This is a genomic window from Paenibacillus sp. RC73, assembly GCF_044908085.1.
In the GTDB taxonomy this organism is placed as follows: Bacteria; Bacillota; Bacilli; order Paenibacillales; family Paenibacillaceae; genus Paenibacillus; species Paenibacillus terrae_A.
This window is the reverse complement of sequence record NZ_JBIYCV010000011.1, coordinates 57,672-115,342: the sequence shown is the minus strand read 5'-3', so window position 1 is coordinate 115,342 and position 57,671 is coordinate 57,672. Positions and strand designations below refer to the sequence as shown.

General features: G+C 47.7%; 51 protein-coding genes and 1 pseudogene (2 of these 52 cut by a window edge). 7 read left to right on the top strand and 45 right to left on the bottom strand.

Annotation, left to right across the window (positions count from 1 at the left end):
- From ABH897_RS22720 to ABH897_RS22660, 13 genes are all read right to left on the bottom strand, one after another.
- Positions 1-756, bottom strand: the 5' portion of a protein-coding gene (locus tag ABH897_RS22720; protein ID WP_283657626.1) for a toxic anion resistance protein. 345 nt of this gene lie to the left of the window's left edge; only the first 756 of its 1,101 coding nucleotides appear in the window; its start codon is at positions 754-756; its stop codon lies beyond the left edge, outside the window.
- Positions 757-844: 88 nt separating this feature from the next.
- The gene (locus ABH897_RS22715; protein ID WP_283654779.1) at positions 845-1,525 is read right to left on the bottom strand and encodes a hypothetical protein; all 681 of its coding nucleotides are present in this window, start codon (positions 1,523-1,525) and stop codon (positions 845-847) included.
- Positions 1,526-1,583: 58 nt separating this feature from the next.
- Entirely contained in the window at positions 1,584-2,615 is a 1,032-nt protein-coding gene (locus ABH897_RS22710) for an ATP-grasp domain-containing protein (RefSeq protein ID WP_283654778.1), read from the bottom strand.
- On the bottom strand, positions 2,612-3,445 hold the full coding sequence (locus tag ABH897_RS22705; RefSeq protein WP_404592737.1) for an HAD family hydrolase: 834 nt from the start codon (positions 3,443-3,445) through the stop codon (positions 2,612-2,614). The genes ABH897_RS22710 and ABH897_RS22705 overlap by 4 nt, the downstream gene beginning before the upstream one ends.
- Positions 3,442-4,593 (bottom strand): cysteine protease StiP family protein, encoded by a 1,152-nt coding sequence (locus tag ABH897_RS22700; protein ID WP_404521097.1) that lies wholly within the window; start codon positions 4,591-4,593, stop codon positions 3,442-3,444. Before ABH897_RS22700 ends, ABH897_RS22705 begins: the two co-directional genes overlap by 4 nt.
- Positions 4,590-5,930 (bottom strand): phosphoribosyltransferase family protein, encoded by a 1,341-nt coding sequence (locus tag ABH897_RS22695; protein ID WP_283656203.1) that lies wholly within the window; start codon positions 5,928-5,930, stop codon positions 4,590-4,592. Before ABH897_RS22695 ends, ABH897_RS22700 begins: the two co-directional genes overlap by 4 nt.
- Before the next feature lie 52 nt (positions 5,931-5,982).
- Positions 5,983-7,197 carry an HpcH/HpaI aldolase/citrate lyase family protein gene (locus ABH897_RS22690; protein ID WP_283654775.1) on the bottom strand — a complete coding sequence of 405 codons (1,215 nt, stop codon included), beginning with the start codon at positions 7,195-7,197 and terminating at the stop codon, positions 5,983-5,985.
- Positions 7,198-7,321: 124 nt separating this feature from the next.
- Positions 7,322-8,056 carry a TerC family protein gene (locus tag ABH897_RS22685; protein WP_283654774.1) on the bottom strand — a complete coding sequence of 245 codons (735 nt, stop codon included), beginning with the start codon at positions 8,054-8,056 and terminating at the stop codon, positions 7,322-7,324.
- 26 nt (positions 8,057-8,082) lie between these two features.
- The gene (locus ABH897_RS22680; RefSeq protein WP_283654773.1) at positions 8,083-9,345 is read right to left on the bottom strand and encodes a TerD family protein; all 1,263 of its coding nucleotides are present in this window, start codon (positions 9,343-9,345) and stop codon (positions 8,083-8,085) included.
- Positions 9,346-9,445: 100 nt separating this feature from the next.
- Positions 9,446-10,027 carry a TerD family protein gene (locus ABH897_RS22675; RefSeq protein ID WP_023987194.1) on the bottom strand — a complete coding sequence of 194 codons (582 nt, stop codon included), beginning with the start codon at positions 10,025-10,027 and terminating at the stop codon, positions 9,446-9,448.
- 33 nt (positions 10,028-10,060) lie between these two features.
- Positions 10,061-10,636, bottom strand: coding sequence for a TerD family protein (locus tag ABH897_RS22670; RefSeq protein WP_044646587.1), 576 nt, complete (start codon positions 10,634-10,636; stop codon positions 10,061-10,063).
- Between the two features lie 48 nt (positions 10,637-10,684).
- Complete coding sequence (locus tag ABH897_RS22665; RefSeq protein WP_283654772.1) at positions 10,685-11,278, bottom strand: TerD family protein; 594 nt, start codon at positions 11,276-11,278, stop codon at positions 10,685-10,687.
- 28 nt (positions 11,279-11,306) lie between these two features.
- A complete protein-coding gene (locus ABH897_RS22660; RefSeq protein ID WP_283654771.1) occupies positions 11,307-11,753 on the bottom strand; it encodes a tellurite resistance TerB family protein in 447 nt (148 codons plus the stop codon).
- A gap of 367 nt (positions 11,754-12,120) precedes the next feature.
- Here ABH897_RS22660 and ABH897_RS22655 point away from each other — a divergent pair, with 367 nt between their 5' ends.
- Positions 12,121-13,554, top strand: a complete 1,434-nt coding sequence (locus ABH897_RS22655) for a hypothetical protein (protein WP_404592736.1) — start codon at positions 12,121-12,123, stop codon at positions 13,552-13,554.
- Between the two features lie 206 nt (positions 13,555-13,760).
- Here ABH897_RS22655 and ABH897_RS22650 read toward each other — a convergent pair whose 3' ends face one another.
- Positions 13,761-14,789 (bottom strand): WXG100 family type VII secretion target, encoded by a 1,029-nt coding sequence (locus ABH897_RS22650; RefSeq protein WP_283654769.1) that lies wholly within the window; start codon positions 14,787-14,789, stop codon positions 13,761-13,763.
- A gap of 198 nt (positions 14,790-14,987) precedes the next feature.
- Here ABH897_RS22650 and ABH897_RS22645 point away from each other — a divergent pair, with 198 nt between their 5' ends.
- Both ABH897_RS22645 and ABH897_RS22640 read left to right on the top strand, forming a co-directional pair.
- A complete protein-coding gene (locus tag ABH897_RS22645; RefSeq protein WP_283654768.1) occupies positions 14,988-15,767 on the top strand; it encodes a Cof-type HAD-IIB family hydrolase in 780 nt (259 codons plus the stop codon).
- A 95-nt stretch (positions 15,768-15,862) separates the two neighbouring features.
- Complete coding sequence (locus ABH897_RS22640) at positions 15,863-16,651, top strand: formate/nitrite transporter family protein (RefSeq protein ID WP_283656202.1); 789 nt, start codon at positions 15,863-15,865, stop codon at positions 16,649-16,651.
- Between the two features lie 89 nt (positions 16,652-16,740).
- Here ABH897_RS22640 and ABH897_RS22635 read toward each other — a convergent pair whose 3' ends face one another.
- The 23 genes and pseudogenes from ABH897_RS22635 to ABH897_RS22525 all read right to left on the bottom strand — a co-directional run bounded on the left by ABH897_RS22635 (position 16,741) and on the right by ABH897_RS22525 (position 44,402).
- A complete protein-coding gene (locus ABH897_RS22635) occupies positions 16,741-16,986 on the bottom strand; it encodes an HPr family phosphocarrier protein (RefSeq protein ID WP_283654767.1) in 246 nt (81 codons plus the stop codon).
- Positions 16,987-17,078: 92 nt separating this feature from the next.
- Positions 17,079-17,948, bottom strand: a complete 870-nt coding sequence (locus ABH897_RS22630; RefSeq protein ID WP_404580845.1) for a DL-endopeptidase inhibitor IseA family protein — start codon at positions 17,946-17,948, stop codon at positions 17,079-17,081.
- A gap of 122 nt (positions 17,949-18,070) precedes the next feature.
- Positions 18,071-18,304 carry a hypothetical protein gene (locus ABH897_RS22625; RefSeq protein WP_404592735.1) on the bottom strand — a complete coding sequence of 78 codons (234 nt, stop codon included), beginning with the start codon at positions 18,302-18,304 and terminating at the stop codon, positions 18,071-18,073.
- 117 nt (positions 18,305-18,421) lie between these two features.
- Positions 18,422-19,546, bottom strand: a complete 1,125-nt coding sequence (locus ABH897_RS22620) for a hypothetical protein (protein ID WP_404521085.1) — start codon at positions 19,544-19,546, stop codon at positions 18,422-18,424.
- Positions 19,547-19,558: 12 nt separating this feature from the next.
- Positions 19,559-20,104 carry a LemA family protein gene (locus tag ABH897_RS22615; protein ID WP_404592734.1) on the bottom strand — a complete coding sequence of 182 codons (546 nt, stop codon included), beginning with the start codon at positions 20,102-20,104 and terminating at the stop codon, positions 19,559-19,561.
- A gap of 207 nt (positions 20,105-20,311) precedes the next feature.
- Positions 20,312-22,177 (bottom strand): rhamnogalacturonan lyase, encoded by a 1,866-nt coding sequence (locus tag ABH897_RS22610; RefSeq protein ID WP_404592733.1) that lies wholly within the window; start codon positions 22,175-22,177, stop codon positions 20,312-20,314.
- A 157-nt stretch (positions 22,178-22,334) separates the two neighbouring features.
- Complete coding sequence (locus ABH897_RS22605; RefSeq protein ID WP_404592741.1) at positions 22,335-22,892, bottom strand: SLOG family protein; 558 nt, start codon at positions 22,890-22,892, stop codon at positions 22,335-22,337.
- Between the two features lie 363 nt (positions 22,893-23,255).
- Entirely contained in the window at positions 23,256-23,594 is a 339-nt protein-coding gene (locus ABH897_RS22600; RefSeq protein ID WP_283654763.1) for an iron-sulfur cluster biosynthesis family protein, read from the bottom strand.
- A gap of 170 nt (positions 23,595-23,764) precedes the next feature.
- Entirely contained in the window at positions 23,765-24,277 is a 513-nt protein-coding gene (locus ABH897_RS22595) for a GrpB family protein (protein ID WP_283654762.1), read from the bottom strand.
- 190 nt (positions 24,278-24,467) lie between these two features.
- Positions 24,468-24,677 (bottom strand): annotated as a pseudogene (locus ABH897_RS22590) (transposase); the annotation flags it as partial.
- Positions 24,678-25,000: 323 nt separating this feature from the next.
- On the bottom strand, positions 25,001-26,518 hold the full coding sequence (locus ABH897_RS22585; protein WP_283654761.1) for a glycoside hydrolase family 30 protein: 1,518 nt from the start codon (positions 26,516-26,518) through the stop codon (positions 25,001-25,003).
- A gap of 127 nt (positions 26,519-26,645) precedes the next feature.
- Entirely contained in the window at positions 26,646-29,375 is a 2,730-nt protein-coding gene (locus ABH897_RS22580; protein ID WP_349361916.1) for a glycoside hydrolase family 3 C-terminal domain-containing protein, read from the bottom strand.
- A 526-nt stretch (positions 29,376-29,901) separates the two neighbouring features.
- Complete coding sequence (locus ABH897_RS22575; protein WP_044646598.1) at positions 29,902-30,885, bottom strand: Gfo/Idh/MocA family protein; 984 nt, start codon at positions 30,883-30,885, stop codon at positions 29,902-29,904.
- A 179-nt stretch (positions 30,886-31,064) separates the two neighbouring features.
- Positions 31,065-36,035 (bottom strand): DUF4132 domain-containing protein, encoded by a 4,971-nt coding sequence (locus ABH897_RS22570; RefSeq protein ID WP_404521079.1) that lies wholly within the window; start codon positions 36,033-36,035, stop codon positions 31,065-31,067.
- A 15-nt stretch (positions 36,036-36,050) separates the two neighbouring features.
- Complete coding sequence (locus tag ABH897_RS22565; protein WP_283654758.1) at positions 36,051-36,470, bottom strand: hypothetical protein; 420 nt, start codon at positions 36,468-36,470, stop codon at positions 36,051-36,053.
- 347 nt (positions 36,471-36,817) lie between these two features.
- Positions 36,818-37,675, bottom strand: coding sequence for a MetQ/NlpA family ABC transporter substrate-binding protein (locus ABH897_RS22560; RefSeq protein ID WP_404521077.1), 858 nt, complete (start codon positions 37,673-37,675; stop codon positions 36,818-36,820).
- Between the two features lie 252 nt (positions 37,676-37,927).
- On the bottom strand, positions 37,928-38,599 hold the full coding sequence (locus tag ABH897_RS22555) for a methionine ABC transporter permease (protein ID WP_014279981.1): 672 nt from the start codon (positions 38,597-38,599) through the stop codon (positions 37,928-37,930).
- Positions 38,592-39,317, bottom strand: a complete 726-nt coding sequence (locus tag ABH897_RS22550) for a methionine ABC transporter ATP-binding protein (RefSeq protein ID WP_283654755.1) — start codon at positions 39,315-39,317, stop codon at positions 38,592-38,594. The genes ABH897_RS22555 and ABH897_RS22550 overlap by 8 nt, the downstream gene beginning before the upstream one ends.
- 139 nt (positions 39,318-39,456) lie before the next feature.
- Positions 39,457-40,248, bottom strand: a complete 792-nt coding sequence (locus ABH897_RS22545; protein WP_283654754.1) for an energy-coupling factor transporter transmembrane component T family protein — start codon at positions 40,246-40,248, stop codon at positions 39,457-39,459.
- Positions 40,223-41,725: an ABC transporter ATP-binding protein gene (locus ABH897_RS22540; RefSeq protein ID WP_404592732.1), complete on the bottom strand. Its 1,503-nt coding sequence runs from the start codon at positions 41,723-41,725 to the stop codon at positions 40,223-40,225. Before ABH897_RS22540 ends, ABH897_RS22545 begins: the two co-directional genes overlap by 26 nt.
- Positions 41,725-42,321, bottom strand: coding sequence for an ECF transporter S component (locus tag ABH897_RS22535; RefSeq protein ID WP_283654753.1), 597 nt, complete (start codon positions 42,319-42,321; stop codon positions 41,725-41,727). The genes ABH897_RS22540 and ABH897_RS22535 overlap by 1 nt, the downstream gene beginning before the upstream one ends.
- Before the next feature lie 379 nt (positions 42,322-42,700).
- Positions 42,701-43,492 carry a TatD family hydrolase gene (locus ABH897_RS22530; RefSeq protein WP_283654752.1) on the bottom strand — a complete coding sequence of 264 codons (792 nt, stop codon included), beginning with the start codon at positions 43,490-43,492 and terminating at the stop codon, positions 42,701-42,703.
- A gap of 85 nt (positions 43,493-43,577) precedes the next feature.
- Positions 43,578-44,402, bottom strand: coding sequence for a nucleotidyltransferase domain-containing protein (locus tag ABH897_RS22525; RefSeq protein WP_283654751.1), 825 nt, complete (start codon positions 44,400-44,402; stop codon positions 43,578-43,580).
- 242 nt (positions 44,403-44,644) lie between these two features.
- Between ABH897_RS22525 and ABH897_RS22520 the strand changes: the two genes are divergently transcribed.
- On the top strand, positions 44,645-45,970 hold the full coding sequence (locus ABH897_RS22520; protein WP_404521070.1) for a helix-turn-helix transcriptional regulator: 1,326 nt from the start codon (positions 44,645-44,647) through the stop codon (positions 45,968-45,970).
- A complete protein-coding gene (locus ABH897_RS22515; RefSeq protein ID WP_283654750.1) occupies positions 45,945-46,745 on the top strand; it encodes a WYL domain-containing protein in 801 nt (266 codons plus the stop codon). Before ABH897_RS22520 ends, ABH897_RS22515 begins: the two co-directional genes overlap by 26 nt.
- Positions 46,746-46,800: 55 nt before the next feature.
- Here ABH897_RS22515 and ABH897_RS22510 read toward each other — a convergent pair whose 3' ends face one another.
- Positions 46,801-47,778, bottom strand: coding sequence for an aldo/keto reductase (locus ABH897_RS22510; RefSeq protein WP_404592731.1), 978 nt, complete (start codon positions 47,776-47,778; stop codon positions 46,801-46,803).
- Positions 47,779-47,799: 21 nt separating this feature from the next.
- Positions 47,800-48,723, bottom strand: a complete 924-nt coding sequence (gene cysK / locus ABH897_RS22505; RefSeq protein ID WP_404592730.1) for a cysteine synthase A — start codon at positions 48,721-48,723, stop codon at positions 47,800-47,802.
- A 186-nt stretch (positions 48,724-48,909) separates the two neighbouring features.
- Between cysK and ABH897_RS22500 the strand changes: the two genes are divergently transcribed.
- Positions 48,910-50,118 carry an MFS transporter gene (locus tag ABH897_RS22500; protein ID WP_404592729.1) on the top strand — a complete coding sequence of 403 codons (1,209 nt, stop codon included), beginning with the start codon at positions 48,910-48,912 and terminating at the stop codon, positions 50,116-50,118.
- 281 nt (positions 50,119-50,399) lie between these two features.
- Here ABH897_RS22500 and ABH897_RS22495 read toward each other — a convergent pair whose 3' ends face one another.
- The 3 genes from ABH897_RS22495 to ABH897_RS22485 all read right to left on the bottom strand — a co-directional run bounded on the left by ABH897_RS22495 (position 50,400) and on the right by ABH897_RS22485 (position 53,377).
- Positions 50,400-51,398, bottom strand: a complete 999-nt coding sequence (locus tag ABH897_RS22495) for a glycosyltransferase (RefSeq protein WP_283654748.1) — start codon at positions 51,396-51,398, stop codon at positions 50,400-50,402.
- A gap of 52 nt (positions 51,399-51,450) precedes the next feature.
- Positions 51,451-52,488: an aminoglycoside phosphotransferase family protein gene (locus ABH897_RS22490; RefSeq protein WP_404580843.1), complete on the bottom strand. Its 1,038-nt coding sequence runs from the start codon at positions 52,486-52,488 to the stop codon at positions 51,451-51,453.
- A 196-nt stretch (positions 52,489-52,684) separates the two neighbouring features.
- On the bottom strand, positions 52,685-53,377 hold the full coding sequence (locus tag ABH897_RS22485; RefSeq protein WP_283654747.1) for a pectate lyase: 693 nt from the start codon (positions 53,375-53,377) through the stop codon (positions 52,685-52,687).
- Between the two features lie 569 nt (positions 53,378-53,946).
- Between ABH897_RS22485 and ABH897_RS22480 the strand changes: the two genes are divergently transcribed.
- Positions 53,947-54,519 (top strand): shikimate kinase, encoded by a 573-nt coding sequence (locus ABH897_RS22480; RefSeq protein ID WP_283656196.1) that lies wholly within the window; start codon positions 53,947-53,949, stop codon positions 54,517-54,519.
- A 97-nt stretch (positions 54,520-54,616) separates the two neighbouring features.
- Here ABH897_RS22480 and aroD read toward each other — a convergent pair whose 3' ends face one another.
- From aroD to ABH897_RS22465, 3 genes are all read right to left on the bottom strand, one after another.
- Positions 54,617-55,381, bottom strand: a complete 765-nt coding sequence (aroD, locus tag ABH897_RS22475) for a type I 3-dehydroquinate dehydratase (protein WP_283654746.1) — start codon at positions 55,379-55,381, stop codon at positions 54,617-54,619.
- Positions 55,382-55,486: 105 nt separating this feature from the next.
- Entirely contained in the window at positions 55,487-56,746 is a 1,260-nt protein-coding gene (locus ABH897_RS22470) for an MFS transporter (protein WP_404592728.1), read from the bottom strand.
- A 133-nt stretch (positions 56,747-56,879) separates the two neighbouring features.
- A protein-coding gene (locus tag ABH897_RS22465) for a LysR family transcriptional regulator (protein WP_404592727.1) crosses the window boundary here: on the bottom strand, positions 56,880-57,671 show its 3' portion. Its footprint extends 120 nt past the window's final position; only the last 792 of its 912 coding nucleotides appear in the window; its start codon lies beyond the right edge, outside the window — the gene reads right to left on this strand; it ends in the stop codon at positions 56,880-56,882.

The following is a 57,671-nucleotide window of genomic DNA, read 5'->3' as shown; positions in this document are numbered from 1 at the left end:
CTGATCCGCCAGCGCCATCGCAATCATAGCCGATACAGTGATCAAATTCGACGTTTTATCAATGGCATTATTCACAGAATCAATCAGTTTATCATTATTATCATTAATAATATCCGTTGCCGCAATCGCTTGATTGTAGAGCAAAATCATTTCGGTCATCGACTGCGTGCGAGTAACCACCTTGCGCAATCCCCGTTCCAGATGAGGCTTCCGCGTTTCATTCTCCGGCTTGGCAATCTCAGTCTCGAACAGCTCCTTCAACCGATTGCCAAAGGCGATCTTCGTCTGCAAATTGTAGATTTCCTCAATGGAAGCCTTTTTCAACTGCCTCATGCTGACGATATTTTCTTCCAGATTGTCCTTACCGTCTCTCAAGGCTGTAATGATTTGCTCGATGTTTGTTTTGACGGACTGATATTTGTAAATGTAGTTCTTCAGCGGGCTTTTCCGTAGAAGCTTGCCGAAAAAGCTCACATTTTTGCTCTGCTGGAGCGTTTCGCATTCATCCCGCAGCTTTAAGATCATGTTCGATACTTCGGCCCGGTCGCCGGACATGAGGTCGTTCACCGGGCGATCCAGCATTTTAAGAGTCTGTCCCGCACGCTCCTGCGTTTTAACCCCCAGCTTCCCGATGTCGTCCATTAAGGTATCCAGACTCATGACATCGCTCTGTGACACCTTCTGAATGAGCAGTGAAGCCTCCTCGGTCACCTTTTGTTCGTCTTCTTTTTTCAATTCAGCCCATGGGGTCGCCATAACGCTACCTCCTATTCTACACAATAACTGTTAACCAACGGCTAATAGTTATTGTTCAGAGCAGCTATGCTGCTGTTTCTTAAATAGCCTACAATTCGAAACTGCTATAACGCTGGTGAATCAGCTCGGCTTTGGTTTGTAATTCAAGCAGATCCTTGTGCTCCACCGTGGATACAATCACCGATATTTTGCTATCCACATCCCGCAAGCCGTTTAATAACGTTCTCCGGTTGGTTCGCTTGGCATCACCGCTGAGCCGGAGAAACGGATTAATCAGTCCATTCAGGTCCTTCAAAATCAGCCTCCGAACGGTGTGGTTTACTTCGCTGTTATTTAATTCATGCAAAAGCGGAATCACCCGCTGTAAACGTGCGAACAGAGCCAATGCCTTCTCGACGATCTCGTTATCGAGCGCATCCTTTTGCCCCTCGGAGATTACCATATCCTCCAATACCTCCAGATACTCCATGACCTGAGCAAATTCGCTGCTCACCTGTTCTGATAAGCGTGGTTTCTCAGTCACTGGCTCCGTTGGTTCCGAGGCTTCCCTTTCAATTTGCTGTGTCTCAACAGCTTGTTCCTGTACTACCGGAATAACGGAACCCGTCAGATTGGGACGGGGATGGCGGATAGCCATAATGGCGTTGTATCCCCCTAAGCAAATGACCGGAATCGCCAAACACACAAACAACGGTAACCAAAAACTTAGCAAAAGCGCAATCAGATAGCTGGCCACGGCAATCGTGGTTCCCCACATTTTTGACGTCATAGCTTGTACCTCCTGACGTAAACCCTTACCATATTGTAGAAAACACACTCTACATATGTCAATGTAAGGATTTACGTATGGTGATCGGCTGCTCGATGTGACTGGCTAAAATGTCGTATTGCGGATGAAGCGGACCGACCTCGTTACCCAAAGCCGATTTCACCGCCAGATAAGGAAAATTGATGCCGGACAAGCATGACACATGTAGTCCACCAGACATCCGCGGATTGATTTCCAGCAGTTTGGGACGCTCGCCGTTATATTTTACCTGAATGTTATAATTGTACGGAATGTGATATGCATCAGCGACCTTATGCGCCACATCCAGCAGCTCGGTATGGTGCTCCAGCAACCGTAATCGCCCTCCCGCCTTCCTGCGCGGAACTGCTGCCAGCAGCTTTCCGTTTCGGTCAGCCAGGCAATCAATACTGTATTCATAGCCCTCCAGCAGCTCCATCACCATCAGGTTGGGGAACGACTCTGTCGATGACAATACACGATATGCCTCTTCGAACGAGATATGGTTCAGCGCATGTCCGAACAGCTCCTCCAGTGGATTACGCTCGTTGTCAATGATGCGAAAACCCATTCCGCCCTCTGCATTACATGGCTTGAAGCATACCTTATGCTCGCGTGCCGTTAACGTCTCATAAGCCTGTTTAAACTGCTCTGCATTGCTGGCAATGGCATAATCGGGAATCGTGACAATATCCTTTTGGCGAATGGATTCGTAAAATAAATCCTTTTCCATCAACTGTTCCAGCAGTTCGGTATCCCGGCATACGATGACCTTCGTTCCAATTTCGTCGAACAGATGAAGATTCTTGCTAATATCGAGCATATTCCACCGTGGAATAAATACATCAATTCCGTGACGCTGGCAAAAATCCGCACAATAACGTGCATACTCCACGCCACTTGTGCGCGGCTCCACCTCAGCCACATCACTGGCCTGTAATGCCATATGCTGCGGGTCCGAGTGCGTCGCATAGATTTCGAACGGAATACCGTCCTCATTGTTACGAATCGCATTCATATAATGATACGCCACCGAAAACCAGCGGTTAAAATACACCTTGAGCTTCTTCACAGAGCCTTGCCCCCTTTCTGTCTTGAAATGAACTGTATTTCATGGACATAGGCCATAATCTCGTCCGCAGCATATACACCCGACACATCCGTAAAACGGTAATTGACCTCCAGCTCATCCCGCAGCTGTTCCCGGTACAGTTCGCCATGACGTGGAGCAATTGCATAGTCGGCATAGTCCAGCAGACAACGGTCCAGCAAAGAATCGCCGGACGCAATGATTGGCCCCCCATCCGTGAGGTTACGGATATGCTCCACGGCTGCCTGTTTATTCACGGCCGCAGGCACCAGATACACCTTACGCCCTTGAATGGATACCTCCCAGCCCAGTTCACGCATGATTCGCGCCTTCTCCAGCACCTGTTCCAGCGGCATCCGATCTCGTTCTATAACGAATGCGTAAAATAACTCGTCGCAGAAACGCTCACTCCTAACCCAATCCTCATGCAGCACCTGTCCGAATACATGACGTGCTTCTTCCGCATTAGCACCATCTCGACGTACCTGCTCGTGAATGCGACGATTCCACTCCCGATCCACCTCGCCTCCGACGATGATGTTACCGCCATTACTGGTCACGGCATACGCCGGAACCAGCTCCGTTTGAAACACCATGATCCGTCCATACTGTGCCATCGTGCGAGTCGTCACAGGTATAAACATCACGTCTGACGGCAGCGTCTTCAGCAGTTGGAGGGCCTGTGCTGAAATAAACGCCGCTGTTTCCCCTTCAATGTGTTCCGCAGGCAGCAGCCCAGGCGACTCCAACGGCACGCCAAGCGAGCGTTTGGAGTAAATTAGCGTCTGATCCAGATCGCTTGCGTAGATCATTCTTGTCCTCCCTTGAGCGGCTTGATGATCCCGCAGCAGGAATAGGTCAGACCTTCAAACACCTCGACAGGCACTCCCCGGTCCTTTGCCAGCAGTATAATATGCCGAAGATTCGGATTATCTTCACGGTCAATCAGGATTTTCCATGGCACCCTGCGCAGCAGCACACGGGTCGTCTCCCCCACACCGGGCTTTACCAGATTGATATCCCGAATACCAAAAGCCTCTTGAATCGCCTCGATATCCCGTAAGCCCTGCCACGTCACCACAGGTGGATTCAATGTCATCTGTTCAGCATACGCAACGGCAGTTTCAGCCACGTCTTGATAGTAACCGGAAACCGTATCCACAAACGTATTGGACTGGTCGACCGACCGCCAGGATTCATAAAATTTGGCCCCATGGAAATCGTCCGGTCCTATCAGATCGTCGCGCAATACCGTCCGGCTCATCAAACCCGATACGGTCGAATTCAGACAAGCGCTCGGGATCAAATAATCTTCCCGTGTACCGAAGGTATCCGAGCAGCTACCCGGATCGGCCAGCACCGCCAGATCATCATTCAGGCGCAATCCGTAATCTGCGTTCATCTCACGGCAAGCCTCAATCAGCACCTGCCGAATCGCACCTTTTCCCGTCCAGCCATCGACAAACTGGAGCTCAATATCCAGCCCATGCTGCTGTAAAATATACAAAATAGCATTCCGGTCAATGCCTTTGCCGCGAATAATGGAAATGCTGTAATGCGGCAGGGAAACGCCATACTTCCAGTCAATATACCGCTTGATCAAGATACCGATGGGAGTTCCTGCTCTGGCAAGCGAAACAATCGCCGTGTTCAGGCCCCTTTTTCTCACAATCATTTCAGCCACAGAAGCTGCGGCTAACGCGACTTTTTCGGCCGATTGGTCAAGCGTTTCGTGAAACAGTGCAATATACTCCGCTGTAGGCTCATATTCCACCGGAAGCATTTCTGAATAATGGACTCCCGACTGAATCGCCTCTTCACGATCCTCGGTCCCTTTTTCCAACGTAACACGGCTCAAATCCTTCAATAAAAATGTCACATCCGATGCAGGATAGCTCCCCAACGGTTCGGGCGGATGAATGTTCTTCTGTTGTATTTGCTTAATGAGTGTCTGCTTCATATCCGCTCTCCTTTACTCTCCGGCCCAGTTAATCGGTTAAAATAAACGACATGCACTTGGTCGCAGCCAAGACGGGTCAAAGCATCCAGCATGGGCTGCATTCGCTGCGCGTCCGACTCCCTTTCGATCAATACAAAGATCTCGTCATACTGACCAGGATCTACATTATAAATAAAATTGCGCACCGTCCCATCATCAGGTGAGGGATAAGGTACACCACAAACTACGCCATACCCTTCCTCACGATGGGGGTAAACCGGGCTGCGCGTTGTCGACTGATAATGCACATTCGGGCCTAGCTCCGCAGCAATCCGCATCGGAATGTACATAAATTCCCCCGTACCCATCACCAGCGTGCGCTGCCCTGAGCGAAGCTTCTTCAATCGTTCCGCAGTACACGTAATTTCCGCATCCAACGCAACATTATCGACGGATTGCAGGCCGAAACGACCTGTATATTTCAAATAAGGAGCCTGATTGGCATATCCGTCCGTTGAAATCGAGCTGTGTACTACCCGTTCAAAACCAGACGCATCCTCTGCAAAACAGTGGTCAATTATTCCAGAAGCGTCTGTCGTATCCTCTGCTATGCTAGTAGCAGCATGTTCTGCATGCCCGGCTCGCCCAGCGTATTCTGCGTGATCCAGCATCGGCACTCCCTGTACCTCAATCTTTCCTTTGAGCAAGCTTAAAGGCGTAATCGTAATGCCCAGCTCTGCCTCCAGATCGGTGAAAGCCTGCTCATCGCTGTCTGTCCGCCAATCCAATAACGAAGCAATCACATATTGCTTTCTTGGAAAATGTGCCTGAATATCCCGAATAATATTAAGGGTCGTTTTGCCCGTCGTAATTTCATCATCTACCAGCACAATGGGGCCGTCTCCCGCAAATGCATGCTCATCCAGCGCATAGCAGCGATGATCAACAGCATGCGAATGTTCTTCTTCAAATCGAATGATCGGCTGAAGACCCGGAATATCCTCGCGCGTCGTATGAATATACGAAGCACCGTCCGCAAACACCTGATACATGGCGTGTCCCAGCGCCGTAGCCGTCTCGGCAAAGCCAACAAACTTGATCGGCTCCGCAAAAGCCAAACGTTCGTCCATCAGCTTACGATAGGCTTCTTGGGCATAGTCCGAATCCAGAAGTCCCTTCACAGCCTCTCCAATCAGCTCATCCATCTGTTGTCCCGCCTGTGGGACAAGCTCCTTGTACAGCAGTATAGCCAGCGCCGCACCACTCAGCAGAGAGGTGTAAGGGCTCACCGGAATATGCTTGCCCAGCACCTTGCTGACAAACAAAAACGAACGCTTCTTGTTCACCCGCGCCGCCATCGCAAACAGCTTGTCTACAGGAAGGCGGAATGGATTATGTGTTTCCATAATTTTAACGCTGAACTGCTCCAGGATAGGCAGCAGATGTGTTTTCGTGGTTGGGTAAGAGACTGACAAAATGTTGTTGTTCATGTAACACCCCGTATACTTTTGATCTGTTTATAATACGATGAGCCCAATTTAAATGCGGCTTAATTTCATTCATTTTGTTGGCATAGGTGCTTTTGAATACACCCAGACTACCGTCATTACGCTCCACAATCGCGAGGGCATCCATGTACTCTTCATGTGTCACTGCGTACATGGCCTGTACCGGCTTAATATGGGAAGGATGGATGATCGTTTTGCCGATGATGCCATTTTCCTTGTCCATCATGACCTCTCGTATTAGTCCGTCCACCGCATCTGAAATGAAGTCCATCCGCAGATTGCGTCCCTGCTTACCAAATGCATCCTCAAAGGGCGACACTCTTAATTGAGGCTTAAATACACGTTCCCGATGAGAGAAATATTCCCACACAGGACCGGAAATGACATAATCCGAATCTACGCGTCCAAACAAGTTAATAATATCAGCGATGCAATCCCGAATGACGGCAATTTCATAGATTGTAATATCCGGGCTACGTCTCAAGCCAAACAGGCTGGAAAAATCAGTTGCCCCAATTCGTACATTCAGCACATATTCCTGATACTCGTCCAAAATATCTTTGATCGACAGCAGCTCATTCCAGCGGGTTTCCCGGTAAATGATGTTGGAGCTTTCGAGGATCGGTAATCCGTACAACACGGGGATGCTCTGTTCAGCCTTACCCCGGTTATATCCGGCAATGAGTTCAAAATATGCTCGTCCATTGTCAGAAGAAAACTTGGGCAAAACAAAGCCCGTCAGTAGCGACAGAGATTCTCCCAACCCGTTCAGTAGCCGTTCGAGCTGTTCCACAGATCGCACACGTACAAACAGCAGCGGTAAACTCTGTTCACTCATCACGCCTGTCCGTACATACGAAAATAGTTGAAGTAACTGCTGTGCCAGCGACTGTTCCGCCTGCCCGACCTGCTGATCCCCAATGGCATCCTCCAAATCCAGCATGACCGTCGTCAATCCTTCATGTTTTCCATTCTTGATCTCTTCCGCTACTTCCGAACGGGTCGCAGGCATGTACAAAGCCGCCCCTATCGCGTAAGCCAATATACTTTTGGGGGATCGGTTATTAAATTCTGACGGCGGCGTACAAAAGATCGCTTCTACTTCCTCAGAGGTCAAATCATTAAAATATTTCAGGGCCTTCTCCTCCTCTTGCTCTTTCTTGCCTGACTGAAGCCCTGTGCCTCGGGTATAAAAGAAATCCCCCCTTAAGTTCAGGAGGGATTTCGCTATACTTTGTACATTAAGCCTCTTCGTCGGCCTTTTTCTTTCTTTTCGCCGAGCTAATAAACATGGTGCCTACAAAGACGGCAATCAAAATGCCGAAGAATAAAACCTGCGACATATGAAAGCCAAAAGCAGCAGCCAGCATTTTACCCCCGATAATGGCGATCAAAATAAAGGCTGTCTGTTCCAGTTCCGGAAATTTATCAATGAGCTTGAGGAACACTTGTGCAACACCGCGCATCATCAGAACGCCGATAATACCACCCAGGAACAGAACCCATACCTGTTCGCTTACACCAAAAGCGGCAATGACACTGTCAATACTGAAGGCAATATCCATCAGCTCGACCATTAATACGGTTTTCCAGAAAGAAGTAGGTTTGTTTTTCACTTCTCCGTCACTTTCGGACTTGAATAAGCCCTTATAAGCGATATAGAGCAGATAAGCCGCACCCAGCACCTTAATCAGCGTGAACTTAATCAGGAATGTACCCAAGCCGATCGCGAGGAACCTGAATATATACGCACCCAAAATCCCGTAAAATAAGGCTCTCTTCTGTTGCTCCTTCGGTAAATGCTTAACCATAACTGCGAGAACCAAGGCGTTATCCGCCGACAAAAGACCTTCCAGCAAAATGAGAGTTCCAATAATCCCCCAACTCACCGGGTCAGAAAGCGTAGCTACAACATCACTCCATGAAAAGAAATGGCCGTAGTTCTCGCTGATATTTTTAAATAAATCATTCAACATGAAAAGAGTGCCTCCGATAATTCAGTTTATTTGCTACCCTGCGACCAGCGCATGCCCCAGTTATGTGCACGATCCAACTCACGATGACCGCCATAGAACTGCACGAGTCTTTCAATGCTGAACGTCTCATCGTTCACGTTTTGGAGCATGGCAATCGCACACATCCCCTTGCGGTTGTCATGTTCATTCAGGTGAACGACAATGTCCGGTCCGTCCTTCTGGTACAACGTGACTACCCCGTCCGCCTGTGACCAGTTCGTGACCCCTTCATAGATGAAGGTAAACACCAAAATTCGCTTGATTTCAGAAATTTTAGCACCGTTGATGCGGAGATTTTCCCCTGTTTTCACAGATCCAGTACGGTCGTCGCCGTCCAAAGCAATGTATGGAAAGCGATTCAGCGAGCCGAAAGCTTCACCCAGCGCCTGAACAACACCTTTGTCCCCGTCCTTCATCTCATACAAGCAGCCCAGATCCAGATCGACACCCTTGGAGCCACGACTGAAAAAGCCCTTGCTCTGCTGCACCTGATTCCAGTTCAGATTGATCAGGATTTCTCCCAATCCACCTGAGCCTTTTTTCAGGTTGATGGTGTCGCCCTTCTTCTTCAGCTCAATTTTGCGCAGATTCAGATTCACCGGTGTTGCAGATGGCTCTGGCTTCGGAGCAGGAGGTGCTGGCGGCGGTGTTGGTACTGGCTGAGGAGTTGGAGGTGGTGTAGGCACTGGCGGCGGAGCCGGATTATTTTCCACTTCAATCCCAAAATTAACGCACAACGCATCCAATCCACCGGAAAAACCTGCGCCAATCGCGTTGAATTTCCATTCCCCGTTATGACGATACAGTTCACCAATGACAATGGCCGTTTCCACTGTAAATCCGCTGTCCAAATTAAACCGCAAAACCTCTCCGCTAACCGGATGAGCAAAACGAATGAACCCGCCTTGAACCTGTCCAAAATTTTGCCGTTTCTGATCCGCATCATAAATCGTCAGCGTGAACGCAATCTTCTCGATGTTTGCAGGAATTCGCGTCAGATCAAGGGCAAATTGCTTTTTGTCACCGGACTGTTGTCCGTCTGAATATGTGATAAAGGGCGTGGTCGGATTGTTATAAAAAATTAAATCCTCATCGCTTGACACTTTTCCTCCAGAGCCTAACAAAAATGCCGAAGTATCCAGTTCCAGAGCCGCTGGGGACTCCCAGCCGATCCCTACGTTGACCTGGGTCAGACCCGGATTCGTTTTCGTCAAATCCGCCTTCTGTCCCTTTACTACGATAACAGCCATGATTGTGTCACCTTTCTGTCCGTTTGTCATGTGTCAGCGCACGCCAATTCAATGGCTTAAAAAAAGGGTAGCGCCCTATGGACACCACCCCAAGTGGATATTATTGAGCGTCCAAGCCATAGTTTTTAGCAAGCGCACCCAATCCACCAGCAAAGCCACTGCCGATCGCCTGGAATTTCCAGTCCGCATTCTGACGGTAAAATTCACAGAATACCACGGCCGTTTCGGTTGAGAAATCCTCTCCCAAATCGTAGCGCAGCACTTCACGATCCGTCGCTGCGTCTACCACACGTACGAAAGCATTGGACACTTGACCAAAGTTTTGCGCACGTGCCTCGTAATCATAAATGGTAACCGTGATCCCGATACGGTGGATGTTCGCAGGAATCTTCGAAAAATCAACGATGATTTGCTCGTCATCCCCATCCCCTTCACCTGTGCGGTTATCGCCTGTATGGGTCACTGATCCTGCTCCGCCAGTTGGATTGTTGTAAAATACAAAATCATCAGCAGCTTTTGCTTTGCCGTCTTCATAAAGCAGGAAAGCCGAAGCATCCAGGTCAAAGTCAGCGCCACCGCTGTATTTATTCGTATCCCATCCAAGACCTACGACAACACGGGTCAAGCCAGGATTGGTTTTGGTCAGATCAATGCGTTGTCCTTTGGAAAGACTAATGGTCATACCGCATACCTGCTTTCTTTGTACAGATTTTAGTTACGCCAAACCATAATCGCGAGTCAACCCTGCAAGACCATCCTGGTAGCCACTACCAATGGCATTAAACTTCCACTCACCACTATGACGATACAATTCGCCTACAACAACGCCCGTTTCGATCGAGAAATCTTCTCCCAGATCAAAGCGGATCAATTCCTCATTGTTCGCTTCATTTACAATACGAGCATAAGCACGGGACACTTGTCCAAAGTTTTGGCTGCGTTCTTGTGCTTCATAGATTGTAATCGTAAAAGCGATCTTTTCTACGTTAGCTGGCACGCTACCCAAATCAATTTTAATTTGCTCGTCATCTCCGTCACCATCACCCGTACGGTTATCCCCAGTATGAACGACAGAACCGTTCTCATTTTGTGGGTTATTGAAAAAGACGAAGTTCTTATCCGATTCTACTTTACCTTCTGCATTAGCCAAAAATACGGATACGTCCAAGTCAAAATCCTTGCCGCCGTCGTATTTGTTCGTGTCCCAACCCAAACCAACCGTGATTTTGGACAAGCCCGGATTTGTTTTCGTCAAATCAATCTTTTGACCTTTGGATAAGTTAATTGCCATGATAAGAACCCCTTTTCCATAATTAAGTTTTGTATTCGTAAAATAAAATTACATGTAGCGCTGAGCCAGCACATCAATATGTACGGCATTCGTACCTTCACCGATGGCAGCAAACTTCCATTCGTCGTTATGACGATAGAGTTCTCCACAAACCAATGCAGTCAGCCCTTCATAATTATCAGATAAATTAAACGTCACCAGTTCCTTGGAATTAGCACCGTCCAGAATGCGGATATACGCTTTCTCGATCATGCCAAAATCCTGTTTCCGGTTTACGCAATCATATATATTTACAACAACAAGCACTTTGTGGACACTGGCAGGAATACGTGCCAAGTCAATCACAATTTGTTCATCATCACCGTCACCTTGTCCAGTCAAATTATCACCGGAATGTACGATAGAGCCGCATGGGCTTTTTTTATTGTGGAAGCATACTACGTTATCCGATTGAGTCAGTTTTCCGTTTGCGTCCAGTAAAATGGCAGAAGCGTCACAATCAATATTTGGTTGCTTCTTGATGCCAAAAAATCCTTTGGACTGCACCGGGTCCCATCCCAATCCGGCAATAACTTTGGTTAGACCTGCGTTTCCTTTGGTCAAATCAATTTTCTGGCCCTTAACCAGATTAATTACAGCCATTGATTAACACACCTCCCTTCCGTAAAATTTACAGACTAAATTCAGACGGATTCAAACCCAGCGCACCGCAAATTTCAGCGACAATTCGTTGTTCATCTGCATCAAAGTCACCGTCAGCAGCACCAATGGCACTACATACGCCAACGACGAGTCGGCCCACTTCAGGCTTGCCTTTCAATTTGCCAATCGCTTTGAGTGCTTCCTGTTTGCCGATTTCAGGCGAAAATTCAAAGTTCGCTACATAGTGATTGAAACGGCTAATGACCTCTCCCATATCAAACACTTTCAATTCTTCACTGAGATTTATGTATCCGGCCATCTTTGATTTCTCTTCCGGACTAATGGTACCATCAGCAAAGGCTACCAGCGCACAACCCGCAACAACAGCTTCCATGAAATCTTTATTTTTAAACTTCTTAACTTGGTCTCCAAGATCCTTTTTAGTCGTGTTTAGCCAATTTTTAAATGTACTCATGTTTCCCTCCACAAAATCGTATTTGGGTGAAACGCATCCTAGTTAATTTCTCCCTTTACTATAACCTGAATTACGATCTTTTTCTACAATAATATACAAAAATACGGTAAATCCGGTCTATTTTTTGTCGGTATCCTCTCTATCTTTAGCCCTATTTTCTGCTAAAAGGCCCTCTTCCATCATCTATCATTTGGTACCCTAATTGCAAGTCCATAGATACCTCGCGGGTATGATTATATGGATTGTGGCTAAATACATTTAAGATAGATTGACAGTTTGAGAGGAACAAGCTATTATTCTATCAAATTACAAGTATTTCGCTAGGAATAATATAAAATAGTATAGCCTATTTAGGAGGAAATTTCACATGACCGCACCTTTTGCCAACCTAAGACTATCCTCTTGGAGAATGATCCCACTATCCGCCGCCCTACTCATTGCTGCCTTTTCCAGTCCTATTGATTCCTATGCCGCGCACGCGGCAGCCCCGGTCGTCCAGCAAGTAAGCATCTCCGATTCAAGCAATATTACTGATCCGGACAACCAGCTCACCTATCTAAAGGACCGTTTTAACATCCAACTATCCTCAACCCCGACAAAGGGGGAATATATCGCTGCTCTTGCCACCGTGCTGAACCTGAACAGCTCAAGTACAGCTTCTGCGGACAAAAAAACCGCCTTTACAGGCTTAAATTCAAATGACCCGTTGTATACCCAAGCGGCAGCACTGTATGCAGAAGGTATACTGGATAACACTGACGTAAAACCGTCCGTCCCCCTGTCACAAAATGACGCGATCCGTATAGCTGTAAAAGCCGCCGGATTGACTGAATTGGCTGCTACATATTCTGAGGATAAAGCGCAGGCTGTGCTGACTAAATCGGGGATTCGTACATTGGCTGGAACTGCTGAGACCCGTCTGGCGGCCTCGAAGGATCTGGCAGTCGCTGTAGATACAGGACTGCTGCCGCAAAGCGTGCTGCCCTCCTTCCAGCCGGACGAGCAAGCCGATGCGTCATTCACCACCGAGGTGCTGAGCCGTGTGCTAGCATTCCACGGCGAATACAAAAATACCATCGGTCAAGTACAGGATGACGATATTTTTGCTAAAATCCATCAGGCCTATTTTACACAGATACTCGTCCAATCCCCGGAGCTGCAAGCCCTGTTCGACGCAGGACTTCAGCAGAATCTGTTCACAGGCTACAATATCAAGGACAGCCGCTATGATGCCCATTTTGATCCGAAGCTGTCCCTCACCTATGGACACAGCAATCTCAAGCACGCGATCCAGCTGATCGGGCTGCTTCGCAGCGAGGGTATTCAAGCCAATGTACAGCTAGAGCCAAAAACTTCGGCTTTTGTATACTTGAAAGAATGGGGACAGCCTGCCCAGACCGAAGACTATAAAGTCGTACAAATCAACAACGGTAACTACATCGCCTACTCCAAGGAGTATGACTTGGCTCTCGAATTTGCGACGATCGGGCAGAAGAATCGTTTTGACACCATCATCAACCAATACGCCAAAAAGAACAGCAAAGACCAAGCCGGCCTGATCGCTCAGTCCTGGTGGCAGCCGCTCTATTACTCCCTGTCCTCCCCCGGCTCAGCCTACACGGAGATTGCGAACAACCGGGTCAGCGCGGGACGCTATTACGCCCAGTCTTTTTCGCTCACGGACAAGGCCTCCTCCATTGCCGATGGCTTACGTAAGATCAAGCCAGGTGTAGAGGTGGAAAGCTACCACTTCTGGGTGGATGCTCCCTTTTATCGTTATTTGAACGGGGAAGCTCAGTAAATATTAAGTAGCAATAAGGCGCAGCTTCCAATTCAGCGGAAGTCACTGCGCTTTTTTCTATATAAGAAACAAAAAATCTACAGACTCCTCCAGCTAGCGAGTTTTACAGTTTCCAACTGCCGCTCACCGTTCCAGAAAAAAAGACTGTAGATTGTATAGATACTCCTATTCGCGTTGCTAATGTCGTTTCAAACCCTGGACCACTTCTAGTTATAGTCCTCCCAATAGCGGTATTCCATTTCATTCTCACCTTTGGTGACGATGATCATGTTTTCGATATGTCCGGTTTCCTTGTCGGTTCGGTAGATCATGGTGCGGGTTTCGCCTTCTTCCGGTACAGAGAATAGCACCTTGTCACTGATCATGCCGCCACCGATGCCGACGACGTGCTCTCCCCAGCCGGAGGCTGCGCCGGAACTAATGCTCGAACCTGCGCCACCAACGCCAGTCCCACGCGACAAAATAAGGCCTATGCCATACCCGGTGACGGTCTGGGCCGTTTTACCCAGAGCGTGCTCTCCGGCCGATTGGGTATGCTCTTGGACCCAGTAATCGTATTTGTCGTTATTTTGCTCGTAGCTTACAATATTTCCTTTTTTATCTATAGAAATATCCGTTTTCGTGCCATCCTTACCTGTCAGCTCGGTGACGGCGACGAGAGAATCGGATGTGATCTTGGACGTTTCTCCTGTATTGTAATCTGTGCGGGTAACCGAATCCTCATATTGCAGCCGCAGGACGTTCATCTGGTCGTGGATTTTCTGCATGACCTGCTTGTCTCCAATCGCCTCGGCATCTTTCAGGAGTTTCTCATATTGCTGGTATTTATCGGCGTCAGCCTGATCCCAATCATCTATGTTTTTGGGCGACTTGGAGGCATCCCCAGCATGGTTTCCAGCTACTCCACCGCTCTCCAGCGCTGCACTAGCGCTCATAGCCGCCGCCAGCGCGGTCCAGAAGCCACGCGGATTGTCATCCGCATTTCTAAACTTCGAAGCGATGCTTTTCAGCTCAATTTCAATGGATTGAACCTTGTTTAACACGGAAGAAAGCGTATATTTAGCCGTCCGATAGTCGTTATAAAAACGATTTCTCTCCATACCGTCCCACTGGCTGTGAAGGTTGTTCATAGTGTTATCCAGGCCGTTTAACTGGTTATTCAGTGTTCCGTGGGCATTGGCAAATTGGGAGGCCACGCTATCCAACTGCTCCGGTGTGACTTGGATTTTCGTCATGATGATCACATCCCGTCTATGAAAATAGGAGATAGGCATTATATTTTACAGTAATCCTTATTTCATATTGTAAGCTATAGAAGTCAGACATTCATGAGGATTTATACGTATTTGTGTATTCAGAAGCAGTTCCTTTGATATAATGAATCCATATGAGTTAATTTCGACAATACATTATTGAAAGTCAGGTGTAAGAACATGTCAGACAAAAAAATTATCTTTTTCGATATCGACGGTACATTACTGGACGATGACAAAAAAATGCCACTAACGGCTGAAAAGGCTGTCTTTGCTTTGAAAGAGCAAGGGCATGAGGTAGCCATTGCCACAGGACGCGCGCCTTTTATGTTCAAGGAAATCCGTGAGCAGCTGGAAATTGATTCTTACGTCAGCTTTAATGGGCAATATGTCGTGCTTCGGGGAGAAGTGGTTGCTACCAATCCGTTGAACAGAGAAGCTTTGCAAGCGATGACTGATCTGGCCCTCACACATAATCATGCGATCGTATATATGGATCATGCCAATATGAAGGCTAATATTCCTAACGATGAGCTTGTAGAAAAATCGCTTCAAACGTTCAAGGCCAAGCTTTCGGTTGGATACGATCCGCTTTATTTCCAGGGAAGAGATATTTATCAGACGCTGTTGATGTGTACGGTAGAAGAAGAACCCTTCTATGAAGCGGTATTCAAAGCTTTTGACTTTGTACGCTGGCATCCGAGTTCTGTGGACGTTGTTCCTCACGCTGGCTCCAAAGCAATAGGCATCCGCGAAATTACGTCCAGACTGGGCATTGCCGATGAAAATCAATACGCTTTTGGCGACGGTTTGAACGATGTGGAAATGCTGACGGCTGTACATAATAGTGTCGCAATGGGTAACGGTTGTGATGAAGCCAAAGCCGCAGCTAAAATGGTCACGAAACGCGCAGATGAAGACGGCATTTTGTACGGGCTGCAAAAGCTTGGTTTGTTATAAGCTAACAGGATTGCTGACTGACTGGGCAATGTTTAGGGAAAAATAAGGTCTGTTTAAAGACTTACATCCGAGAAAATAGGAGGTTGTCGTTGGATATGGAGACGGAAGGCTTACGCAATGTCGAACAGCTAGCCATGAAGAAGTACAAAATTTACAAGCAAAGCCTGCTCCGGTATTTGGCTCGTTCCATGCTGGCGAGTATGTTCATCGGGTTCGGCGTTATTGTGGCCTTCAAGACGGGCAACTTTTTTTACATGGAGCATTCTCCATTCACTTATCCTATGGCAGCGCTCACGTTCGGGGCGGCCATCATTCTGATCGCTTACGGCGGCGGGGATTTGTTTACAGGCAACACCTTTTATTACACCTATGCTGCGCTCCGTAAAAAGCTCCGCTGGGGACAGGTGCTTCGGCTGTGGGCTGCCAGCTATGGCGGTAATTTGCTGGGTGCCGGGGTGTTCGCACTCCTTATTTTCTTAACTGGGCTGTTTGAGTCCTCCAATGTGAACAGTTTTTTGCTGAACGTGGTGGAGCATAAGATGGAAGCGCCCGCAATGCAGCTGTTCTTCCGAGCTATTTTGTGTAACTGGCTGGTCTGCCTTGCCTTTTTTGTTCCGATGTTTATGAAGGAAAATGGCGCGAAGATGTTTGCGATGATGCTGTTCGTGTTCTGCTTTTTCATTTCGGGATATGAGCATAGTGTGGCTAATATGTGTACTTTCGCCATTGCGCTCGTGCTGGACCATCCGGGTACGGTCTCTGTTGCTGGTGTGATCCATAACCTCGTTCCGGTTACGCTCGGGAATCTGGTTGGCGGTGTGCTGCTGATGGGTGTGATGTACTATTCGGTGAATCTCCCGTTTTTGGACGAGGAGGAGCATTAAAAAAGAAGCCGTGGAATCTAAGCATTCCACGGCTTCTTTGCATTATTTTTAGTTAGAGCATGCAGCGTCTACAGGTGTTCACTTGTCTGTTATCTTTCTTGAGCAGGAAAATGAATAAATTCCTCCAGCTCCTTAAACAGCTTTTTGGGATTGACGGTGTCGGGCACCACCAGAGTCAGCGGTTCATCCAGCTTTAGCACATACATGCCCAAAATGGATTTGGCATCTGCCATGCCGCTTTTGCCATGAATCCAAATATCATAGGTATAATTCGAAACGATTTGATTGATTTTTTCAATATCCTTAACGTCTTTTACCTTGATGGGTGTCATCATTGCACAGCACTCCCCTGCCTTGAATTGGGACTTACGAAACAAGCCTCAACCTCACTTTACCCCGTTTGAGAATAACGTTGCAAAATCTTAATTTAGAAAATGATATGCGGCGCGGAGCTGATTTTCCAGTAGCTGCCGACCTTTTCAAAATTCACGGTGATTTTCTCGTTCGCCTGCTTGGTTCCTGCCGGATAAGGCACGGTCAGCAGATAGCTGCGCTTAACCGGGGTCATCGTCACCATTTTCGCTGTAGCCCGGTTGAACTCCAGCAGGTTACCACCATCTGCGTCCAGCTGAGCTAGTTTTCCGTTAATTTCAACGAAAAATTTTCCAACAAATTGCTCACTGGCCTGCTTGGTGTAGGCCTGCGTCAGATAGCTGGTCAGCTTGGTCTTTGTGCCGATATCCTCGGACAGGTAGCGGTAGCTTTTGCCGTTCCACTGGAACGATTCGCCCACCGAGCTGCCACCGCTGATCGCGTACAGATAACGTGACTGCGCCTCCAGCACGAGCGGAATGGCGCTCTCATGATTCAGCTTATCCAGCTGCGTTGGCTTCACGCTGGCAGCCGCGGCTGCTGCTGGCGCCGAAGTGGACGGCTGCTGCGGCTTCGACGGCTTGGCAGTCGACGGTACGGACGGAGCAGCCGCTGGCGTTACTGAAGCAGGGCGCGGTGCTGGCGCAGACGGAGCTGCTGGTGTAGCGGCTTTGGCGGAATCGGCGGCTGTGGCCGGGGCCGATGTAGCTGGAACCGACGGCGCTTGTGCCGGGGCCGGCGTCGTAACCGACGCAGATACTGCTGGTGCTGGCACCTGGGCTGGGGCGGCGGCGGCCGGACTGGCAACGCCCGGCTGCGTCGCTTCCGCTGGAGCGGTCACGACGGGCGCGGCGGCGGCGGCCTGCGCGACGCTCATAAGTGCGGCTGCGATGCACAGCGCGGATAGCTTCGTATTTATTTTCATACCTGTTTTCATCATTCTATGCACCTCCATAATCATATACCTGCATAAACTGCACACGTTTCTATTATAAGAATCCCCTGCCACAATTGGGTTGCTAAATTGTTTCTATTTGCCTTTATTGTTCATTCTGCACGAAGTTTGTCCGTATTTGTCGGGCACGGTTCATTTGACTGCTTCACCTGCTTTGCCTCCACCTCTTTCAGGGATCGTGACAGTTGCTTAACAGATCGGTCAAGCTGCTCCAATCTGCGGCTGAGGGTGACAAGAATGTATTTTAACAGAATCAGACTTAATGCAACAGGGAATCCGACATTGGTTACGAGCGCAATCATACCTTCGGTCGTTAGAGAAGTCACATATCCCGCCTCCTTTTTCATACGTATATTTCACTAATAAGAACTAATGTTCCCTTTTCTATGAAAATCATACGTTGCTCTCTTCTGAAAAAGAAGGCTGCAAAGGTGATGCCACATCTAGCCTGTAACTCCCTGCTCCCGAAGCTGTCGTTCTCTTTTTTGCTCCATAACATTCTGGCAGTATAAGCCCACCAGCATCAGATTAAGAGCGCATATGGAAACCCATCCTCCCAAGCTAATATCAATCTGCAAATAATCAAAATCGGAAAAAGACTTGCGCACAAAGCGGGCTGCCACCAAGTTTCCTACCTTCTTGACAATGGGTACAAAATCGGTGATCTGGTGTACACTCATCATGTAATCACGGACCTCTATTTTTAGCAGTTCCACTTCACTCCACGAAAACGGGTAGACCCATAGCAGTTCATTGTTTTCGTTGGTAGAGAAGGCTACGACAAAATCGTTTTTGTTCCCGCCTTCCCATTTGTCCTGAAGCGCGAAGCCATAGTCCTGAGTTTTATTCAAGCCCACATTAACAAAAATCAAATTGACCTGCTTCCATGACTTCGTTTTTCCCGGTTTTTCCGGGTTGGGTACAGGCTTGTTCAGTTCAGTGTTCATGCTCGCCAACATACGTAATGCCTTTGCTTTGTTAGGAACTTGACCGATAATACGGTTAACATCGATATAATCAAGCACAGCCTTGGGGTATTCCGGCAGGTCTGAGTATTGCTCCACATCTATATCTTTATGTCTGAAAATGGAATAGGAAGCCTGTACTTTGTTCAGATAATGATGCGTCGAAGCACTCGGTGTGCCATAGGGCCAGAACCATTTCAGTGTTGCGGTATTGTTGGGCCAGCTATCCCCAAACGTGCTGCCATCAGGCGCACGATACACGCGAATCCATCCGTCATCTGTGGTATAAATGGAGTTTTCCGCTTTATGATGCTCCCAGTAGCCGCTATGTCTCGTACACTTCTCTTTACCATTACTGTCTTTACTACAGCTTTTTCTAGGCGGATGCCACTCATCCCATTCCTCCTTATGGTGCCAATCTGTGACTTTGCCGGACCACACCTCGGTATCCCATGTCTCTATTCGGAAATCAATATAGATGGTCACAGCCGTCAATACAGCACTGAAAATAGCAGTCCAAATGATCGTTTTCCAGCGGGTCCCGGTCAGTAGCTTCACTGGAATCAACCCCACGAATATAATCAGAGGGATAAACCAATACATAAAATGATCCCCCTATTTCAGACGGATTTCATCCGCTTTCTTCTTGGTAAAAGCATCTTCGGTTTGGTCTGAAGTTACGATATATTGGGACATATCATATGTTTTCATATTAGTCAGGGAAGCCATAATAAAATGTACCTTGATATACGTGTTATATTCCCGAACGATATCCATCATTTGCTTCTGGTTGTTATCAAACTGTTGGCGACTAGCAGCAATTTCACGCTGTAGATCCGTATAAACAGATGTAGCCAAACGGGGATTTTGTTCATGCACCGCCTGATACAGCAAATTCGTATTATTATATCGTCCGGTAATCATCCCGGTATATACCTCTTTGACCTGTCCAGCCTGTAAATCCGTGACCTGCGTCATTTCCTTAAATTTCTTCCACATATTATCGTAGTTGGACTGGTTCGATAGATATTGAGCCTCAATTCTTCCTTCCAGCTTCACAGCCGTATTCCGGTGACTCCAGATCGAACCTACCGTAATCACGCAAAATAAAATAATGACGCCCATAAATATAGCAAAACCAATCAACACTTTTTTCCCCATTCGTCATGCGCTCCTTCTATTGTTGTCATTCATAGAAAATGTGTGTTACTTTGTATTTTATCGGTAGATTCCTGCGGGAATATGAATAACACACCTTATCCGATCTACTAAATAATGCCATGACAAAAAGAGCTCCGCTCAACCCGGGGCCCTTTCGTTTTTTGGTTCATTCACTGTTTCATTTCGACCTCCAAACCGCCCTGTAAATCAAGGGGTGTATATATTTGGCTGCGCGGGCTTGGACATCCCTTCTCCCAGATAAAACCCAGTGTGTGGCGGCTGATTGTAGGCCACGTTCTGCCACGCTATACTCAGACGATACAACGGATTATGCATAAGTGTATAAAAACGATACTCTGACTCATACGGTGTTGTGTAGATTCGTAGTGCAGAATTATCGCTTTTGCGCCAAATCACCTCCTCGCGCCAGTCGCCGAACAGATCGGCCTGCAAGGACGGTGTTCCTTTCGTTCCGTTATTGGAGGTGGTGCCTGTAGCCGTAAGCAAATTGGAAGTGGTCGAGTTGGTATAGTTCCACTTGTCGATTTTACCAGCGCTTGACGAGGTATGATCCAGCAGTTCACGCAGCAGGTCGCCATCCCACCAAATTCCAAAGTTAATGGAGGACGGTAGCGTATTCGTAATAAGCTCTCCTTTAGCCGAACGCACACCGATCCCCGGCGCCCACTGCTCGTTTCCTTTTGTACGGGGATCAATGTCTGCCGACATGCCTCTCCCGGTATCCTTGCCTGTATTTACGCCCCATAAAATGCTTCCATTACGCGGATCATACATAGCAGCGCCATAAGTCGCATTTTTGTCCTCGTTTACCTTAAACACTTCATAGCCTGAACGGTCCGGGTCCAAATCTCCAACATGAAGCGCATCCCCGTGTCCCATGCCCGTGTTAGCCAGCTTCGCTCCGTTATCGTCCACCACCAGCGAACCGTACACAATTTCATCCTTATCGTCTCCATCCACATCCGCCACACTCAAGCTATGGTTGCCCTGTCCGGCGGTTCCAGCATTGGTCGAACTGTTGCTATCAAAGGTCCAACGTCGATTCAAGTTACCATTACGCCAATCGTACGCGACCAGAACCGTTCGGGTGTAATACCCCCGTGCCATGACTATGCTCGGCCGTACGCCATCCAGATAAGCAACCCCGGCGAGAAAACGGTCCACCCGGTTGCCATAATTATCTCCCCAGCTGGATACCGTTCCCCGTGGCGGCACATAGTCAATCGTGCTAAGTGCTTTGCCCGTATCGCCCGAGAACACGGTCAGAAATTCAGGCCCATCCAAAATATAACCACGGGCATTGCGATAATCCGCCGAGGCGTTGCCAATGGTCACCCCTGTGCCATCTTTAGTGCCGTCTGCTGTTTTGCATACGATTTCCGCTTTGCCGTCTCCGTCAAAATCATAAACGAGAAATTGCGTGTAGTGCGCTCCAGCCCGAATGTTCCGGCCCAGGTCGATTTGCCATTTGCGTGTTCCATCCAGCTTGTAGCCGTCCAGAAATACATTTCCCGTGTAGCCGGATTGCGAATTGTCCTTGGCATTGGAAGGGTCCCATTTTAACACAATCTCATACTCGCCATCCCCATCCAGATCACCTACACTGGCGTCATTGGCATTGTACGTGTAGCTCACATTATCCGGGGTTGTACCGCCCGCAGGCTGCTGGATGGGAACATCCAGATAGTTGTTGCTCCAAACCTTCACTGCCTGAGAAGCAGCCTGTTCTGCTCCATTCACAACGGCACGAACCGTGTACGAGGAGGAAGTCGTACCTGCCTTGTCCAAAAAGTTGGTTTTCGACGTAATCGGCGCATCATTGACCTTGCTTGTCCCTCTATACAGATTGAAGCTGACCGAATCCGCTTCCGTGCCCAACAAACGCCAGCTCACCAGCACGCCCTCCGGCACCTTTACCGCAACGGCTCCACGGTTCAGCTTTTCCATTTGCCTCGCAGAAGCAGCAAAGACCTGGCTATCCATCGGGGTGACTGTTCCATACAAAATAATACCGAGACAGAGCAACGCGGTATACCGAAATCTTTTTTTCATCTGAATCCTTAACTCCTTTCATGGTTTGTTTTTTCAATAAATTTATTTTATCCGACTGATAAATTATTGTTGTTTAAATTTTATGATAGCGCTTACATAAAAGTAAAGGGACGCATTCATCCTTTTTGTTCAAAAATCCGAGCTAATGCTTTAAAAATCAGAGGTCCATGAATAATCGTTCTTCATCCGCTATGCTTTGGATATCCTCTGAGCTGATGCTGATATATTGATAGCCTTCTGCCTGTTGTTTTTTTAATGCCATTTCTTTCATAAAACGTGGGCTGCCCTCCCCGGCATCCTCGTCATAAACGAGCAATAAACCATCGGTTTTGCGGAAAAGCAGTTCATCCCGTGCCTTGAGCTGCCATATTCCCTGATAAGGCTGGCGGCTGACAATTCCCACATAGTCAACTCCCTCACAAATCTGCTGAAAATACTCCTTTTTATCCTCCTTCCACTTTTCCTCCATATTTTGATAGGCCGCCATAATCGAGCATTTTAAGTGAGGATACTGCTGCTTCAGTGAAATTGCCACTTCACAGGCCCACAGATCCACCCCGTACTGACCGGGGGTAATAATCCACTCCAGTCCTTCTTCAATCAGGGGAATGAGCCTGCCTGTGATCGCCTTTTTGATATATGGAATGCCTTCGTGCTTTTGGTTGAAAATATTCAATTCATGGGCGCGGTAGCCCGAAACGAGCAAGTTTTTCATCATCTCAACGTCCTTCTCGAATGGTCATAATGGTTATTGTACCACTTGCAAGGAGGCCACTACATAACTTAATTCTTTGGAGAGCTGAGTGAATATGTCCAAAAAGACGAACTTCGCTCCATGTTTGCTGGATGAGGTTCGTCTTTTTGGATTCGCTACTGGTTTCGTGTTCGTGCTTCTTTATGAATAATGCGTTTGGTAAATTTGTTCTCCTGATATTCTTGAAATTGGGCAAGATTATTCTTTTCCATTAAAAACCGCTCTCTATTTGGGTATTATTCCCAACTTATTAAAAAGGGATTTCATACTCGCAATAGTCGTCACCGTTTACATTACATACTTCCCCTAGCCACCCAGCACTCTTCAAGTAGACGATTTGACACGCACATCTTTCATTCTAATGTTGCTGCTGAATAGGCCCGCATCGCTGCTCAATTTAAACGACGGATAATTAGGGTCTGCCTCAAGCCTCATTCTGCTGTCGAATTGCTGCTCCTGCTGCCGATCTACAAAAAAAGAATAGGGCTCGGACTGAATGACTATATCGGTAGCATCGGGTGCAGTGACCACCAAGATGACAATTACGCCGTTACATCCACAGCCCTCTGTGTCATAAAACAACTTAAATACTCCCGGTCGTGCTGAAAGCGCGCTTGCTAATCGTTCAACTGTCAATGGGTCCAACTGTAATTGTATATCCATGAGGATATTCTTCTCCTTTATACACGAATGCTTGGAACTGCCGATTCCAAAAGGGCTAAATTTAAACAATGTATATGTATACATTGTAGTTAATTTTTGTATTTTAACTTAAATATTGTTGCTATATATGCCGAGACAGAACCGCCGAAGTATAAGCGTTTCTGTTAGTCCTATTCAAAGTTTTTCTTTGCTTGTTCGAGTAAATTGTATACGAAATCGGCTTTTTCATCCGAATAAGAAAGTAATGTAGTATATCCTTTCTCTATGGATTTGAGCTTTTTTTCAGAGTAATGTTTGGCTACATCTGGATTATCTCTTAAATAATTTCTTATGAGAAGATTATTTACCCATTGCTCTCCGTTCCAAATAACGACAGCAAGATTAAAGGAATATTCTTGCCGCTTCCGAAAATATAATCTCCCCACCCCAATTTCTCCGAATCCTTCATAACCCAGTTCTATTAAATTTTTAGTGACAGAGCTGTTCAATTCAATCGTTTTTACACCAATCAGGACATCAATAATCGGTTTTGCAATCATTCCTTGTACAGATGTGCTTCCGAAATGCTGTATATCAATAACGTCTTCTCCGAAAGCCTTCAAAAGATTTGCCTTTTCGCTTTGAAATAAAGTATTCCACTTTTCATCGTAAGGAACCACACTTATAATTTCATCAATTTCCATCTAATATTTCACCCACTTTTTTGGTATATTGTAAGCCCACATCAATTGAAACAACTTTTCTAAACATCCATTAGCCAGTTTTAAATAACCGTATTGTGGTGAAATTTGGTTTTTGACACGATGCCAAAATAGGTAATTATCCAAGTAGCGAGTCGCTACACCATCAAATCGTTAGAGACTTCCCTTTATCTTGAACCATCATCCATCTATCTTGCATCCATTTCTCTGGATGGTGTGTGCCAGAAATGGGAGTACCACTTATATCGTTGAAGCTCTTCCTACAATCCTTACATAAGTAACGTTGACGTTCGCGATACGTTCCATTTCGCTTCACACGAAGACTTCCGCAATGGACACATGCTAATCCGTTCCGAAAACGAGCTTCACGAATGCCTTCATATAACTTAGTCGCTTTTTGTCTTCCTCAGACAAATCCGTAAACTGTGCGTAAAGGTCTAACCATGCTTTTGCAATGCGGAACACCGCCTATCTGAATCGTTACTATTATGTATTATAAAAAAATTTCAGATAAGTTCAATATACTTGTGTGACTGCACTCACTTTTTGAACGATTGAGTGATGGTCGGCCCCGAACCAATTCTGAACAATGCTAAAATTTTATCTTTTCGTGGTTTGAACTTTGGAGCACACACAAAAAGAGCACTCAGCCGGATAGGCTGAGCGCTCTAAATCTACTGTTAAGCATTCATAGGAATGGCGTTTTTATGAAGCCGAAGAGTTCCATTGAAAGGTAGCTGCCGATTTGGCAGGAAGCTTGCAGGTAAAGACTTTGCTTCCCTGCCGAACCTTGAAAGTCCGCTCGTCCGCTTCCGTATTAGCGGCAATCAGGACAAGGGTACCGTCGGGGTTACGGTAGGCGACCGTTTCAATACTTCCGCTGTAATGCGTGGAATCAATACGGACCGCACCCGGGCGGACAAATTTGCTGGCATGTCCAATCGCATAGTACTCCACATTTTTAGTAACGGAACCGCTCAATGGATCAATGGTAACCACACCGCGACAGTTGGTACAGCCACCATTTGTCGGGCCACCGGATGGATCAAGCGCCACGTTCCAGAACAAAACATTTTGCGACCAGTTCCGTGGTGCGCCGATGATCAGCTTGGACATATCCCAGCTCAAATTATCCCCAAAATCCGGACTCCACTGCCCCCCACTGCATTCTGTCATGTACACAGCCTTGTTCGGAAAGGCATTATGCACGTCTGTCATCGCTGTGGGCTCTCCTTTGTAGCAGTGAAAGGCCGTGCCGTGCGTATAGCTTTGAGATTGCTCATCTCCCAACACTGTATGGGCATAATCACTCCCGGTATCCCAGTTATGGTCAAAAGCAATAATCTGGGTGGACAATTTGTTCCGACTTAAGGCAGGACCCAAATATTGCTTAATAAAGTTTGCCTGCTCGGCTGCCCCCATACTCATGCTGGGATACTTGGACGTGGTGAACTCTGGCTCATTTTGAATGGAAATCGCCTGAATCGGAATGCCTTCGTTCGCATAAGCCTGAATATAACGTACAAAATAGTCAGCATATGCGGAATAGACGCGCGGATCGTTATAGTCCAAATACCAGCCATTGTACGTCTGCTCCCCATATTTCATCCAGGGCGGCGCAGTCCACGGAGTTCCCATAATCCGAAGGTCAGAATTTCTGCGTACGATTTGCTTTAGCACATCCGTCACGTCCTGATCCTTGGTAATGGAAAAGTGGTTCAGATCATAGTCCTTGCCTGATGCCACATCGTCATAGGTATAGCTGCTGGGCTGCCCTTGTTCATCCACCGAATAATCGGATGCCCCGATGGTGTGGCGAATATAGCTCAATTGAATACCGCTCGCGGTAAACAAATCGTTGAGTAACTGGTCACGCTGATCCGGAGACATGCCGTGATTCATGAGATAAGCGGATGAACCGGATACCGCTGCGCCGAACCCCTCCATCGTCTGGTAACGAATATCCGGCTTCACCTCAACCGTCAGTACGTTCGAGTTGGCTGCGCCGCCTTTAGCATTATCGTTACTCCAATGTATCGGAGCTTGCTCGGTCAGGCGATTCGCCGGGTCCGGTGACGTCAGCCACATGCTGACGCTACTTTCTGCTTTCGGCTCAGGGCTATTCCGTATAGCGATACTGACCAGAATAGCACAGACCAAAATCGCAGTTGCAGCTACGAGCAGCCAAATGTTGGAACGTCGTTGCTTTTGGGGTTTCTTCATCGTCCTCAGCCTTCCTTCTGTTTCAGCTTTCACTTGAATTCCCCCTTGCATACCTACCGCAAAAAGAGAGCCGGTGCTTGTGCCCGCGCTCTCTTGAATAAACCACTTTAAAACAATTGTAACAGGATTACTTCGATGCCTTTCCTGTAGAAGCTGCCGGAATCGTAACACTTACTGTCAGTCGTGTATCCTGAGAGGAACTGCCTACATAAATCGGCACTTCACCGGACGGCATAACCCATGCTTTGGACTTTTCATCCCAGTATGATAAAGCCTTCGGGTCCAGTTCAATGCGGACCTTCTTCTCCTGGCCCGGCTTCAGCTCGATCTTAGACCAGCCTGCCAGTTGACGGGATGGAGTTTCCACGTTTGTCGGAAGCTTCCCACTGTACACCTGCACAACCTCTGCTCCGGCAGTTTTCCCGGTGTTTTTCAATTTTAGCGAAACCTCGACGGTGCTCGTACGATTGGATTTATTTCCGCTCGCGTGCTGTTTTATTTTCAGATCGCTATAGCCAAAGGTCGTATAGGATAAGCCGTATCCGAAGGAGAATGCAGGTTGAATTCCCGATTTCTCATATCCCCGGTAGCCTACAAAAATACCGTCCGAATAGTCGCCTATTCCGTTCACACCCGGGAATTTCTCCGGTGAGGATACCGGCGTGGACTGCTCGTTAACCGGGAAGGTTACGGGCAGCTTGCCAGAAGGATTCACATCCCCGAACAGAACGCGTGCTATGGCATTCCCCTGCTCTTGACCAGCAAACCATGCTTGTACGATGGCGGGAACTTTATTCTGCCAAGTGTCCATCTGTACAGCTCTGCCGCTCATTTGCACAACAATGGTTTTCGGGTTCGCCGCGGCAACCGCACGGATCAGCCGATCCTGATTGTTTGGCAGTTCCATATCGGAACGCTCAACATAGCCTTCGCTCTCATAAGTACGTGTGACGACAATCGCTACATCCGACTTTTTCGCCAGCTTCACCGCATTGTCAATCAGCTTGTCTGACGTATCTGCCGGAGGTTCCCAGCCGAAACGAACCATTCCGCCGGAATCACGGCCATTTGTCGGATAATCGGCACGATATTCGATCCGCACCTTGTGCTTTTCACCTGCTTTGAGCGAGATGTTTTTCTTCGTGGTACCCAGCTTCGTGCCCTGATTATCCACAAATAGCTTGTCATCGAGATATAGCTTGCTTGATCCCAAACTGGTTAAAGATAATGCATAATCGCCATCCTTAGGTGCTGCAATTGCTCCCGTCCAGCGCGCCGATATCAAGCCGTTCAGTGTCGTTGGCGTATTGGGAACTTTAGGGGACTTCGCATTAAAGCCCTGATAATTATAAAATCCAAGATTCATGTTGACCTGACCATCATTACGTACAAGCTCCGGACTGCCCTCCATTTTGTTGTTCTTCCAGTATTCGCCCCGCAGTCCCTGTTCGTCATCTCCATAAGTAGCGTATCCAACGCTGATATCCTCTTTTTTGTCGGATGTGGTCAGCAATGAGGATGGCACAGCCGATGGACCCGGCATAATGTCTCCCGCAGAAATCGGGTCTGTACCTGGTGCATATTGGACGGTTACCCCTTTGCCGACACGATTGCGGATTCCCTCTAACGGACTTACAGTATACGTCGGGTTCACCAACGAGCTGCCTCCGCCTGCTACAGTGCCGCTATCTGCATCGGGACCGATAACAGCAATGGATTTGAGCTTATCCTTGGAAAGTGGCAAAGTATTATTTTTATTTTGCAGCAGCACCATGCTCTCCTCAGCCAATTGGCGGGCCGTCTTGCCATGGTCACGGGCATCAATCTGATTATTTTGAACCGGGTGATCAAACAACCCTTTGCTGAACATTTGCACCAAAATACGCCCAGCCTTCTCATCAACTGTTTTCTCACTTACCTTGCCGTTCTTGACAGCAGTCAGCAGTTGATCTCCCCATTTACCAAAAGGTGTACCCGGTGTTTCCAGGTCCAAGCCCGCATTAGCGGACTCTACCGTACTCAGGTTCGCACCGTAATCGCTCATTATGAAACCTTTGAATTGAAGCTCCTTCTTCAAGAGGTCCGTCAAGAGGGTCTTGTTCTCACAAGCAGGCTCGCCGTTAACCTTGTTAAAAGAGCACATCGCCCCTCCCAAATCAGCCTTGGCAATAACCTCCTGAAACGGACGTATGTAAATTTCATGCAGCGCACGGTCACTGACTTTGACATTCGTCGTGAAGCGCTCCGTCTCCTGATTATTCATAAGATAATGCTTGGCTGTGGCCAACACAGGATGGCTTTGTACACCTTTGACATAAGCGGTCGCCATTTGCGATTGCAGCAACGGGTCCTCACCCATAGATTCAAAGTTCCGCGATCCCCATGGAATGCGGGCAATATCCATCCCCGGTCCGAGCACGACATTATGGGTCGTATTAAAAGCCTCGTCTCCGATCAGATCACCATACTGTTTGGCAGCTTGGGTATCCCATGTTGCAGCTAACGCAATTGGAGCTGGCAGCGCAGTAGATTGCTTGTTCTGAACGTCCGGATTGGCGATACGTACACCCGCAGGGCCGTCTGCCATCGTCAACGCCGGGATGCCCAGACGCTCAATCGGATCATTGTAGAATCCATAATAATTGTTGACCTTACCAGTCACCAAATCTATTTTTTCTTCCAGCGTCATTTCCTTCAACAACAGCGTCGTTCGTTCTTCAGCCGAAAGGGACGTATTCATCCAGGGCCGGTCTGTCCGGCTTCCTGCCGCTCCTGCAATATTCATCGGTCCGATCACAACAGCCGCAATGACAGTCATCATCATCATACGAAACAACCATGTTGATTTCATTTTCACGTTTGTAATTCCTCCTTGATGTTAGGTCATGAGATGAATGCCAGTTCAACTCTCACAGGCTTGCAAAGGCTCTTGATCCTGCGAGCTCCGACAAGAATCAAAAGCCACGGGATAAGCAAGCAAGTCAGCAAAAGCCGCACTGGCTCAAGTGACATGTACAACACCCTACCGTATATTTCTGAAAATTTCATTGAAAAATTCTGGAAACCACTTCCTAGGACCATCATTTATTTTCAAAGAAAGAGAGCGTTACCAATTCAGTTAACTGATGATGTCATTACATTTTTGTCACTTTTATATGACTATTTTTTAACTAATTCAAATCACAAAAAATGATTCATATGGCCCACTCATTCCAATGCTCATATGAACATCTTTAATCTGCGACCAAAGTTGGAATTGAGCCGATTTATGAGGATTGCATTAATTCCAAACGGTGTACACAAAAAAGTCCAAAGAGCTTCAAAAGCTCTCTGGACTTTAAGTGGTTTCTTTATTCAATTCAATAATTCAATTACTCAAAAGATTACTCAAAAGGATACCGAAGCCCCCACTGTGCACGAATCTGATCCATCAGCTTCATAATGCCCAGTGATTCATCCAAAGATATCGTGGAACTTTCGAATAAGCCTTCATTCAGGCAGCGCCCCACTTCTTCTGCTTCAAAGGCATACCCTGTGGAAGCTCGGTCATCCTGAAAGGTTTGTACCTCTTCGCCGTCCACATGTAAAGTAGCCGACGTGCTATTCAGGAAAGATGGAATGTGGATATATCCCTTTGTGCCATGGATATATGCCTCATTCGTCAACCCGAGACGAACCGCCCCATTGAGCACAGCCGTACGTCCATTTCCGTAATCCAGCAGGATGGAAAACGTCTCGTCAACACCCGTTTCCCCGATATGAGCGGTACTCCATACATGCTTGGGTTCAGGACCGAACACCATCGAAGCAAAAGAAACCGGATAAATTCCCGTATCTAATAAAGCACCTCCGCCCAGATCGGGGTTCAATAAGCGTCCTTCCGGGTTCCATTCTACACGAAAACCAAATTCTGCCTTAACCAGCTTCACCTCACCAATTCGTCCCGCGTCTATCCACTCCCGCACTTGGCGAATCGGAGGCAAAAAGCGTGTCCACATCGCTTCCATCAGGAATAGCTTATGCTCACGTGCTAAGCCGATCAGTTCCTCCAGTTCCCCACTATTCACGGTGAAAGGTTTCTCACACAGGACGGCTTTTCCGGCCCGAAGAGCCGTCAGAACATTTTCTTTATGAAAAGGATGAGGAGTGCCTATGTATATAGCATCTACCTCGGGATCTTGAGCCAGTTCCTCGTAGGATCCATAAGCGCGTGCAATTTGATGCTTGGCTGCAAATTCGGTAGCGCTTTCAATGGTACGTGATCCAACAGCGTACCCTTCCCCGTTCGTAACATGCGCCAAATCCGCGGCGAATTGATCTGCAATCCATCCCGTGCCGACAATTCCCCATTTGATCTTCTTGCTCATACTTGTGTCCCTCCCTGCAATATGGTCAACGTTGACTTACACAATCCCCTTTATTCTAGCAAACCCCTGCCAGGAACAAAAGAATTATCTGACGCAAATAATGAAGCCCCGCCACACGGATCTGCATGGACAGGGCTTCACGCTACTTCAAAATGAATCTCTATATTACAGCTTCTATCCTACGCCTGAAGCTGCGTAAGAATTTGCGGGTCCTTGATTTTCTGATCCTCAGCCAGCAGTACAATTTTGGATAAAATCTCGGCTGTTCTTGGATCTTCATCCAGGAACGGCAGGAAGATGCGCCCACGATGCTGCGAATGCACCGGAATGATATGCAGCGCTCCCTTCGCCTGCTTGTAGACACCGCCGCTTCCCAAATGCACCGCATATTCACCAAGACTGCCGTCTACACGCGCATAATTCCCATCCAAACGTACATTACTGATTTTCAACAAACGCAGCGATTCCTGCACAATAACGTTGCGCATTTCAATGGTCGTAAGACTGGCTTCCGGATCAACACCGCCCACATGGGCGACACTGACGACCAAATCTACATCCCGCATGACTTCCGAGAACAGCACTGGAGGAACTTCCTCCAACGGCACACTCTTATACGTTGTCCGATCAAAGAATTGCACCGTCTCCAGTGTAGGAGCCTCGGTATCGGCTGGTGAGAACCAATCTGCCATCGCGTACAGGTTAGCAATCAGGTTTTCGGCATAATACACCTTCTGTAGTCCTTCCTCATAGCTGACCGTCCATTGGCGACCTTTCAGCAGGGCTACCGTTTTATTCGGCTGTACCTGATGTCCTGCATATCGACGGGAAACGGTGGCACTTGCACGTTCATCTGCATTCGGCAAATACAGCTCACGGAACACCTGTTTAAACGGCTGCCGAATCTGGCGGTCAAATAAATCCTTCTGGAAGTCGCTCCAGCGACCACTTTCGTACAAATGGAGCGGATGAGCGATGATCAGCTTGTCCTCTTCACCTACGGGATACTGTTGACCCGAAGGATCAGCCAACCCTGATGTATCTTCATTGAAATATCCCAAGCGATCTCCAGCCTTGAAAACTAGCGTTCGCACCAACGGAGCAAGCACAGGGTTGCCTAATAATCCCGTTAATTCCTTCATCATAAAGGCCGTGCCGGACTCCATAGAGCGTTCCAATTCCTTGCGGGCTCTACGATACTGATCTACCAGATCACCTTTAAGCTCCTTCAACGCAGCAACATACTCATCCTTCTTGAAGCGAGCCGGAATAGATTTCAGCGTCTTCCCTTTGCTGACAATCTCAATATCTGCCGTTCCTTCCTCATCAATGACAAGCTGTATCGTTGTAGCCTCTTCCAAAGCATGTGGCTCAAAATAAGACCGGAGATCCTCCAGCTTACGGGCTTCCATGTCCCACACAAGCCGGGTTACATCATCATAACCTGCGTTACGTGCCAAATTCCCAAGCGCAATTCGTGAAACCAGAGCTTCACTGGCCTTACGCTGTGCCCCAAATTTTTTGCTCTGTTCCAGAAACTTCTGGATGAAGTCATAACGTTCCCGTACATCTGGTTCAGGAGGTTTGACAAGAGGAATCAGACTGTAGGTCAGCAAATGTTCCTTGTTTCGTTTGTCTTCCACCGACTTTTTCATTTCACTCAGTTTCAGCTTACCCAGCGTCGCATCCGCAAATAACTGAGACCTGCGATGATTGGCTCCGGCCGAAATATATTTGGCACAGTCGTACAGCAGATCAAATCGTTCCTCGCCCAACGTCTCATAGGCCTCATGAAACCAGTGAATATCGAAGGCTCCATCATTAAAATCCTGCGGAGCAATCGGCGAATAATGAGCTACAATCGTTTCCTTCTCGGCGGAAAAACCTTCATTGATATGCGCATGGAAGTACCATGCAGCACTGCGAAGACCTTCCCATCCAAGATAACCTGCTACAATTTCAATCCACTGTGGAGCATACATTGCCGCCTCCAGCAGACGTTTATCCGTAATTTTAGCGTTACTCAGCTTTTCCTTCAGCAAAGCAGCATCCTCGCCATCATGCGGATAACATGCCTTGAGCAAGTGGCTGAACGATTCTTTTTTGGTGATACGATCACCGTAGCCATACACATAACCACGCACGAACGTTTCCTTGTCGAGTCCCTCCAGAATACGAATGAAATAATCCATCCCTTCAATCCGGCTCAAGCCCATCACTTTTGGGGTGGCCTCGGTAGGCAAATCGCCTCGAACCAATTCAACCTCCAGCAGTCGTTCAATAACCGTACGCCGTATTTCCAAAAATTCCGGATTGCTGGCAATCCATGTATTGCGGGCATTCGTTAAGGAACTCATATGTCTTCTGCTATCACTGCCAGCCAACAGTTCCCGATACACTTCTCCTACACCGATCAGCCCTTTTTCATATGCCTTGAAATAATCCTCCAGCTCCAGCGGTGAATAAAAGTGATTTAATACGTTTGCCAGCTCATTATAGTTTACAAAAGTATGGAAAAAGCGCTTAAAGGACTCATCATCATGTACACGCCCTTTCTCCAGCCCGATCCACGGGCTAGACAGCAGGTGCAGCATTCCCATGTCCTCAGCAGGTCTGTCCTTGGGCATAGCTTGCATCAATGTATTCAACGAGAGATCAATGGTATCAAAGGTTTCCTCGCCAGGAGTGTCCAGAAAATAAGCATTAATCAGCGTTCTTACCTGATCGTTATACGTCAGCTCTGCTATCCATTGCTGAACTTCCTTCATTCGATCTAAAGGATACATTTGTTCAGCGAAATCTTTACGCCATCCTTCCAGCAGCTTGTGCTTTCTCAGTTCTGAATAGTCTATGTTATGATTGGAGAAATAACGGTAGTAGCGATCAAGTGTTTGATCCATAGAATCCAATCGGTCATATAAAACAAGCTCTAGCAGTTCACTTGCTTCCATGTCGCTCTCCTGCAAATAACGACTCCATTCCTCGTGAAGAGGATATAAAGACAGCATGGAGACTGCTTCCTCATTAGGCTGAGCCAAGCGTACGGTACGAAAATTAGCGCCGATTAGCAGCGTTTCTTTGTAGCCCGAATAATACTCAGCAGTATATTCTACATCACGATGCTGGTGGACAAGCTCATTCAGTCCGCTCAGGAATTGCTTCATCTTCTCCAGTGAACCCACAAAAACATCACCCAACCGGAAATCACCCAGATCCGGCTGCTTTTCCAGCCAAGCCTCCTTGGCAGCAGGCTCGTACAAGCCAAAGCCGTTTGTCCCCGTATAAGCATCCTCCTGCCCCAGCTTGGACAGCAGTTGTTCCTCCTTAGCCGTCGGCTGCTGAATGATATCTGCTAAAGGCTGGATAGTTTCATACTGCTCGGCACGCTCAGGGTCTGCATAAATCTTCGTCAATATTTCAAGTCCACCCAATCGTTGCAGCTCCGCCTTTGCCCGAAGCAACCGCTCCAATGAACTATTCAAAGACTTCTCCGGTTGTGCCAGCAGTACACCAATGACACTTTGCCGCAGGGAACCCGTCTTGAGCTTCAATAGCCCCTCCATTTGCTGCATTTCCTCTTCCGCCAGCGTCAGCTTGTGCGCCTTGGCAACAGCGAACTCGCGAATGCTCATACTTTTGTCGGACAAGCTTGAGAAAATAAATTCACGTTGCACCGTATCATCCGGATTCCGCACAAATTGATTCAGCAGCTCACCGCGTAGATTAGAGCTAATCTGATCCTTTAAGGCTATGATTTCTCCAATCCAGGTCGCGTCCATATCGTAACCGACAAGATACAGCATTTTTTGAATTGGCGCATCCGAACGGTGATGAACGTTTACAAAATCCAGCACCTTGGAGGGCTCGGTAGACTCGCCTTTTTTCATCTGTGCAAACAGAGCATGAAGTCGCTCAAAATCCTTGCGTCGCTCTTCTTTATTTTCCAGTAATGGAGTACGAACCACTTTAACGATCCGATCCGCGACCGTCCCGCCTTCTACCCATTCGTAAAAATAATTATTTGTATAGTTCGTCAGTACCCAGTATTGAAGCTCCGGGTCCGTCTCATTCAGATATTCTCTGGCAATCCCCAGACGCACATCCTTGTTTTCACTGTTAGAGAGTACATAAAGCGCTACAATCTTCTGATAAGGTGCTCCCTGTTCCATGACTTGCCGAACTTGTCCATACAGTTCACGTTCCTCATGTACTGCGGTAGCCCACAAGCTCATATATACCTCATTGGCATTCGCGCTAGTCAGCCATTCCTGACGCAGCTCGCTATTCGTCAATGCTTCATACGCCTGCTCAATCAGTTGGCGAACCACCCGCTGATTAGCAGACTCCAAGCCCATGCCTGTCCATACCGCAAGCGCCCGTACCACCGAGCTGTAACGAATGAATCCCTGGTCAATAATCACCTTCAACAGATATACAAGAGCCTCCGGGGTTCCTTCATCCATTTGCTCCACGATGCTTTGTCGCAATCCCTCCTGAAGCTTGGCAGCTGTCAAAAGCTCGCCGATCATATGGTAATTCTCCTCTTGATGGCTCAAGAGCATTCCTTTAATCATGGCACGCGTAAGAAGCGCAGTCTGGTTATCGCCATAAACAATACCTTTTAGCGCCTCCAAGACCTGCGGATTACCGTTGTCCAACTCATAGGCTATCCAATCACTAATCGTCTCTTGAATCCGATAGTCATTCCCATGTTCATAATCCTTTTTCGTTAAATAATCTATAAGCGAGAAGCCGATCCAGTCCATTCGGATAAGCTGTACCATTCTTTTATAAATCCGCGAAGTATGGGATGTGATATCCGAGGTACGGAACGGTTTACGCTCATACCCTGTACTGTAAGGATACTCAGTCACATGCTCTGTTATATATGCAAACACATCCCCGGCCGTTGTTCCAATCAACTGACGCAGCACCTCTGCCAGTGGCTTGAACAGCGGCTCTCCGCTTGCTTCTGCCTGTACTTTTAATATGCGCTGGCATTCGTTAAAAAGCTCCTCATCCTCGCGTATGTAATGAATTCGACCCAGTTCCATAACATGTTGGGCCAATTCCTGTTGTTGTCCATCCAGTTGCGCCGCGCGCCCCTTCAGTTCGGTGAAATATTCCTGCTCATTTTTCTCCTGATGCATATTTCATTTCCCCCTCTACCATAGGCTTCCGGCCAGCATTGTGAACCGTATAAATACAATCTCGTCTCCATCCTCAAGCAACAAAGGGGCATCCAGCACAGCGGCTTCCTCATCACGTACAAAAACCCTGTACAACCCGTCTTCAAAAGCCTGCATCGCCGTGTTTACCGCATCCTCCACATCAGGAACACCATCATTATAGATGGACCCGAATCCTACCTTGCCTGTCTCGCCCTGCGCCTGAACCTCCTGCCCTGTGAGGAATGGAATCAGTGCGTCACTCCCCTGCTTTTCACGCAGTCTGCGGACATTCAGGGCGACGGTAGCAGCAATCAGCTCTCGCAAAGTTTCAGGGGCAGGATTCAGCTCCATTTCCTGTTTTGCGAGTTCCGGCTTTCTTTTTCCCAAACTTTTTACAGTTACAGCCAGCTTCATGTCGTTCCCCTTCTTTCTTGCTTCCGCTTTTGATCCGTTGTCAGCTGAATTTTTTGACCCCTACAAAAAAACCGTTAACAAAACCAGAAACGAATGTTTGTTCGTATATTTATTTTAATATGCTCGCAAGCATTACTCCATCACCCTTAATGACTAAAATTTATAGCAGTGTATGTACCCTAAAACCTTAAAAACTAAGACTTTATACCCTGTTTTCGCTAAAAAATATCCATATAAAGGATAGAAAAAAAGACCTGCACAAGGAACTCCATCTGCTCATCACAGACTTCATTACCTTATACAGGCCACAACTAATCATAAAACAACGTTTCAACACTCGTATTTATTTAAAATGCTGGGACGACGCTGTCCTTGTAATTATCCTCGAAAAATTTGCGGACCTCCGGACCAGTCATTCGCTTCGCCAGCTTTTGAATGGCATCCGAATCCGCATTATCCTTGCGCGCTACCAGATTAATGGCAAAGTGAGTATCATCCTTTTCAGTAATTAATGCGTCCTTCTTCGGTGTCAGCCCCAGTGGCTTGGCATAAGCGGGATACATGGCAGCCATGTCCACATCATCCAGCGACCGCGCCAGCATCAAGAGATCCACTTCTTTGAACACAAACTTTTTCTTGTTTTCAATAATATCATTCTGTGTAGCATTATAGCCTACGCCTTCTTTAAGCTTGATCAGACCGTTTTGTTCCATCATCACGAGAGAACGTCCGGTATTTGCCGGGTCGTTGGCAATCGCAATGGTCGCACCTTCAGGCAGATCTTTAATTTTCTTGTATTTTTTGGAATACGCGCCATAGATGGCGTTGTAAATCGGTTTGACTGCTACCAGATCGGACTTGTTGCTTTCATTGTATTGTTGCATAAAAGGAGCATGCTGAAAGAAGTTAGCATCCACTTCATGGGCTGCCAATGCGTTATTCGGCTGGATATTGTCCGACAGCACGACGATTTCCAAATTGACTCCGTCCTGTTTGAGCAATGGTTTTACGATATCCAGCACATCCGTCATCGGTGGAATCAGCGTCGCCACTTTCAAAGTCACTTCTTTTTGAGAAGTCGCTTCTTTAGGCTGTGTTTCTTGTGCCGCCTGCTTTTGACCGCCGCATCCGGCAACCAGCAGCATGACGACAGCGAATAGTGTAAGTAATTTCAGGTTAGTTTTTATGTTGTTTTTCCGACTCATTAGGTGAGAAACCTCCAAGTAAATTTGTAATTGGGAAAAGAGAATGAGTTACAGTGGAGTCGCTTCGCGAATGGGCCACTGTAAAGTCATTCTCATTTCCCATAGTGGGTGGTGCAAGTGTATTGCCTACGATCTATCGGTACTGAGGGATTACATCCTCAGTTTACCTTCTTGCCATAGGCTGCTGTTACGCTTGAACATATAAGATGTTCAATAAAGCGTCCGCTCTAACATAGCAGGCTATAACCTATCTTATCGCTTGTCAATCCGACGAGATATCGTGCTTCCGGTGAACTGGATCGTTTGTACGAAAATAATCATGACAACGATGGTGAACGCCATCAATCCGGTTTCAAAACGCTGGTAACCGTAGCGGATGGCGAAATCGCCCACGCCGCCGCCGCCCACAATGCCCATCACCGTGGAGTAGGAGATGAAGCTGATTGTGGACGTGGTCAAGCCAAGTACAAGCCCCGAACGGGCTTCCACGTACAAAAATTTAAAAATAAGCTGGAGGGTAGACGCTCCCATAGAAGTAGCAGCTTCGATTACACCCTTTGGCACATCCAGCAGTGACTGCTCCACCAGCCTTGAATAGTAGGCAATGGCTACCACTGACATGGGAACCGTAGCCGCCATCGTACCCAGTGCCGTACCCACGACGAGACGTGTAAATGGAATCATAAACACGACCAGCAGCAAGAACGGGAACGAGCGAATCACATTGACCAGACTGTTTAGTATGGTGAACACCAGCCGATTTTCATATTTTTGCCCCTTGCCGCACAAATACAAAATCGTTCCTGCCGGAAGCCCCAAAAGTACGGCTGCTGCGATAGAAAAGCCCACCATGATGAACGTCTCTCCGATGGCCTTCCATATCTCGGACTGATACTGCGCAATGATACTCAGCGTTTCATTCATGAGCTTCACCTGCTGTAGCTGTTGAATTGACCGTTGGGTTAGCCACCAGCTGCGTTGAAAGCAAATGTCCATCCCGCATCTCCGAAACGCGGCTACAAATGCTCCGCACCACGTCCATATCGTGCGTTACGATCACAATCGTAACCCCCAGTTCACGGTTGATCTCCTGCAACACACCTAGAATATCCGCCGTTGTCTGCGGATCAAGCGCTGAGGTCGGCTCATCACAAAGCAGCACCGCAGGTCGATTCGCCAGCGCTCTGGCAATCGCGACCCGTTGCTTTTGACCTCCGCTCAACTGTGCTGGATACTGCGCTGCTTTGTCAGCTAAACCGACGAATTGCAGGCATTCGCGCACACGTGCCGCTCTCTCTTTTTTCGGTACGCCTGCCAGCTCCAGCGGCATTGCCACATTGCCACTAACCGTCCGATTGTGGACGAGATGATAATGCTGAAAAATCATCCCGATGGATCGCCGCGCTTCACGGAGACGTTTTTCCGGCATGCGGGTCAGCTCGTCTCCATTTACAACCACATTTCCCTCATCCGGCTGTTCCAATACATTCATCAGCCGGAGCAACGTTGACTTACCGGCACCGCTGGCACCTATGATACCGTGAATTTCCCCTTCCTCCACTTGAAGGGACACGGATTGAACCGCTTGAAATGGGCCGCTTGAGGTCGTATAATGCTTGCTTACCTGATGCAGCGTAATCATGAAACTGGCCTCCTGATGATCCATTTCTCAGGGAAAATGTAATAGGCCCGCCAGCCCAGTCAGGTCTGTACGAGCCGTCAATTCCCATTGCATTAATATAACACAGAGCAGAAATCGGGCAAAGCCTTTTGACAGCAAATTAGCGCACATCCCACACGCCCACATAAGGAAAGCAGATACCGAGCCCCCAAGCCAGCGTAAGCATCACCACAAAATAGCAAATAAATACAATATCTACAGCCGAATAATGGATCGCATAATAGTACGTGCGCTTGGTTTCATTGGCAAACCCCTTGGCCTCCATGGCAATAGCAATTCGCTGGGCGCGCCGGATGCTTTGAGCCAGCAGCGGAATCGCATATCTGCGAAGCGTAGCATACATATTCCATTTGGACACATGCTGATGTACACCCCGAATGCGGTGGGCATGTCTCAACGTTTGGAATTCCTCCAGCAGCATCGGCATCATCCGCATGGCCGCCAAAAAGCTGTACGCATATTTCGGAGGAAGCCTCCATTGCTGCATCAGCGAATAAAACAGGTTCACCGGGCGTGTCGTCAAACCAAATAATAATCCTGCCGCCGCCATACTCAGTGCACGAAATCCAAGATGCATTCCCCGATAAAAGCTTTCCTGCGTAATATGGATCAGGCCCCATGTCCACCAGGTCGTCACCCCTTTGCCGAACATCATCATGCCTGTGGAGGTTGAGATAAACACCAGTATAAAAGGAGAACCATATAGCAGCAGACGCTTCCACGGATGGCCAGTCCAGACGAGCAACAGCAGCATAGCACACGCCACATTGAACATCACATTCAGATTGTGAATCAGAATGACGACCACAAACAACAAGGAAAACATAACAAGCTTTAATCCCGGATTAACCCGGTGAAGCCATGTTTCATGATGGGGAAAAGACAGGTTCATGCCGCAGTTCCCCCTTCTGTATCCGCCATATATCCGTGCAATATCGACGGACAATTTCCGGGTCATGCGTGACCATCACAATCGCCGTGCCCGCCGCTCTAAGCTGCTCCAGCATGTCCAGCATGACAAAGGTATTGCGTGCGTCCTGCCCAAAGGTCGGCTCATCCAGCAGCAGCACGGCTGGCTCACGGATCATAGCTGTGGCAATGCTCAGCCGCCTTTTTTGCCCCAATGAAAGCTGATATGGATGACGTTCGTCCAGTTGTTCCAACCCAAACCGTATGAGCATTCGCTCCACTCGCTCCCGGCGCTGTTTATCCGTAAACAAGCTCTCCGGCAACGAATACTCCAGTTCCTTCCGAACGGTATGCGCTACGAATTGCAGCTCCGGATTTTGAAACACGAACGCGATGTGCTCTGCCAGCTGTTCCGTACCACCCACCTCTATTCCGTCCACGCTGTAACTTCCCTGCGTTCGGATTAAGCGAATCATGGAGAGCAGCAGCGAGCTTTTACCAGCCCCATTTTCACCGACCACACCAATCCAGTCCCCCGGCTTCACCTGTGCTTTCTCCACATGAATGACCGGGTTCGAACCCCGAAGGCCGCTAAAATGCTCCAGCTCCAGTATAGGAGTACCCGCTGCCGCCTCTTCTACCTGATGAGAAACGTTTAACTCATTTGGTTCACAGAAGATGTGTCCCTGTGCCTCTTGTTCACTCCAACGTGGTGAAGATGCCTCATTCCATACGCCCGGATACCATACACCGTAATCAGACAACGCCTGCCGATGCACATGAAATACCTCTTCCGCAGTTCCGTCTGCCATGATCTCCCCTTGAGCAGAAAGCACCACAATCCGGTCCACATCATGGACAATTTCATTAATTTTATGCTCCACAATCACTAGCGTCTGATCTGCTGAAATGTGGCGAATCGTATCCCACACCTGTGCGGTGCCTTCTTCATCCAGCAAAGCCGTCGGCTCATCCAGAAAAAGCACCTCCGGCTCCATCGCCAGCACTGACGCTATTGCGAGCCGCTGCTTCATACCCTGAGACATGCTGCCAATCGGCATATGTATTTCATCCGTCGAAAGACCGACCTGCGTCAGCAGCTTGCGGATACGAGACGGCATTTGCTCACGGGGAACCTGATTATTTTCCAATACAAAAGCTAGCTCCTCGTCCGCATACGACATACAAAACTGCGTATCCGGATCTTGAAATACGACACCCGTACACTCCGGAATGACAGCAGCATCACATTTCATCGGCACTTCTATCGTGCGCGGAATCAGACCACTCAGCACCTGGAGCAGCGTTGATTTACCGCATCCACTCGGTCCGAGCAGCAGCAGCTTTTCCCCTTTGCGGACGGATACAGACATGTTGTGAAAAAGCAGCTCCTGCTCACCGGGAAATTTCAAACGAAGACGGGTGACCGACGCCACCACATCTTCGGCTACCCAACTCATTAGTCCAGCCCCTTGTAATCCTGTTCCGTTGCAGGTCTCAAGGTACGTGTCACCCCTGTGACTTCCAGCGCCTTAGCCAGATAGAACGCGAACACCCCGGCAATCACAATACTGCCAATCATGCGGAATCCGACATACAAAACATAGTTCCAGGTCGAAAGCTGATCAATATACCCGTAACTGAAGTCCAAAATCAGGGAGGCTATAGCCGATCCAGCCGCAGCCAGCGAAGTGACCCACAGGTTGGCGTTCCGGTACAAAAAAGCCGCAAAGAACAGCTCTGCTCCCAAACCTTGCAGCAAGCCGTAGTACAAGGTGGACATCCCCCATTCACTTCCCAAAAAAGCACTGAGCGTTGCCGCTGCCACCTCTGCCAAAATCGCAACTCCCGGCTTGCGGATAATAAGATATGCGAATGTGCCCGCCATAAACCACATGCCATACACCAATTGCTCGGCGTTCAGCCCAAGCGGTTTCACCAGATCATACGCAGGCCCCCATATTTTATAGACCAACCCGAACACGACGGCGATCACAATCGTGACCAAAATATCCGTCAGCTTCAATCCTTTAGACGCTTTTACAGCAGTATTCATTATGATGTACTCCCCTTTTCCCTTAAAATGGGCCTCGTGGCCATGAAAAAAAGCTTGTCCGGAGCTGAATCTCCAGGCAAGCTTTATGCGCAGTAAAAGGTGGATCACCATACACAACATCATTCGTCGATATACCTCATACAACCAGTAGCCTAAGCGCAGCCGTCTAGCTTGATTATAAGATATGAACCTAATCTATCGACAACCGCAAAACACGCGGCATTCCTGTATAGTGTTCTAGGTTTCTCTACGCTGGCATTACCCAGATCAGATTTCACGGTCGATGGCAAGGGCCACCCTCTCAGCCTGACTTTCTCAAGCTCCCGACAATGCTTTTTAATTCACTATAATGTACACCACATCTATTGCTTTGACAATCCTACAATCCGAAAAAACGTTTGGCTGTCTCTGTCGTCGCGATTTCGATCTCCATGATGCTTCGACCTGTACATTCTGCAACCGTAGCGGCAATATGTGCGAGATAGATCGGCTCATTGCGCCCTTCCTTCGGCTTTACAGGTAAATTACGCGGGGTGAGAAATGGAGCATCCGTTTCAATCATCAGACGGTCCAGTGGAATATCCCTGACCAGTTCACGCAAATGCTTGCCGCGCCGTTCGTCGCAGATCCAGCCTGTAATACCGATGTACAATCCCATGTCTACATACATATGCAACTCCTGTGCGGTTCCGGTAAAGCAATGCACCACCGCCTTATCTATCAGCTCATTATGCTCCCGCAGCATAGCCGCAAAATCCTCATGCGCATCCCGCTCATGCAAAAATAACGGCATTTTCAGCTCGCCAGCCAGCTTCATCTGTTCCCCAAACCATTGGCGCTGCACATCACGCGGAGAAAAATCACGGTTATAATCCAGCCCGCATTCCCCGATGGCTACGACCTGCGGCTGACCCGCCAGCGCACGGAGTTGTTGAATCGTACCCGGGGTACAGTCTTTGGCATCATGGGGGTGCACACCAGCCGTCGTATACAGCTTGCCGGGATAACGTGCCGCATACTGAGATGCCTCCCGGCTGCTACGGACACTTGTCCCGGTAATAATCAGCGGTGTAATCCCTTCGGCTGCCGCTCTTTCCACCACCTGCTCCCGATCCTCATGAAACGAACGATGCATCAGATTTACACCAATATCAATCAGTGACGTACTCATTTCAGTTCCTCCTTTATAAAACTATAATCTCGGATCATATTCCCATACCACTATTTCTCCCAATTCATAGTCAACGAACCAGTCTTTACAGTTCGGCTTGCCATACTTCCTTCACCGCAGCGCGGAACAAATCATCCAGTTGCTGATCACGTCCTCCCTCCATATGCTGGAGCAAGGGCGCCTTCTGTTCAAAATAAGCCATTTGCTGCTGGATAAAATCATTCACCACCGAAAGCTGTGGCTCAATATCCAGTTCCTCGCCGGCTTTTTTACGTTGCAGCAAATGTCCTATCACCTGATAAAGCTCTGTATCTGCCGGAATGAATTCCTCCAGCAAGTCTTCGAATTCCATCGGAGGCATACTGTTATAGCGTTCGATCCAGCCACAGGCCAGCAGCGGGCGCAGCACGTAAAAATACTTTTTAATCTTCACCTGTTCTCCTTGCAAATAATCCCGATAGTTGCCCCGCGCCATATTCAGATAGTGATACATACAAGACTTCGGCGAGAAGGTTAATGGCGATATAGCGCGAATCTGCTCTGCCACTGAATATGGCTCCAGATAGGGGATCGGGGATTGCAGCCATTCCAGCAAAGGCGGGTTGGACTTGCGAAACAGATTAAGCGCTTTTTTCAAATCCCAGCCGTTGATATCCAGCAAATCGCTGATCGGACGCTCAATCACATCCCGTTTATCAAAAATGGACAAATACCACTCCACGGGCCTTACATAAATAAAACGCACATCGTAGTCACTGTCCTGTGAAGGAAATCCCCACGCCCGACTGCCTGATTCACAGGCATATACAATACGTACCTGCTCCTCCTGCTCCAAAGCACGCAGCTCATGCAATATCGTTTCACGCATTTCCGGTTTGATTGAACTCCGCCCATGTTTTATATCTGTCATGCTATTCCCTCCCTAACTACCGCTTTTATACTTTGATATTTCCTAATATGCCTCATTCATTCTACGCCCTGCTTGGGTCGCGGATTCTAGTTGGTATTTATTATCATCCTTTATTTTGCTTGCCACGAACATGGCGAAAGTATTACAAGGATGAATAAATTCCCTTTTTCCTGCATCCCTTCCCTGTTAGAATATAGGGATACTTGTTTTCGGAGAACGGCAACAGAAACGGGGAATCCGCCATGGCGAGAGAGAGCTTTGATAAAGAAATTCAATTTCTGCGCATGCTGACACTGACGAGCGGCGCTTATAATCGACAGCAATTTGCAGACAGACTGGGCATTTCGGTACATACCTTTGACAAAACAATCCGGCGTCTCAAAGAAATCGTTCAATCCGTACAGCAACAGTTACCAGCGGAGCAAGGACATGACTTCAATGAAATGCTGCGCTTTAGCTACTATGAATCCGCTGATCCGCTACTGTTATTCCTGTTTCGGGCCAAATCGCTTAAGGAATCGGAAAGCGTCCGCTTGGCCCTTCTGCTGACAGCGCTACAGTCACAACCATTGACCACCATGGAGCTGCTGGATGCCTGCTGCCAGGGATTGCCTGCCGACAATGCATTGCCGGATGAGAAAACGATCCGTTCGGACCTGAAATATCTCGTCGAAGTCGGCGTGGTTCGCAAGGAATCCGGAGGAAGACCTTATCGCTATGCTGTCCGCAACGATTTGGTCACTGGACTGATGGACGAGGAATTACTGGACCTGTATGACTTTGTGGACGTAATGGCGAATACGCACCTCCCCTCTGTACAGGGATATCTGCTGCGGGATCATTTGAAAAAAGCTATGCGCCGTCAAGCGGGGGTGCAGGAGATCGCAGAACCTTTTTTATACAAATACCACTATTACTCACGCATTCTGGATGAGGCACATATTCATCCGCTTCTTCACGCCATTCGGCAACGTCGCTGTATAACTTTTTTGTACTTTTCGGCGGCCAAACGAAGCATGTATGGGTCACAGAACACGAATCCGCTGTTTGAAAAAGAAACCGAAGGCCGTGAGCACACCATTCTTCCCTTGCAAGTCATCTATGATCATCAATATGGACGTTGGTATGTGCTGGGTCAGGTGGACGGCAAAGGGATCATGAAGTTCCGCATGGAGGGCATGACACAGTTGGCGGAGGGCGAACCCGTGTCCGAGAAGCGTTTTGCTGACCTGCTGGCCGTGTTGGAAGAAAGAACGCGGTATAGCTGGCTTGTGGATACCGGGCGTGCCGTGAAGGTGCGGGTACGTTTTTTCAATCCTGAAGGTGCCAAACGTAACTTTATTCGGGAACGTGTGCTGTTACAGGGGCAATGGGGAACGATCACGGAGGAAGAAAGTGAATCCTTTATCTATGAAATTACGGTGAACGGAATCACCGAGATTAAACCGTGGCTGCGCAGCTTTGGATCAAGCTGTGAGGTGTTGGAACCCAAGCGGCTGCGTCAGGAATTCAAGCAAGAATGGAAGGAGCTTCAAGCCTATTATGAGCCTATTCGAGAAAATATTTAACTACCAGATCGTCTCGCGGCTGGATGAATCGGGCGCTTTTGCTACCACATCGCAGGAAAGAATCTGGCTCCAGTCCATGCTGGCATATCCGTCGGCGACAGAAGCTTTTACCCCGTCTACGCTCGATAAGCTTCGGCTGATGCTCGCAGATGACAAGTCGCTGGAGGTCGATGGCAGCTTGAGGGAAAAGGCCCGCATTCCTGCCTCCCCGGTTTATCATCCGCTCCTGCGTATATTGCGTCCCATCCTGCGGTCCCGCTCAGGTATTTGTATGAGCTATAGAATGCGCAACGGGCGTGTTCATGAACGCATGTCCGGCTTTCCGTATAAGCTGGAATTTTCCATGGTCAAAAAAGAATGGAGCCTGCTTTGGTACAACCGCCGACACCGTGCACTGATGTCCACCAAGCTGTCCAACATCGCAACCATCACCAAAGAGAAAATTTCATCTGAAGAGACCGACAAATTCACCCAACGCATACTCGGTATTCTGGAGTCACGCAAAGAACAGGGCATCATTGAAATTATGCCTATGTACAACGGGGAATTATCTCGTATTTTATATGCCTTTTCCTGCTTTGAGAAAGAGGTGGAGTATGTTCAGGATGTGGATACCTATCGTATTACGCTCACTTTTCAGGCAGACGAATGTGAATATGTACTGTCCAAAATCCGCTTTCTCGGCAAACGCGTCAAGGTCGTCCAAGGCTCCCGGCTCATTTCCCGAATGAAGGAAACAACCGCCAGGGCACTTGCCAGATACGAAGAGGATTAGCTACATAAAAAAGCCCATCCTCTGTCCTATCGACAAAGCATGGGCTTTACACATATTAAGGCAACTTTTCGCCGCGCGCGCTGACATATAAAGTATACCATTCGTCGCGGGTCATTAGCTCGCTCTGGCGTTCAGCATCCTGACAAGCCTTGATCCGTGCTGGATTGGCGGTGCCAATGACAGGCTGAATGCGTGCCGGGTGCTTCATGATCCAGCCAAGGACGATTGCTTCACGGGTCGTTTCCTTTTCAGTAGCCAGCTTTTGTACCAGCTCTGCTGTTTGGCGTATACGCTCCGGCTGCCCGTCCAAAGAACTGCCGCTAAAACGACCCTGTGCCAACGGACTCCACGCTTGAAGCTGAATATCCTGCGTTTGGCAGAATTCCAGCAAGCCTTCGCCAAAATGGACACTCGTCCCCGCCTGTTGATTCACATGCACCGTCTGATCTATAAAGTGCAGATGCGCCAGGCTCATCTCCAATTGATCAGCAATCAGCGGCTCCGCCAAGCTGCGCTCCAGAAACTGAATTTGGCTTACATTCATATTGGAGACGCCAAAATGCCGTACTTTACCGGATGCCTTGAGCTTGCTGAACGCCTCCGCCACTTCTTCCGGCTCTACCAGCGGATCGGGACGGTGCAGCAGCAGGATGTCCAAATATTCGGTGCCCAAACGCTTCAGAATACCATCCACAGACTCCATAATATGAGCATATGAAAAATCAAAACGGGTCGGGAGCGTACCTTCCGGAAGACATATACCGCACTTGGACTGAATCACGATCTGCTCGCGCAAGCCGGGTTGTCCCTTTAAAATTCGACCGAAAATCTCTTCCGCTTTCCCTGCCCGATAGATATCTGCATGATCAAACATCGTAATGCCGATGGAACGCGCAGCTTCTACTGCTCGTTCTGCTTCCACCACATGCTCCTGTGTATACGGCGTACGATCCCATTCCCCGCCAAAAGGCATACAGCCAAGCACCAGACGGCTATCCGAAATGTTGCGTTTCTGTAAAGGCATAATCTTCATATTGTTCCTCCTTCACTCTTTTTATCCGAAAATCCCCATGCTCAAATAACGCTCTCCTGTATCCGGGGCAATACAAAGCACCCGTTTACCCGGTCCCAAGCGCCGAGCTTCCTGAATTGCCGTCCATATTGTAGCTCCGCTGGAAGGTCCGACAAGAATTCCTTCCTGAGCAGCAATGGCCCGTGTCATCGCAATCGCATCCTCATCCGAAACCTGTATGATTTCGTCATAAATATCCGTATTCAGTACGGCAGGAACGAATCCCGGGCTAGTACCGACCAGCTTATGCGGACCAGGCTTGCCCCCTGACAGCACTGGCGAACCCTTCGGCTCCACCACGACAACCCGCAGATCCGGCAAATGCTGGCGCAGTACCTCACCCGTTCCTGTAATCGTACCGCCTGTTCCCGAAGAAGCGACGAACACGTCCAGCTTGCCTTCCGTCTGCTCCAAAATTTCAAGCGCAGTCGTTGTACGGTGGATATCCGGGTTGGCCTCGTTTTCAAATTGATGCGGGATAAAGCTCCCTTCGATCTCAGCCCCCAGCTCCAGCGCCTTGCGAATCGCTCCTGACATCCGTTCCTCCGCTGGTGTCAGCACAACCTCAGCCCCGTATGCTTTTAAAATATTGATTCGTTCCCTCGTCATATTCGACGGCATCACCAAAATCGCACGGTAGCCTCGGGCAGCCGCATTCATCGCTAAGCCAATCCCCGTATTCCCACTGGTCGGCTCAATAATAGTTCCACCCGGTTTTAAATGTCCGGCCTTTTCCGCCTCGTCAATCAAATTACCCGCCGCCCGATCCTTAACACTGCCGCTGGGATTAAAGTATTCCAGCTTCACATACACTTCCGCATCCTGCGGTCCGGTTAACCGTTGGAGCCGTACACAAGGCGTATCTCCAATTAAATCTGTAATACTATGTACCACTTTAAGCGTCATCATTGTATCCTCCTTGGATAGGTCCATACTATAAAAATAACATATTTAACCCGCTCATACCTGTCGCTTTTGTAAAATACATAAATCTTATCTGCTTAGTATGTAAAATTCTTGCAAATGGGTCGCCAGATGTCGTTTCTAATGATATACTCGCATTACTATTTTTCAGGAGGATACAAGACACTCATGAGTACTCAAGAAAATTTGACAACCCATCGCTTTCCCCCCTCCTTGCTATGGTTGACGCTCGGTGCCTTTGCCATCGGCATGACCGAATTCGTCATCATGGGGCTTCTGCCTAATGTAGCCCAGGATCTTCATGTTACCATCCCGCAAGCCGGACAGCTAATCACCAGTTACGCGCTTGGTGTAGCCATTGGCGCACCTGTGCTCACCGTATTGACTCACAAGGTACCGCAAAAAAAGCTGTTATGCCTGCTGATGATTATATTCATTTTAGGCAATCTTTTTTCCGTCATTGCTCCCAACTACGAGCTTCTGATTGTAGCCCGTATGGCTACCGCGTTATCGCACGGAACCTTTTTGGGAGTGGGTTCCCTGATCGCGGCGCGGCTGGTCCGTCCTGATAAGCGGGCTGGTGCCATCTCCATGGTGCTGACTGGACTGACCGTAGCCAACATTATCGGCGTGCCTTTTGGCACCTTTATCGGACAGCAGCTCGGCTGGCGTGCTTCCTTTGAAGCCATCGTCGTGATCGGCCTGATTTCTCTCTTTGGCATCATCCGTTACATTCCGGTCACTCATCAGGACAAGCCTTCCAGTCTCAAACAAGAAGTCCGAAGCCTGTTTAATCCGAAGGTACTGCTGATGCTGCTCACAGGTGCTGTCGGTTGTGGTAGCCTGTTCACCGTCTTTACGTACATCACGCCTTTACTGACCGACATTAGCGGCTTTGCCGAGCATAGCATTACGTGGATTCTCGTCCTGTTTGGCCTCGGCGTAACCATCGGCAACATCGTCGGCGGCAAGCTCGCAGATTGGAAGCTGCTCCCGTCGCTGATCGCAAATTATGCCATACTGGCTATTATTTTGGCCATCCTGACGTTCACGCTACAAAGCCCGGTGCTGGCCGTCATCACTGTCTTTATCTGGGGCATTGCCGCGTTCGGCATTATGCCCGGCATTCAGGTTCGCATCATGAATCTGGCCTATGAGGCTCCTTTGCTCGCTTCTACCTCCAGCCATTCCGCATTGAATCTGGGCAATGCAGGAGGCGCTTTTATCGGCGGGGTCGTCATTAATCAAATGGGACTCGCCGCCATCCCATGGGTCGCATCTCTTATCACTGTCGGTGGCCTGCTTCTCATGCTGGTCAGCTACGTCATCGACCGCAGAACGGCTCAATCTGAAGCCGTAGCGGGGATACAATCCTAAATTGATTAACTCGTTAGAGAAACCTTGGCTACAGATATTGAGCTTGGACCCATTTGATATCAGCACTGCAAAACATCGAAGAGATTCTTGTGATAAGTCACACAGGGATCTCTTTTGATTTTTAAACCCATAAAAACTAACCTTATCGCACTTTCGATATTAATTTTTTTCAAATCTTTTAGGTATACAAATAAAGGGGACAGATACAATGGAAATATAGGAAGTTGTAGTTTATTTGCAGTTTAACTTGCAGTTTGATTGCAGTTCATTTAGTTACCTGCTCAGCTTAACCAATTCTCAAAAAAGTCCCGATATCCCTGCTTCATCACCCTGCTCGAAAACTTTTCCATGGCATACGCCTGATTTTCCTTGGAAACCCGACGAGGCGAGGCAGCAGCCATATTGACCAGTTCGAACCAGTTTTTCTCATTGCCCGAAAAAGAGTGCGTGGAGCTGATATGTCCGTAGCAAGGATGCTCAGGCTTCACGACGATTTTACCCATAGCCAGTGCTTCGGTCAACGGCATCGCAAACGTGTCGAATTTGGAGCAGCTCCAATAAACTTTGGCCGTATTCATCAGCGCAAATACCTCATCCTGCGTCAACGCAAATTGGAGCTTTACATTGTCAGAGATATCGTACTTCTTCATGCTTTCCTTGTAGCGTTCTCCGCCAAACACCATGTAAACTTCCTTGTCGGGATTATGCCGTGCATACTCCAGCACCAGATCAGGACGCCGATTCTCCTCATCCCTTCCGATCCACATCACCCGATTCTCCACGACCTGCGAAGGGTCAAAATACTTTTCCACCAGCCGCTCATTAAATCCAATCGGGATGACCGTCACATCGGTTACACCAAATTTGGATGCCATCTCCTGCTTTAGAAAGTCAGTCTGCACAATAGCCTTGTCCACGATCTGATAAAAAGGCTTCATCATCTCATAGCCTGTAAGCGCCGGATCAGGAAAACTGTGCGGAAAAAGCACGCTGTTTTTAAAAAACATTTTCAAATATGTAAAGCCGGATACCGTATAAATAACATCCTCAATCTGCTGCTCATGAAGCTGGTCGAGCACCACGTCATAATTAACAAGATCACCCTTTTCATGCTCATAACCGGGAAGCCAGTCATGGCTGCTAACATGGCGCTCCGGTGACACAAATACGATATCCACGCCCAGCTCCAGCCCGATCTGCTTCAGACGTTCCGCAAAAATACGCGGGCCCTGCGCTTCGGCAAACTGTATTTTTCTCATGACCAAACCGACTTTTTTCATATATGTCCCCACCTTTGTTTACGATCTGTACACACGCTGCAGCTCAAACTCTTTATTCACACCTTCTGACTTGTCCCCATTCCATCATCAATGCGCATTGGTTCAAACAGGCTAACGCCTCGCCCCGTTGGGCTTCTAATTGCTCTTTTGACCATTTATCACTGTTTATATGCAATTCCGTTCCGATCCTTCGCAAATCACTTTCAATTAACAACAGCATCCACAGCGAAAATACCACAGCAAACATGCCATATTCTTGCATAAATACGCCTCGCTCCAGTCCTGCTCCCAACAGGTCCAGCTGCTCCAAATACCTGTCCAGCAAGCGAATTCGCAAGTCGAACGTTATACGCCGGGGAAACAACGGGTGGGACATGTCGATCAGATGATACACATCCCAGAGCCGTGTGTTCAAATGGGCATGCTCCCAATCCAGCACCATCAGCCGCTCCCCACTCAGCGCATAGTTGCCCGGATGAAGATCACCATGAGACAACACAAGCTGCGGTGAAAAAGCGAACTGATCCAGCTGTGCATACATACGCTGAACCTGCTGTTTAGGAAACCCTAACGAGCTGCAAAGCTTCAATACATCAAGCTTGCGCATGTACAACTCAGAAACCAATTCCTGAATGAGCGGCTTCGGTCCTCGCAGTGGAATTCCGGTAAAACGATCCGGCGGCAAAGCATGCCACCCTGCTATAAGTCCAACAGCCCGCAACATCGTTTGTTCTTCGTGTAGATGATGCAACGGACCAAGATCCTCAAAAATCATCCATTCTACTCCGCCATCTTCCTCTGAATCAGAGCAGGCAAGCAATCGGGGATAAACCGACGGTAGTGAAGGAAGTACATGCTCATACACCCATCTCTCCCGGCCTGCTTGCTCATCATTGGTTAATGGCTTGAACACATAACTCTCAGAAGGTGACACGTAAAAACGTTCAACATGCCGACCATTTGTACCTGTATATAAAACTTCCCGACTCCACACCTGCGTATCATTCAAAGTACCGTCAACATTCACATATGGATGAAATAGATTCATAGCTTCCCAACTTTTTTGTATAAAATGTAATAGCAAGATCATATCACAGTACTCGTTCTGAACGAAGCCCGGCTTGTCTTTTGAGCGTTCCAACGGTATCCTCCGGCGGCACAAAAAACAAATAAAAGCTAAATAGGGCTTGTCCCATCACGATCTGTGGGACAGCCCCTATTTTCAATCTATACAAGGATAGAATCAAAATCTCTCGATTTCCATCCCCGCTCCTATCCTGTTCCGATTAATATTTAGTATTGCCAGACTCACTCGTATTACCGGATTTAAAGCCTTTGAACAATTGTGGCACATTGTGATAACGAGTGTTCGTAATTTTAGCTGTGCTGTTAGGACCGTCCGATCTCAGGATCGAATCCTTTACATTGGAAATATCCGATTTATCCAAAGTCATATTCACTCTGAAGGTAGAGCCGCCCAGTTGGCGAACCAGTTTTCCGATATCATCGGCTCTAAAGTTTTTAATGTTAATCGTGCCCTCGGCATTGATTTGGAAGACTTTATCATATGCATGGAACGCTCCACCGCCCGTAATGTTTACCGTACCTTTTTCTTTAAGCGTCAATGCATCTTCACCTACATCCTCCCACGTTACGTTGGAAATGGTTCCGTTGCCATACACATGCACACCATCCGCAGCAGGGGCAGCAATGATCACATTTTTCAAAGTTGCACCATTTTCAAGCTTGAAAATAGGCTTTTGGGCCTCAGCCTGGCTTCCGTCACCCAAGGTTTTTGGATCAGCGGCTACCGTCTTCCCCTTACCATCGTATACTTCTCCGGCTTTTACAAGAATGGTTTTACTAACCACTTCTGGAGCTGCATGAGCAGAATAATTGCCAACAAATAAAGCGACCAGCATACCTGATAAAGCGATACTCATTCCCTTTTTCAATACTTTGGCTGTTCTTGTGTTCATTTCAATTCATCCCTCTCGAAGATATTTTTTTTATTCCTGTCTCACAATTCTTCGTTGACTAGAGTGCGTAGACCGTATCACCACCTTCGTACAATGAACCCATTGACCAATACACGTCTGTGAAATATATATTATTATTTACATATGTATACTTGGTATTTGGTTCAAAGTTATCAAATCACATAAATTTAATTAAACACAAATTGTAAATACAGCGATTTCATTTACAATTTGCATAACTCTATTATAATCCAACTTCCAGTAATTTCAATATATTTTTCGGCAAAATATGTCCTTTTTTTCAATTAAGTACACAATATTGCCTTTTTTATGCTTGTACAAGTTTATTTTTCGAGAAATTACGCATGAAATTACTTTATGAACTAATCCGTCCGTCTTACATGTTCAATATCATCCATATGGTGATGAACACCATTTTATCTTGTACCTTTCTCCTAAAGTGATCTATGCTATTGAATGACACGTTTGATGAACGTATAATGTATTTATGTATTTAGCGCTTTGAAGCGTTACATCTCAACATTACTGGTGAGAAAAGAGTGGTTATGGTGCAAAACAAGAGAGAGATTCCATTAAGAGAACAGAATATTGTGCTCATTGGCTTTATGGGTGTAGGCAAAACAACGATCGGTTCCCATCTCGCGCGCAAGCTGTATCGGGACTTTGTGGATATTGATCAGGAGATTGAACAAGAGTACAACATGCCGACAACAGAAATTTTCAAAACATATGGAGAAAAAAGATTCCGTGAGATTGAAAAAGAGCATATTCTCAAACTATGCAGCAATACCCGCCTGAAAGTCATCTCGGTTGGTGGCGGTGCCTTTTTACAAGAAGAGGTTAAACAGGCTTGCCTGGCTTCATCTATCGTCTTCTTTTTAGATTTAAATTGGGAATCCTGGAAGGATCGACTCAAGATGCTCATCGATACCCGTCCCAATCTGCAAAACAAGAATTTGGACGAAATCGAAGCTCTTTTCCGTTCCAGACAGGACATTTACGCGGTAAATCACTCCAAGATCGATACAGATCAGCTGGATGCGGAAGAAGTCGCAGACTACATTATTCAAACTCTAAATCTCGGTTGGGAACTGTATGAGCCTACTCGTGGATTGAATTAGAGTTACAAAAAGGAAGGTTCCATCATGCTTACTGCATGCGGACCTTCCTTTTTTGGATGCTGGCACTTGGGTTGTCAGCATTAATACCATGTGTCTTTTATGAATGACTGTGCAGCACTGTTAATATCTCTCTCAGTTCAGTGACAGGTATCTGCCCCGGCGCGGAAGCTTTCTTAGCGGCACCAAAGGTTAAAGCCGAACCAAACAGCTCTCCGGTCAGACGGCTCACGACACCTTTTCCCGCCATCGACATCGTAATAATAGGCCGGTCTGCATATTCCTCTGCCATGATACGCGTGGCATCCAGCAAGGTCAGTACATCGGCCGTATTTGTTGGCATAACTGCTATTTTAGGCAGATCGCCTCCCAGCTCCTGCGCCTTACGCAACCGAGATACGATTTCCTCCTTCGACGGTGTCTTCTGGAAATCGTGGTTGGATATAATCACGGATACGTTATGCTTATGCGCAGCTTCCACCAGCGCCTTCACATCGGCTTCGTCATTAAAAAGCTCCACATCAATGATATCTACCTGTCCCGTTTCGGCTGCCGTGCGGTTCAACTCCACATAACTCGCTGTACTGATTTCCTTTTCCCCACCTTCCCGGGCGCTGCGGAACGTAAAGACGAGCGGAATATTCGCCAAGATGGACCGGATTTCAATCAAGGCAGCCTTAACCTTCTCCAAATCCTCTACATGCTCGAAAAAATCGACTCTCCACTCCACGATATCCAAGTCGAGTGTACGCAAATAGGCAGCTTCTTCCTTCAGTTGCTCCAACGTTTCTCCCACCATCGGAACACAGATTTTAGGCGCGCCTTCACCGATCAAAACATCTTTCACCTTTACGATTTTTTCCATATCTAACTCACTCCCAAATCATAGTTTTAAATCGAGCATTTACAATATTTCATAGTATAACGCATTCTGAATAAGCCAGCTGATGATTAGGTTTAGCCTGTCCTACTATTCCGTTTCCAGCGCGATTTTGGAGGGCAATTTGCGGTTCGCTGGAAAAACTGTACTGTATCGGAAATTAACAAATACCGCCAGCACTATACCCAACACATTCACAATAATAGCCAGCATGAACACACTGGATATTTGGGAATGTTTCAAAAGGAACCCCGTAAACACAGGAATGACCGTGTATGACAGAGAAGTTGCCGTGTAAATAAATCCCGTAATCTGTCCTTTACGTTGACTGAAAAATTCACTCATCACGGTCAATGTCAGCTGAAGCACACCCGAAATGGAAAACCCGATGACACATGAGCTAATAATGGCCGCAGCCTGTGATTTGAAAAGGAGCAATGCTCCAAAAGCCAACAAAGAAATGCATGGATAAATGAGAATAATGTGAACAGGTTTGATCCACTTTCTTAACACAATCACCAATACGAACACGGATACGAGAGAACCGACATTGTAATAGACTAATAACCTCAGGGACTCTGATTCAGTCATACCGATAAACTGCTGTCCAAAAGTAGGCAGCCACAACTGAACGATGTACAGCAAGGTAGGCCCGGTAAAGCCGAGAACAATAAGGCACAGTCCTTCCTGCCAGAAGCGCGGCTTGCTCCGGTCATTTGATTTTAGATCCACCGTTTGTTCCACGTCAGACACGCTAGTATCGTGAACTGGCTCCTTGGGCGCCTGAACCCGCATGTCTGGAAATTTCATTTTGAACAGGTAAATCGCATTCAAAGCAAATATGAGTGCCGGTAAAAAGAATGAGAATCCGTAAAAAATATCGTGATTCATAAAAAAGATAATCATTAACGGTAAAAACGCCGCTCCGATGGATATAAAACCTCTCACCAATACAGTAGCCGAACCGGAAGATTGAGGAAAAGCTTCGATCAGAGCTGGATAGGTGCCTGAATCGAGAAAAGAATTCGCTACACCTGCCAGCACTGCCAGCACCATCGCAATTTCAAAGCTGGGGCTTAGCGGTATACCAACCAAAAAAACGGCCATTAGTAGCCCTGCGGCTATAATAAACGGCTTGCGACCATAACGGTCGGAAAGCACCCCGGATATGTACAGCGTAAACAGCCTGCCAAATCCCATTGCGGATACCAGAAGACTGATTCCCGCCTGATCTGTATGCAAATGCTCGGTTAAAAAGGACATGTGTGACGCCAGCATAATGTTAAACATACCAAACAGAAGATAGTTTACATAAAGGCCGGACGCCACTGGAAAAGAAGAACGTTTCATCGTGAATTCACCTGCTTTTGTGAGTAAGTCTTGTGGTGCCAATAATGTGAATCATTTCACATCATCTGTGTCGATGATGAAGTATAGAACACATTTTAAAATTTATCAAGTTTAAATATTGCGAGACACACATTTAGACACGCTGATGCGTTTTCAGATAAAATTCCTCACCGTAGCTTAGCGCAAAGTTCCGAAAGTCCACTACAGCCGGGGATAAATACCTGTTTTTGATGCTCGCCAGATAGATAAAACGCTCGTATTCGGGATTAACAATGGGCAATGTTTTGACGTTAAAATAATCCAACGATGAAATTCGAGGCATGACTGCAATTCCGTAATTCACAGATACCAGCCCTGCCATCGCCGTGTCCTCTTCAATCTCGCAAATGATCTCTGGAGTAACACCTGCTTTGGCGAACAAATTTTCAATAATGGGACGGATACCGCTTTTCTTGTTAAAAAAGATAAAAGGATAAGCCGCCGTATCCTTGAGATCGATTTGGTCCAGCGAAGCCAGCGGATGATCTGGTGAAACAATAACAACAAGCTCCTGCTGAGCCAGCGGAATGAATTCAACGTCCGGTTCATTTTCCATGTGCGAACAGAACGCCACATCATAATGCTCCTGCTTCAAGCCCTGGATAATATCGTTCGTGTTCCCTTGGTGAAAAGAAAAGGATATGTCTTTACGGGCATCCGAGGCCGAGAAGGCCTGAATGATCGCTGGAATGAAGTGAGAGCCTAACGTGTAAATGAACGCCAGATCCACATTCCCATGGCTTGGACTAACCAATTCCCGCAAGTTGTGCTCTCCCTTCTCCAATTCATCCATCGCATGCTCCACATATTTCAGGAAAAATCGTCCGTATTTGTTCAGCCGAATATTCCTCCCCTGCTTTTCAAACAAATGAACCCCCAGATCCTT

Bases quoted from the DNA above. Each gene is read 5' to 3' on its own strand.
- ABH897_RS22715 (WP_283654779.1), bottom strand. From the start codon at position 1,525: ATGACGTCAAAAATGTGGGGAACCACGATTGCCGTGGCCAGCTATCTG.
- ABH897_RS22705 (WP_404592737.1), bottom strand. From the start codon at position 3,445: ATGATCTACGCAAGCGATCTGGATCAGACGCTAATTTACTCCAAACGC.
- ABH897_RS22700 (WP_404521097.1), bottom strand. From the start codon at position 4,593: ATGAAGCAGACACTCATTAAGCAAATACAACAGAAGAACATTCATCCG.
- ABH897_RS22695 (WP_283656203.1), bottom strand. From the start codon at position 5,930: ATGGCGGCGCGGGTGAACAAGAAGCGTTCGTTTTTGTTTGTCAGCAAG.
- ABH897_RS22685 (WP_283654774.1), bottom strand. From the start codon at position 8,056: ATGTTGAATGATTTATTTAAAAATATCAGCGAGAACTACGGCCATTTC.
- ABH897_RS22680 (WP_283654773.1), bottom strand. From the start codon at position 9,345: ATGGCTGTTATCGTAGTAAAGGGACAGAAGGCGGATTTGACGAAAACG.
- ABH897_RS22675 (WP_023987194.1), bottom strand. From the start codon at position 10,027: ATGACCATTAGTCTTTCCAAAGGACAACGCATTGATCTGACCAAAACC.
- ABH897_RS22670 (WP_044646587.1), bottom strand. From the start codon at position 10,636: ATGGCAATTAACTTATCCAAAGGTCAAAAGATTGATTTGACGAAAACA.
- ABH897_RS22665 (WP_283654772.1), bottom strand. From the start codon at position 11,278: ATGGCTGTAATTAATCTGGTTAAGGGCCAGAAAATTGATTTGACCAAA.
- ABH897_RS22660 (WP_283654771.1), bottom strand. From the start codon at position 11,753: ATGAGTACATTTAAAAATTGGCTAAACACGACTAAAAAGGATCTTGGA.
- ABH897_RS22655 (WP_404592736.1), top strand. From the start codon at position 12,121: ATGACCGCACCTTTTGCCAACCTAAGACTATCCTCTTGGAGAATGATC.
- ABH897_RS22650 (WP_283654769.1), bottom strand. From the start codon at position 14,789: ATGACGAAAATCCAAGTCACACCGGAGCAGTTGGATAGCGTGGCCTCC.
- ABH897_RS22645 (WP_283654768.1), top strand. From the start codon at position 14,988: ATGTCAGACAAAAAAATTATCTTTTTCGATATCGACGGTACATTACTG.
- ABH897_RS22640 (WP_283656202.1), top strand. From the start codon at position 15,863: ATGGAGACGGAAGGCTTACGCAATGTCGAACAGCTAGCCATGAAGAAG.
- ABH897_RS22635 (WP_283654767.1), bottom strand. From the start codon at position 16,986: ATGATGACACCCATCAAGGTAAAAGACGTTAAGGATATTGAAAAAATC.
- ABH897_RS22630 (WP_404580845.1), bottom strand. From the start codon at position 17,948: ATGAAAATAAATACGAAGCTATCCGCGCTGTGCATCGCAGCCGCACTT.
- ABH897_RS22620 (WP_404521085.1), bottom strand. From the start codon at position 19,546: ATGTATTGGTTTATCCCTCTGATTATATTCGTGGGGTTGATTCCAGTG.
- ABH897_RS22615 (WP_404592734.1), bottom strand. From the start codon at position 20,104: ATGGGGAAAAAAGTGTTGATTGGTTTTGCTATATTTATGGGCGTCATT.
- ABH897_RS22610 (WP_404592733.1), bottom strand. From the start codon at position 22,177: ATGAAAAAAAGATTTCGGTATACCGCGTTGCTCTGTCTCGGTATTATT.
- ABH897_RS22605 (WP_404592741.1), bottom strand. From the start codon at position 22,892: ATGAAAAACTTGCTCGTTTCGGGCTACCGCGCCCATGAATTGAATATT.
- ABH897_RS22600 (WP_283654763.1), bottom strand. From the start codon at position 23,594: ATGGATATACAATTACAGTTGGACCCATTGACAGTTGAACGATTAGCA.
- ABH897_RS22595 (WP_283654762.1), bottom strand. From the start codon at position 24,277: ATGGAAATTGATGAAATTATAAGTGTGGTTCCTTACGATGAAAAGTGG.
- ABH897_RS22585 (WP_283654761.1), bottom strand. From the start codon at position 26,518: ATGAAGAAACCCCAAAAGCAACGACGTTCCAACATTTGGCTGCTCGTA.
- ABH897_RS22575 (WP_044646598.1), bottom strand. From the start codon at position 30,885: ATGAGCAAGAAGATCAAATGGGGAATTGTCGGCACGGGATGGATTGCA.
- ABH897_RS22570 (WP_404521079.1), bottom strand. From the start codon at position 36,035: ATGCATCAGGAGAAAAATGAGCAGGAATATTTCACCGAACTGAAGGGG.
- ABH897_RS22565 (WP_283654758.1), bottom strand. From the start codon at position 36,470: ATGAAGCTGGCTGTAACTGTAAAAAGTTTGGGAAAAAGAAAGCCGGAA.
- ABH897_RS22560 (WP_404521077.1), bottom strand. From the start codon at position 37,675: ATGAGTCGGAAAAACAACATAAAAACTAACCTGAAATTACTTACACTA.
- ABH897_RS22555 (WP_014279981.1), bottom strand. From the start codon at position 38,599: ATGAATGAAACGCTGAGTATCATTGCGCAGTATCAGTCCGAGATATGG.
- ABH897_RS22550 (WP_283654755.1), bottom strand. From the start codon at position 39,317: ATGATTACGCTGCATCAGGTAAGCAAGCATTATACGACCTCAAGCGGC.
- ABH897_RS22545 (WP_283654754.1), bottom strand. From the start codon at position 40,248: ATGAACCTGTCTTTTCCCCATCATGAAACATGGCTTCACCGGGTTAAT.
- ABH897_RS22540 (WP_404592732.1), bottom strand. From the start codon at position 41,725: ATGAGTTGGGTAGCCGAAGATGTGGTGGCGTCGGTCACCCGTCTTCGT.
- ABH897_RS22535 (WP_283654753.1), bottom strand. From the start codon at position 42,321: ATGAATACTGCTGTAAAAGCGTCTAAAGGATTGAAGCTGACGGATATT.
- ABH897_RS22530 (WP_283654752.1), bottom strand. From the start codon at position 43,492: ATGAGTACGTCACTGATTGATATTGGTGTAAATCTGATGCATCGTTCG.
- ABH897_RS22525 (WP_283654751.1), bottom strand. From the start codon at position 44,402: ATGACAGATATAAAACATGGGCGGAGTTCAATCAAACCGGAAATGCGT.
- ABH897_RS22520 (WP_404521070.1), top strand. From the start codon at position 44,645: ATGGCGAGAGAGAGCTTTGATAAAGAAATTCAATTTCTGCGCATGCTG.
- ABH897_RS22515 (WP_283654750.1), top strand. From the start codon at position 45,945: ATGAGCCTATTCGAGAAAATATTTAACTACCAGATCGTCTCGCGGCTG.
- ABH897_RS22510 (WP_404592731.1), bottom strand. From the start codon at position 47,778: ATGAAGATTATGCCTTTACAGAAACGCAACATTTCGGATAGCCGTCTG.
- cysK (WP_404592730.1), bottom strand. From the start codon at position 48,723: ATGACGCTTAAAGTGGTACATAGTATTACAGATTTAATTGGAGATACG.
- ABH897_RS22500 (WP_404592729.1), top strand. From the start codon at position 48,910: ATGAGTACTCAAGAAAATTTGACAACCCATCGCTTTCCCCCCTCCTTG.
- ABH897_RS22495 (WP_283654748.1), bottom strand. From the start codon at position 51,398: ATGAAAAAAGTCGGTTTGGTCATGAGAAAAATACAGTTTGCCGAAGCG.
- ABH897_RS22490 (WP_404580843.1), bottom strand. From the start codon at position 52,488: ATGATCTTGCTATTACATTTTATACAAAAAAGTTGGGAAGCTATGAAT.
- ABH897_RS22485 (WP_283654747.1), bottom strand. From the start codon at position 53,377: ATGAACACAAGAACAGCCAAAGTATTGAAAAAGGGAATGAGTATCGCT.
- aroD (WP_283654746.1), bottom strand. From the start codon at position 55,381: ATGGAAAAAATCGTAAAGGTGAAAGATGTTTTGATCGGTGAAGGCGCG.
- ABH897_RS22470 (WP_404592728.1), bottom strand. From the start codon at position 56,746: ATGAAACGTTCTTCTTTTCCAGTGGCGTCCGGCCTTTATGTAAACTAT.